Genomic DNA, 47834 nt, shown 5'->3' on the forward strand with positions numbered 1-47834 from the left:
GCCCGCCCGGCGGCTGGTAGACGAGGAAAACCCCCCCGGGGTCGACCGCTTTGCGCAGCTCGTTTTCCAATTGGACGCGTTCGAAAAGGGAGTCATTCATCGAGAAATCGTAGAAGTTGTACGTGTTTTTTCCGTTTTCCTTGGCCGAATACATCGCGGTGTCCGCGTTCTTCATTAGCGAGATTAATGAATCGCCGTCCTCGGGGAACAACGCGATGCCGATGCTGGCGGTGATATGTACGTCCTTGCCGCGCAGCGAGAACGGAATGTCCAGCTCCCGGTTGATGCGGGCCGCGATCGCCTGCGCCTCTTCTCGTGTGATGCCGCCCGTCAGCAGCACCGAGAATTCGTCTCCCCCCAGTCGGGCGACGATCCCCGCATGCTTGACCGCCTCGCGCAGCCGATCGGCGACGGAGCGAAGCAGAAGATCGCCGACATCGTGTCCCTGCGAATCGTTGACGAGCTTGAAGCGGTCGATGTCGAGAAACAGAACGGCAGCGGATTGCCCGTCCTGCTGCTGATCCGAGATCGCTTTAACGAGCTGCTGCTCGAACAGGCGTCTATTCGGCAGCCCCGTCAGCTCGTCGTGATGCGCCATATGGTTCATTTGCCATTCGGCCTGCTTGCGCTCCGTGATGTCGCGGACGATCGTATACACGCCGACGACCTGGCCTTCGACGAGGACGGGTACGTTCGTGTTGTTGACCTCCAATCGCCTGCCGCCGCGGTGGATAAGCGCGCAGTCGAAGTTGCGGGACTGCCCCTCTATCGTGTGCCGGAAGTTGACGGAGACCGTGTGCTGGTACTCGGGGGAGATCATATCGTTTAATTTAAGTCCGGAGAGCTCCGACCAGTCGTAGCCGGTCAGGCGGAAGGCGGCCAGATTGGCGTCCAGCAGCTTGCCATCGAGACTGTAGGAGAAGACGGCGTCCTGGCTGTGCCTGAACAGCGATTCGATCCGCATGTCGCGTTCGAGCTGGCGGCGCATTTGCGCCTTCCAGAATCGCTCCATGATAATGGCGGCGAACGCGATGCCGATCACGAACAGCGTAGCGAATCCCAGGAAAAAGGAGATCGTGGCGGAGGAGCTGCTCTGGATGACAACGGGAACGTCTTCGGGCGACTTCCAGGACGTGAGCGTCAAGCCGATATGAATCGACGCGGTGTAGGCCGTGCCGAGCAGCAGGCCCGCGATCGCCTTTCGTCGCGGACCGCGCGACGTCTGGAGCTTGTAGGCGATCCAGAGGATCACGATAAACATCAAAGCGACGCCGAGCGCGAACGAGACAAATGTCGGGGGATCGAACCGCGGGAGCGGGCTGTATCGCATCGTCCTTGGGCCGGCAAAGGGCAGCGCGGCGGCGCAAATACCCGCCAGGCCGCCGCGTACGAGCAGCGCCCGCTTGCGGAGTGTAGAACCGCTGAAAGCCCGAAGGATGAGCGCGGCGGACGCCGCGGCGATCGCCAGCGTCAATATGACCGTAGCGTATTCGTAATCGATGCCGGTCGCCCATTTGTAAGCATTGATCTCGTAGAAACAGACGGCCCAAACGCCCGCTCCCATAACCGCGGTGCCGCAAGCCAGCCAAGCGAGACGTGCGCGACCGGTGGAAGCTGCGGCATATTGAAGCGCCATGCTGAGCCCCGTATAGCACGCGATGGACGCCATCAAACAGGATAAAACGACCATGGTCGCATTGTATGAGCTTTGAAGTTCCATCAACGTGACCATCCTAACTTTGGCAATGATTGACATGAATCGACATAACCTGATTTTACCGGGTTAACCGCGTATTGAATAGGCCTATTTATTCATTAAGGTTTGAAAGTAAGTAATGTTCGGCCGAAATGAAGGCGGTGGAGCGGCGATAAGGCGTAGAGTGCGTGGGAAAGGGGGGAGTTGCGCGAGGGAGGTGGGCGCACCGGGCGTTAGGTGTGCTTGGAATCACCGAGATGTTCCTGGCGAGGACTTCTTTCGCTTAGAAGCCTGCGTGCAAGCGTGGTTTGTTCTCCATTGGGACTTGTTGGGCTTGAGGAGCTGTGACGGGGGGCGATTTGTTCCTGGCGAGGACTTCTTTCGCTTAGAAGCCTGCGTGCAAGCGTGGTTTGTTCTCCATTGGGACTTCTTTGGCATGAGGAGCTGCGACGGGGCATGATTTGTTCCTGGCGAAGACTTCTTTCGCATAGAAGTCTGCGTGCCAGCGTGGTTTGTTCTCCATTGGGACTTTTTCGGCATGAGGAGCGGCGAAGGGGCATGATTTGTTCCTGGCGAAGACTTCTGGCGCCTAGAAGTCTGCACGCCAGCGTGGTTTGTTCCCCGTTGGGACTTGTTCGGCATGAGGGGCGGCGACGGGGGGGCGATTTGTTCCTGGCGAGGACTTCTTTCGCTTAGAAGTCTGCGTGCAGGTGTGGTTTGTTCTCTGTTGAGACTTCTTCGGCGTGAGGGGCGGCGACGGGGTGCGATTTGTTCCTGGCGAGGACTTCTTTCGCTTAGAAGCCTGCGTGCAGGTGTGGTTTGTTCTCTGTTGAGACTTGTTCGGCGTGAGGGGCGGCGACGGGGTGCGATTTGTTCCTGGCGAGGACTTCTTTCGCTTAGAAGCCTGCGTGCAGGTGTGGTTTGTTCTCTGTTGAGACTTGTTCGGCGTGAGGGGCGGCGACGGGGTGCGATTTGTTCCTGGCGAGGACTTCTTTCGCTTAGAAGCCTGCGTGCAAGCGTGGTTTGTTCCCCGTTGGGACTTGTTCGGCATGAGGGGCGGCGACGGGGGGCGATTTGTTCCTGGCGAGGACTTCTTTCGCTTAGAAGTCTGCGTGCAAGCGTGGTTTGTTCCCCGATGGGACTTGTTGGGCATGAGGAGCTGCGACGAGTCACCGCTTGTTTCTGGTGAAGACTTCTTTCGATGGCTATCCCCTCCTACAACCATCCACTAAAACGCAAACAGGACGAAGCAGAAATTGGCACTGCCTCGTCCTGTTTGACTATTCTTTAAGCGCGTTAACGAAAGCCTTCGGAATATCCGTCTCGAAGCGTAAGTGCTCGCCGGTCGAGGGGTGGATGAAGGCGAGCACTCTCGCGTGCAGCCCGAGGCGGCCGAGGATCTTGGAGCGCGCACCGTATTTTTTGTCGCCGACGACCGGATGGCCGATGTCCTGCATGTGGACGCGAATTTGGTTTTTGCGGCCGGTCTCGAGCCTGACTTCGAGCAGCGAGAGCTGCGGCTTGGCCTCGAGTGTCCGGTAATGCGTCACCGCATGCTGGCCGTCGTTCGGGTACGGACTGGAATACATTTTAAGCGTTTTGCTCTCCTTGAGCCAGGAAGAGATCGTACCCTCGGCGCGCGCGACGCGGCCTTCGACCAACGCGACGTAGATCCGTTCGGTGACGGCTTCCTGCCAGTTGTTCTGCAGCGCCTGCTGGATCGCTTCGCGCTTCGCGAACATCATGACGCCCGAAGTGTCCCGATCGAGCCGATGCACGACGAAGATGCGGCTGCGGGGATCCGTCCGCCGCACATGCTCGGTGAGCTGCCGATAGGCGGTAAGCTCGGTCTCCTGCGGCGAGGCGATCGAGAGCAAGCCGGCATCCTTGGCGACGACGATCAGGTCTTCGTCCTCGAACAGGATGGACAAGCCGATCAGCGGCGGCACTTCCTCGATCCGTTCCCTGCTGACGGAGACGGTGGCGCCCGGCGCAAGCGGATGGTTGTAGGCGGTGACGGTCGCGCCGTCGACGGACACCTGGCCGCGGGCGAGAATCGCCTTGACGGCGTTGCGTCCCTGACCGCTCAGCTTGGCGAGCAAGAAGGGCAGCAGTTGGCCCTGCTCCTCGACCGCGAAGCTGCGCGAACCACCGCCTGCTTGGCCTTTCGGACTCCCGGTCCGCCCGGCCGGCGCCCCTGATTTACCGCCGAAGCGTCGTCCGTGCGGCGGCGTCTGCGCCGCTTCGGTGCCGCGTCTGCCGCGGGCTTGCCCGCCACGGAAGGCCGCGGCAGACGCGTCCGCCCGCCCGCGCTGCGGCCGATCGCCGCTTCGCCCGCGGCCCGCCATCCCGCCGTCGCGGCTCTCCCGCGGCTCGCCCATCCGCGGCCCGCCATCTCGCCGGCTTCGGCTTGCCGAGCCGCTCGCCGAGCCGCCGCCAGCCACTGCGTCTCCAGCCGGCCCGCTTTCCCGCCGCTTGCCGTGTCCGCGGCTCGCACCGCCTGCCGCTTGCGGCCCGCCGGCCTGTCCGCGTCCGCCTCGTTCTTTTTTCCCGTTCATGTCTCGATTCCCTCCGGTCGTCGCGCCAGTGCGCATCTGCTTCGCGCCGGGCGTGGTGTCTTTATTCTAATAGATTCGGCCGGCCGCAACAAATCCGCGAGCCCGTCTTCCATTACGAATTCCAAATTCAGGATTGACATCGCTCTAAAGCAGTGATTATACTGTGTATAAGGATATACACACAGAATGGGTGACGGAGGCGAGCAGATGTCTGGGTGGCGCGCGACGAAGGCGCTGGCGGCATTCGAGTTTAAGCGCGATTGGCTGGGGCTTGTATTCACAGCCGTGTTCGCCCTGTACGTCGGCACGATGATCAGCGCGCTTGTTGACGACGGCATCGGCGAAGGCGGCGTGTCCCGCTATTTGAGCGGCATGGCGGATTGGCTGTACCTGTTTACGATACCGGTGTTCGGCTGCGCGATGAATCGTACGATGTTCGCTTATTGGCGAGGGGATGTCTTCACCAAGCGCCTGTCGCACTGGCGGACGATGCCGATTCCCTTGGAGCGGATGGCGAGTGCGCGCATGCTGCTGGCGGCGGCCGCGATGGCTCCGATCGGCACAGTTTTTTTCGTCAGCCAGTACTTGCTGGCGCCTGCGCTTCGCGACCGGGTCACCCCTGGAGAGTGGGCGGGGGCAGCGTTGCTCTGGCTCTGCTACGGATTGATCGTGAATTCGCTCATTCTCTACGTGGAGATGGGGTTCAGCGGGAAAACCTACGTCAAGACATACATGTCGATCTGTCTGATGCTCGGCTTGATCGCGCTCGTCGCGGCCTGGCGGCGGATCAGCCTGGTCGGCGAGGTGACGGCGTCGATCCAGGCAACGTCGGCGCTGCTGCCGATCGGGGCGGCCGTCCTGGCGGCTGCCGTACTTTACGGGATGCGGCGGGCGATCGTGAAGCGGTTGGCGCGTAGAAGCTATACCTTTTAATCAGGCAGCGGGAGGAAATGGGGCGAGGCGGTTTGTGGATACCCGTTCATATCGATGAGAATCGGCCCGAGCCGCTCTACCACCAGGTGGAGGTCCAGCTTCGCGGACTCATCCTCAGCGGGCAGCTGGCGGAGGGCACGCTGCTCCCGTCCATCCGCGAGTTTGCGGCGGATCTCAGGTGCAGCGCCATCACGGTGCGAAGAGTGTATCAGGATTTGGAAAACGAAGGGCTGCTGCGCACGCGGCAGGGGACGGGGACGTTCGTGGCGGGCATCGACCAATCGGCGCGGGACGAGTTCAGGCTCGGGCGCGTCGTCGAGGCGTTCGAGCGAGCGGTGGAGACCGGGCTGCAGCTGCAGTGCAGCCGCGAGGAGATGGAGCGAATCTGGCGAGAAGCCTATGCGCGAAAAAAGGCAGAAGCCGACGGGGATAAGGGGGAGCAGCGATGAATCGCGGAACGCAAGGCTTGACGCATGCCGAAACGGACAGCGCAGTCACGCTAAAGGGCGCGGCCGTCCGGCAGGACGGGTTCGCGCTCGGACCGCTCGATCTGTCCGTGCCGGCGGGCATGGTGACCGCCATCGTCGGGCCTTACGGCTCCGGCAAGAGCACGCTGATGCGCTTGCTGCTCCGACTGGCTCCCTGCGAGGGAGAGGCGACGGTGCTCGGCCAGCGCCTGGCGCCCGATAGCGACGTTCGGCTGCGGGAGCGGATCGGTTTCGTATCCGAGCTGCCCCACGCCTATGAGAACCATCTCACCGCCGACGAGAAGGCGCGCTTCGCTTCTCTCTGGTACCCCGGCTGGAGCTGGGACAGGTACGAGCGCCTGATGCGCGCCTTCGACGCCGACCGGACCAAGAAGCTCGGCAAGCTGTCGAAGGGGATGCGGCGCAAGGCGGAGCTTGCGGTCGCGATGGCGCACGATCCGGAGCTGCTGCTCCTCGACGAACCGTCGTCGGGCCTCGATCCTTCGGCGTGGAAGATTTTGCTGGACGAACTCACGCGTTACATGGACCAGGGCGATCGTACGCTGATCTTCGCGACACACATCACGGAAGAGGTGCGCCGGCTCGCGGACTATGTGCTGTTCATGCACCGCGGCCGCTGCCTCGGACTGTACGAGAAGGACCGGCTGTTCGAGGCGTGGCGGGTGCTGGCGGTGCAGCGTGTGGAGGGAACGGCGGGCAGGGAAGACGCGGCCCGTCTGCTGAAGCAGGCGCCGGGCGTCCAGGGGGCGCAGGAGGCTGGGCCCGGCATCTGCCGGATCGAGACGGATGCGCTTGAAGAGACGGAGGCGTATCTCCTCTCGGCCGGCTACCGGATCCTGTCTTCGCAGCGCATGGAATTGGAAGAGATCATGGCTTGTCTAGTACGAAAGGGGGAGGCGGGAAGATGAATCCGCTCGTAATCGAAAAGGTGTTCAAGCAATACGGGGACAAAACCGCGGTCAACGGACTCAGCTTCGAGGTGGCGCAAGGGGAAATTTACGGTCTGCTCGGCGCGAACGGCGCCGGCAAGACGACGACGATGCGCATGGTGCTCGGCCTCATTCTTCCGGATGGAGGCAGCATTCGCTACCGCGGGAAGCCTTACAGCACCGAACAGCTCTCGATGCTGGGCTATCTGCCGGAGGAGCGGGGGATGTATCCGAAGATCAAGGTCAGCGAACAGATCCTGTATCTGGCCCAGCTGCGCGGCATGTCGCGGCGGGACGCCGACGCGAATCTGAAGCGGTGGCTCGAACGGTTTCAGGTGCCGGAGTATTACAACAAGAAGGTCGAGGAGCTCTCCAAAGGCAACCAGCAGAAAATCCAATTTATCGCCGCGGTCATTCACAAGCCGAGCATCCTCATCATGGACGAGGCGTTCAGCGGGCTCGACCCGGTCAACGTGGAGCTGCTGAAGTCGACGGTCAAGGAGCTGCGAGACGACGGCGCGAGCATCGTTTTCTCGACGCACCGAATGGAGCATGTCGAGGAGCTGTGCCGCAACATCACGATCATGCACAAGTCGAATCCCGTGCTGCAGGGACCGATTCGGGACATCAAGAGCCGTTTTCCCAAAGAAAAGGTGGTCGTCGGCGCGGAGAGGGACATCCCCGGGCTGGATCGCATTCCGGGCGTCGTCTCCGCGATTCGCACCGAGCGGGGCTACGATCTTCGCATCTCCCGCAAGGAAGTAGCGCAGGACATCCTGAAGCACGCGATGGCGCAAGGCCCGGTCGAACGCTTTGAGCTGCTGGAGCCGACATTAAACGAAATCTTCTATAAAACGGTAGGTGAGAGCCATGAATAGCATGCGTACGGTCATTGCCTTCACGATGCGGAACAAGCTCCGCAGCAAATCCTTCATTATAACGACGATTATCCTCGGCATCTTGCTCGTCGTCGGCGCCAACGTACCTTATTTCATCGACAAGCTGACGGGGCCGGGCTCGGCCGCGAAGGTGGGCTATATCGCAAGCGAACAAGGCGAGATCATCAAGGGGCTGGAGCAGCAGTTCGGACAGGCGGAAAAGCAGAAGGTGGAGCTCGTGCCGGTCGAGGCGTCCGGCTCCGATGCCGACAAGACGGCCGCGCTCGGGCAGGCTATCGAGGACGGCAAGATCAAAGGCTATCTTACCTTTACCGAAAATAAAGAAGTCGGCTTCCCCGACGTCGTCTACCACTCCAAAAAAATGCTCGACACCGATACGGCCGGCGCGCTGCAGACCGGGCTGCAATTCGTAAAGACCCAGCAGGCGGTGCGCGACGCCAACCTGACCAACGAACAATATTTCAAGCTGCAGGCGCCTGTCAAGCTCGACACCGTTCAGATCTCGGACGGCGCCGCGGGCGGCAAGACCGAAGCGGAGCAGGGGACGGCCATCGGCCTGACCTATGCCATCCTGATTCTGCTGTTCATGTCCGTCATGATCACGGGCCAGCTGATCGCCACCGAGATCACGGCGGAGAAAAGCTCGCGCGTCATGGAGATCATCGTCACGAGCGTGGCGCCGCTGAAGCAAATGTTCGGCAAGGTCATCGGCACCTTCCTCGTCGGCCTGCTCCAACTCGTCGTACTCGTCGGCGCGGCGCTTATCAACCTCACGCTGCCGCACAACAAGGGCGCGCTCGAGAAGTTCGGCATCGACCTCTCCAGCGTCGAGCCGAAGATGATCATCTTCGCGATCATCATGTACCTGCTCGGCTACTTCCTGTACGCCATGCTGTTCGCCGCCATCGGCTCGCTCGTGAGCCGCACGGAGGACCTCAGCCAGACGTCCATGCCGGTCACGATGCTGTCGCTCGCGGGCTTCTACATCGCCATCTACGGTTTGACGAACCCCGAGAGCACGTTTATCACCGTATGCTCGTTTATCCCGTTCTTCTCGCCGTTCATCCTGTTCTTGCGCATCGGTCTCGCAGACCCGGCCTGGTGGGAGATCGTCCTGTCGGTCGGCATCCTGATCGCTTCCGTCCTTGCCATCGGCTGGCTCGCCGCCAAGATCTACCGCGTCGGCGTGCTTATGTACGGCAAGAAGCCGTCGTTCAAGGAAGTGTTCAAGGCGCTGAAGGCGTACAAGGTGTGATCATTAAGAACCAGTAAGCTCAGAACGTTGAGCTTACTGGTTTTTTATATAATAGGACGTAGGAGACACACCGGCATATTTCTTGAAAACCTTGCTGAAATGATAGACGTCTGCAAACCCGACATGCCGGGCAATCTCGCCGACGCTCAGATTGGTGGTCGCTAACAGCTCGCGGGAACGATCGATCCGGACTTTGTTGACGTAATAGGCGATCGAATAGCCCGCGAGCTTGTTAAATGTCCGGTTCAGGTAGTCGAAATTGCATTTGAAGTCCCGCTCGATCGTTTCGCTCGTAATTTTACTCGGATAGCGCTGATGGATATAATCCAGCAGCTCGTACGCCATGACGATCGATTTGGTCTGTCTCTGGCGGGTTTTCTGTAAGACGGCCAGCATGTTCTCGCGCGACAGACGGATGAACAGCTCGGAGAGCTTCAGCGCGATCAGGCCTTGATTGTAATTTTTGCGCCGATAAAGCTGCAGCATCTCGTTTAATACGCCTAGTATTTGGGATAGGGAGGCTTTGTTCTGCAGGCTGAAATATTTCGAAATGCAGCAGCTGTTATTTTTGTCGTGCTCCTGGTCCTCCCGGAAGAAGGCGTGGGCGAAGGACTCCGGATCGTCTACGATAACCGATGAAATGTCCGGATGCTTGAAATGGATGAAATAATAATCGCAAACGTTCATTTCCAAGCCTTCGTGCTCCATTCCGGGTTCGAGTAGAAGCACATCGCCCGCCTGCAATTTGAACGCGCGTCCCTCTTCTCTGATATGCAGCTCTCCACAGACGATGACGTATAGAATGTGCTCGTCCGACGTTCTTTTGAAATGAATCCAAGGGTTGTTGTAGGATACGAAACCGAGCAGCATTATGCGCGGGTTCCAATCCAGATTGACGGCCAGCACATCGGAGCCCTCCCTTCCCGTTTTTACTCAAAAGTCGCTAATATATAAAATGTGTCGCGAACGGACATTTCCATTTATCATACCATTGTCTATGCTGATTGTAGTATTAACTAACCTTTTCGGTGAGGATGATGGTTGGCATGCGGAAGCTAAAAGTCGGAATAATCGGACTGGGCGGAATAGCGAACTTCCATCGCGAAGGCATCCTGGCAAGTCCCGATGCGGAATTATGGTCGATCAGCGACTGCAACCCGGAGCTGCTGGAACGAAGAAGGAAGGAGTGGGATATCCCTTCTTCGCGCGCGTATCTGCAATACGAGGCCATGCTGCAGGACCCGGAGCTGGATGCGGTCACGATCGGTACCCCAAACTTCAATCACTACGAGATTGCCAAGCTGGCTATCGAGTATGGCAAACCATTTGCGCTCGAGAAGCCGGTCGCGCTGAATGCCGAGGAAGCGGTCCGCCTGAAGGAGCTGCTGGATCGCAGCCCGCTGTCCCATATGGTTTGTTTTTCTTATCGCTACAAGAGTGCGGTGCGTTATGCCAAGCAATTAATTGAAGAAGGCCGGCTCGGTACGATCCGACACGTGTACAGCCAATATTTGCAGGGCTGGGCCATCGACGAGGAGATTCCGCTTGCCTGGCGGTTCCGCAAGTCGCTGAGCGGCTCTGGCGCGCTTGGAGATCTGGGCAGCCATATTCTCGATTTGACCCGTTTCCTGGTCGGCGATACCCGGCGCGTCCTCGCCGATGCCGACACGATCGTCTCCGAGCGGAAGCTTCCGGACGGCGAGGGCAAGGGCGAGGTTGACGTAGACGATTACTGTCATGTTCTCTCCCGGATCGAGAGCGGCATTTCTTCGGTGATGACCATCTCCAGATTTGCATACGGGCGCGGCAACGATCAGCGAATCGAGGTTTACGGCTCAAAAGGCGCGCTGGTGTACAGCCTGGAGGAGCGGGATACGCTCCAGGTCAAGTTCGCGGAGGAGAAGGACACGCACTTCCGCGAAGTCGCCATCCCGGACGAATGCAGGCGGGGACAAATGCAGGCGTTCTTCGATCTCCTCAACGGGCGTGGAGACGGGAAGGACGCGACGATGGAGGACGGTTACAGGAACCAGCTGGCGGTCGACGCGATTATCCGGTCCTTTACCGAGCAAAAATGGATGGACGTCGAGTAGCGATCGGCAGGCGCGGCAGGTATTTGCCATGGACCCGTCCACGCATTTTACAATCGAAGGAGCGAGTCCTATGCACGACAATTGGTGGAAAACGACGGTCGTCTATCAGGTATACCCCCGCAGCTTCCAGGATACCGACGGGGACGGCATCGGCGATCTGCAAGGCATCATCAAGCGTCTGGACTACTTGCAGGAGCTGGGGATCGGCGCGATCTGGCTGAGCCCGGTCTACAAGTCGCCCAACGACGACAACGGCTATGACATCAGCAACTATCGCGACATTATGGACGAGTTCGGTACGATGGCCGACATGGACGAGCTGATTCGCGAGGCGGATGCGCGCGGCATCAAGATCGTGATGGGTCTGGTCGTCAATCATACGTCCGACGAGCACCCGTGGTTCATCGAATCCCGCAAGAGCCGGGACAACGAATACCGCGACTACTATATCTGGCGGGACCCCGCACCGGGCGGCGGCGAGCCGAACGGCCTGCGGTCGACGTTCAGCGGCTCGGCCTGGCAGTACGACGAGCAGACCGGGCAGTACTTCCTGCACCTGTTCAGCAAGCGGCAGCCCGATCTGAACTGGGAAAATCCGAAGGTGCGGCTGGAAGTATGGGACCTGATGAACTTCTGGCTGGAAAAGGGCGTCGGCGGCTTCCGGATGGACGTCATCGACCTCGTGGGCAAAATTCCGGACCAAGAGATTACCGGCAACGGTCCGAAGCTGCACGAATACTTGCAGGATATGCACCGCGAGACGTTCGGCCGGTACGACGTCATGACGGTCGGGGAGACCTGGGGCGCGACGCCCGAGATCGCGAAGCTGTATTCGGATCCGGCGCGCAAGGAGCTGTCGATGGTGTTCCAGTTCGAGCATATCCAGCTCGATCAGCAGGAAGGCAGGGACAAGTGGGATCTGAAGCCGCTGCCGGTCGGCGAGCTCAAGCGCATCTTGAGCAAGTGGCAGACCGAGCTCGGCGATCAGGGCTGGAACAGCCTGTTCTGGAACAATCACGATCTGCCGCGCATCGTGTCCCGCTGGGGCGACGACGGCGCGCTGCGCGTTCCGAGCGCCAAGATGTTCGCGATTGTGCTGCACCTGATGAAGGGAACACCGTACATCTATCAGGGCGAGGAGCTCGGCATGACCAACTGCCCGATCGCGGACATCGCCGAGGCGAACGACATCGAGACGATCAACATGTATCATGAGCGGCTCGGCTGGGGCTATGCCCGCGAGGACATCATCGCTTCCATCAACGCCAAGGGGCGGGACAACGCGCGCACGCCGATGCAGTGGGACGATTCGCCGAACGGCGGCTTCACGACGGGGACGCCGTGGCTGCGGGTGAATCCGAACTACGCCTCGATCAACGCCGCTTCTGCGCTGGCCGATCCGGATTCGATTTTCCACACGTATAAAAAGCTGATCGCGATCCGCAAAGCCAACCCGATCGTCGTCTGGGGCGACTACGAGCTGATCGAAGAGGTGCCGGAGCAGTTCTTCTTGTACCTGCGCCGGTACGAAGGCCGCACATGGGCCGTCGCAGCCAACTTCGGCGGTACGACGGTCTCGGCCAGCGTGCCGCATCTGGGACGCAGCCAGGCGGTCATCATCGGGAACTACGAACGCGAAGAGGCCGACTTCGCGCAGCTCGAGTTAAGGCCGTATGAGGCATTCGCGGTTGAACTGATCTAGGCAGCTTGCTGTAGCGCGCTTGCGATCCGAAAGGCAGGGAACGAAGATGAAGCTGCATTACGAACGTTTTATTCCGACGGTCGTTAGCGCGTACAAGCCATTGTTCGCGCCGCAAAAATACGGGAATTACGTCAACGACCACAGCGTGATCCGGGCGGCGGACGGATCCTGGCATCTGTTCGGCATCACCGGATTCGCCAGCGATCCGAATCAGGAGCGGTACTTCGTCCATGCGCGCGCCGAGCGGCTGTGGCAGGAGGAGGGGATGGACGAGCTCGGCAAAGTCATCGACAACGGCGGCAAGGCATGGGCCCCGTGCGTCGTCGAACAGCAGAACAATTATTATATGCTGTACGGCCCGTCCCCTACGAAGCTGGCCGTATCCGTCGATCTGGCCGAATGGATGGTGTATCCGCCCAAGATGCGCGGAGAACCGCCGCTCGGCGCGCATCGGGATCATATGGCGATCAAGATCAATGCGGATACCTGGGTGATGTATCTGAGCGGCATTCGGGACGGATACAGCTGCATCTCCTGCTTCGTCTCGAACGATCTCATCGAGTGGAGATTCGTGCAGTACGCGCTCACCTCCTCGGGCAACGCATCGCTCAATCCGGCATGGGGCGCTTTCGAGTCGCCCTACGTCGTGAGGTACGGCGATTTGTATTACTTGTTCACGACCTACACGGACTGCGACAATGCGAACTATCACGACACGCTCGTTTTCGCTTCGCCGAGTCCCTACGATTTCGGCGACTATACGGGAGACAATCGCGCGGAGACGGTCGTGGCGAAGCTGCATGCGCATGCCGGGGAAGTGCTGTACGATCCGGATACGGATGGCTGGTATATCACTACGGCCGGCTGGCGGGACAAAAATGTCCCGATCGAGGGTGCGGTCGCGATCGCCCGGCTGGAATGGCGGCCCGACCGCTAAGTCCCTGCAGCCGACACGGCCACTTGATGCGAACACGATTGGCGACAATCGTGTTTTATTCGCTCTGCGAACGTCCAAGCTCCCGTCGGTTGTTGACCGGCGGGAGCTTGGATTTGCGAATATCGTTACCGGAGGAGACTCAGTCTTTTTCCATCAACGTGCATGCCCGAAGCACGCTCCCGGCAGCGTCCGTCCTGAACGTCTTGATCTCGAACCCGTCGAGATCGACCCGCTGCGAGATGCCGAGCGAAGGGATGCGAAGGAGGACCGAGCCAGGCTCGGCGGTCGGTTCGTACAGCCGGACGATGTAGCCATCCCCGTCCTCCGCTTGCTTGAAGGCGGTCAGCACTGCGCGATCGCCTTCAAGCGCGATGCCGGGAGACGGCAGCTCTCCTAAGCCGCCGGGGAAAAACGACAGCGCATACGGCCGTTCGTGCAGGGCGAGCGCTTCGCGTTCGATCGCCGCGAGGCGTTCCTCGCGCTTGCCGGCGTTGAGCCAGAACGTATACGTGCGTTCGCCCTGGTCGATCCGGGGCAGGAACCGGTCCTGCGGCAGAATCGGACGCTCGCCGATCGGATGCGCGCAGTAGGCCGCGCCGCGTACGAGCGTCGGCCGCAGCGTGCCGTCGGCGCCGTCCGAGCCGTAGACGCCGTCGTTGATCAGCGTCACGGCCCGACCGTCGGCTGCAGGCTCCGCGATCGCCGTCCACTTTTGCGCGACCGCTTCGTCGCCGTTCACCGGCAGCCGTTGGACGCCGTACGCCGTTTGCCCCAGGTATTCATAATCGTCCCCGAATACGGTCGGGATCGACAGCTTAAGCAGCTTGTCCTTCTCCTGCCAGTACAAGCGAACCTGAACTTCGATCTCGGTGCCCTGCCTGGGCAGCAGGTAGGTGAGCACGACAGCGGAGTCGCCATAGGCCAGCAACGCTTCGACGACGGTACGCACTTCGCCGTCCTCGATCACCCGCACGGCCGGCAGCGCCTCGTCCTTGACGCCGGAGAAGGCCGTGCCGCGGGCGGGACTCATCAGTTCAAACCGGCCGACGACCGGCTCGAACCGGTCCGTATCCATGCGCCACGGATCCTCGTTGTCGGCGACCGCGACCGGCAGGAAGGCGCCCGGGCGCAGATAGGATACGCCTTCCGCGACATACTGGTCGATCAGCCCGGTCCGCGTGTTGATCTCGATCTGCAGAGACGGCGATTCGAACCGGATCGCGCCGTCGCGCTCGGCCAGATAGGCTTTGGGCTTCTGCGGCAGCTTGACGATCCGGCAGTCGAACCTGTTCATCGACGAAGGCGCGAGCTCGGCTTCGAATACGACGCGTTTGCGCCAGTCCAGGTTCAGGGCGCTTTGCTCTTTTTCCGGCTGGCTCGGCACGCGCTCGCCGTCGCGGTACACCAGCGGCATGGAGAATTCCTCGGTCCAGTTCTGGTCCTCCAGCATGAACTCGCAGGCGAAGATGCCGCGCACGGGATACGGATGCGGATTGTAGACGAGTATCGGATACTCGCCCGCCGCCGCTTGGGGCTGGCCGGCGGACAGCGCGAAAAACGCGCGGGCGCGCAGACGCGAAGCGATCTCCAGGCCGTGGTCCATAAGCCGGAGAGACGCCTCTTCCGCCGGCTGGATCGAGCTGCCCGGCAGAATGTCGTGAAATTCGGCGACCATCAGGTCGTGGAACGCTTCGCCGAGCTCGCGCGCCGGGTAGGCCAGCAGCCCCTGCATCGCCGCGGTCGCCAGCATTTTTTCGGTCATGAAGAGCTGGCTCTCCAACTGTCTGTGCTTCTGCTTGATGCGGATCATCGACGTATAGCAGCCGACGAAGCGCGGGTTAAGATCGTCCGCGTGACGGGGAAGATCGGCGGCTTCGCGCAGCTCGGCGAAGTAGGCCTCCGGTGTGGAATGCACGATCTCCGTCCCGGCGGACCGCATCATCTCGGCGATGCGGTCGAGGTCGAGACGGGAGGGACCGCCGCCGTGATTGCCGACACCCCACAGCAGCAGGCGCGGGCGATCCTCGCCGTCGTCGGCGTACTTCTCCAGCCACTTCGCGATCTTCTTATGCGCCTGACCGAGCAGCGTATTGTATCCGTCCGAGATCTGGTGCGCGAGCACCTCGGAGCCGTCGAAGCCGACCCAGACGAAGTCGTCCGCCGGTCCGGCCAGCTTCAGCTCGGGACGCATGAACAAATAAGCGTCGAAGCCCGACTTGCGCATGATCTGCACCAATCCCCTCGAATGGCCGAAGGAGTCGAAGTTGATCGCGGTCGTCGGTGCCTGTCCGAACTTTTCCATGAAATACTGCTTGCCGAGCAGAATCTGCCTGACGAGCGATTCGCCCGACGGCATGTTGCAATCCGGCTGCAGGTACCAGCCGCCCATGATGTGCCATTTGCCGAGCTGTACGAGGCGCTGGATCTCTGCGAACAGGCTTGGCTCGTACTCCTCGATCCACTTGTACAGCAGCGCCTCATTGTGATTGAAGACATAACCGTCGTATTCCCTGCAAAACGACGCGGCCGCCCTGAACGTGGACACCGCTGCCGCCGCGCCTTCTTCCCATTCCCACTGCCAGACGGGGTCGAGATGCGCGTTGCTGATCAGATGCAATTTTTTCAATGGCATTCATCCTTCCTCGGATCGTGTCCATGCTCTCCGTTTCATTTTCATCCGGGAAAGGGCAGGTGTAAATTCATTGGAATATCGCGTTTTTACACTAAAATGACCGGTTGGCCTGTGCTACTATGTAAATAAAGAAAGAGCTGCCGGGAGGGAAGACCTGTGGAGCGCGCCGCGCTGCCGGAACGGCTGTACGGGCATATTCAAGTGGACGACGCCGTCGTCGAGATCATCGAGGTACTCGAGGAACAGCCTTGGGGCGCCAGCTTCTGCCCGCCTCACACGCATGTATGGTTCGAATTCAACTACATTTACGAAGGCTGCATGCGGACGGGTTTCGGCGGGCCGCTGCTGGACGTGGGGGCAGGTCAGTTTTTTGTGGTGCCGCCGGGTCTCGAGCATTGCCACGAGTACGAGCCGCAGTCGCCGCATCGGGGGGTCTGCCTGCGTTGGACGTTCGCGAGCGCCGAGCTGTCCGAAGACGGCGAGCCGGGGGGCGTCCGAGCGATGCTGGAGAGTCTGCGGCATTGGCGGCCGGGCTGCTACGAGGACCGCTACGGACTCGGCGAGCGGATCGCGCGGCTGTTCGGCGAAGCGAGGGCTTCCGTCCCGCCCGCGTCGGTCCGGCTCACGTTCGTGCAGATCCTGCTCGCGCTGGCCGCCATTCGCGACCCTGCAGGCACGGTTGCTCCGCCGGCGGTCGATCTGTCCGACGCCGCGTTTCTCCGCAAGATCGAGATCTACCTAAACGACGATCGCGCGGAGCGGGTCGATGTCCGGCGGCTGGCCGCCTCTATGCACGTAAGCTACAACCATCTGGCGCGCAAGTACAAACGGTTGACCGGGAAAACGATCGTCGGCCGTCACACCGAGGTCCGGCTCGCGCGCGCCTTGAAGCTGCTGGAGGAGACGGGCGCCTCGATGGCCAATATCGCGGACATTGCGGGCTTCGGCGCCGCCCATTACTTCAGCCGGGTGTTCAAGGAAGCTTACGGCGTCAGTCCGAAGGCGTACCGCAGCGCGCACGCTTACGCGGAAGCGGACGAATCGGCAGGGGCCGGACTGGTCCGCGAATCGGACGCCTGATCGACCGCCGGCTTCCGTACGAACCCAACGCGACAAAAAAGCGAGAAGGCCGACAGGGCCGTTCTCGCTTTTAAGTTTGTCCGACGCGCTTAAATGACCTGGATCTCGATGCCCAGCATGGCCGCGGTCCGCTTGATCTCCCGCGCCTTGTGGCCGACGCCGAGCGCGAAGTGGTGGGTCGGACCGGCGCTGCACCATTGCTCGACGAATTCGGCGACCGGCCTGCCGAAGCTGCAGCGGGTGTTGGTGTTGCCGGTCTGCGGGATCGGCCCCTTGATCGATTCGCCCTCGGCGACGATCATCTTGTAGCGGCCCTGCGCCGTCTGCCCGATGCTGAGCAGGGTGACAGGGCCGGCCTTGATGCTGAACTCGACGCCGATGCCGGAGCCGCGCTTGCCGTGGAACAGCTCCAAGCCGCGAATGACGGGGCGATCGTCCGCGATCTTGATGTTGTGCGGGCCGTCGTGGCCGACGAGCACGATGTTGTCCTTGAAGTCGCAAGGATGCAGCTCGGCGAACGAGCCGCCCGCCTCCAGCCGGTCCATGATGAGCATCGCCGCGCACGTCTTGAGGTCGGCCTCGCCCGCGAGCGGAATGCCCTTGCCGGTCAGGAGGGAGTTGCCGAGCACCATGTTCGAGCCGATGCGCTCGTATTCGTTGTCGTCCAGCCCCTTGTAGTAGTACGCGAGGCCGGTCAGGCCGAATTCGTCCACGAGCTTGTCGAGACCGACCGCGACCTTCGCCGACCAGGCGAGGTCCTCGGGCTTGATCGGACGCGTGACCGGATCGATGAACGGGTCCGACACGGTGAACGTCGCGTGAATCTCCTCGAGCTTGGCGTCGATCTCGCGCTGCGTGGCCGATGAGACAGCCTTGGACAGATCGCACATCTCGAGCATCTGGACATGCGCGCCGAACGCAAACGTGAACGCCGAAGGATCGGAGTTCATGTCGTACATGCCCTCGTACGTATGTCCGAGATAGCCGATCCGGGCATACTTGAACGCGCGCCGCGCATTCGCGGCGAGGCACCAGGCGCGAACCTCGTCCATCGCCGCGTCATCGTCGTACAGCGTGCCGACGACCATGCCGGCAGCAGGCTTGCCGGCGCGGACGAGCACGCCCGCGATCTCAGGCAGCGAGCAGATGTTGTCGTTGGCCAGCTGCATGTAGGTGGTCGTGTTGGAGTAGTCAAGGCGCTGCCTCGGCTGCAAGGCGACGAGCACGGTCGGCACGTTAAGGCCGAGGATCGGCGTCGCCGCCGTCGAGGAAGTGACGTAGGTGCTGAGGAAGCTGAACAAAAAGTCGATATCCTGCTTTTTCAAATGCTCGGTCGCCGCAAACGCCTTGTCCACCGTATCGACGAAGCCTGCGCTGACGACCTCCACATCCATCTCGCGCAGCCGGTTTTCGAATTCCCGGCCGTATCCCGCCAGCTCCTCCCGAAGTCCGGGGAATTGCTCCCAATAGGGCTCGTGGCCGACCGTCATGACGCCGACCCGCGCGCGTGCGCGTTTCAATTCCATACTCATCTCGTACTCCTCCTCCAGGCGATTAACCGCTATAATTAGCGTATGGGAACGCGCCTAGCGGAACAATGAGGGCTGCAACGTTTTTTAGAACAATTCTACGATTCCTGTTATAATCGCTGCATGGGGAGGGATAGGGATGATCGAGCCCGCGGCGATCTACTGCGAGCATTGCGAGCCGGGTTGGCTGGTGCCGCGATCGCGCACGAACAACCATATTGCGGTGCTGGTGACGGAGGGACAAGCGACCTTCGACACCGAGGAAGGCTCCTTCAAGCTGAGCCGGGGGGATATGCTGTTCATGCCGCGAGGCATCGAGCGCAGCGCATGCAATTCGGCCACGGACGCGCACGAGATGTATGTCGCGCATTTCCAGTACGCGGGAGAGGGCGATGGCGTGAAGCTGCTGGCGGAGCCGCGGGCAAGCGCCGTACGGCTGCACAACTACGACTATGCGCGCAACCGCTTCGCCGCGCTCGTCCAATACTGGCTTCGGCAATCGGCCTGCCGGCCGGCGCTGTGCCATGCGACGCTGCTCGAGCTGCTGGCGCTGTTCAGCGAAGCGACCGAATCTGCGGCCTTGCAGGGCGCGGCCTCCGGCATCGTCTATCGGCTGGAAGCATACATCCTGCTTCATCATCGCAGGACGATTACGATCGGCGAGCTGGCCGAGCACGTCGGCAAGACGCCGAACTACATCAGCGCGCTGTACCGGCGATCGACGGGGCGCACGCTGACCGACTACATTCAGCAGATTCGCATCGCAGCCGCCTGCGACCTGCTGACGACCTCGCAGATGAACATCGGGGAGATCTCGGATTACCTCGGCTTTTGCGAGCAGTCCTATTTCAACAAAGTGTTCAAAAAGATTACCGGCACATTGCCGTCCGCGTATGTGCGGTTTCAGGTGAATCGAACGAAGCAGAGCAGTGAAGCGTGACTTCCGAATGAACTCCTGAACTTTCCCCTATGATGTTCTGCAGCTTCCCCGGGTTTCCGCGGGAGGCTTTTTCTTTATATTAGGATTGAACTTGATGAAAGGCAGGACTGGAGGAATCTCTGGATGGGACAAGGCATCATTCGGGATCGGGGCTTCGAGGATCTGAGCCAAGGCACGTTTGGCAATGCGGGTCATAACCTCTACGTATCCCGGCACGCCGCGCGTCAGCGAAGTTCGGCTGACCTACAAATGATCGAGCCGCCTTTTCTCTCCGGAGGAAAGGCGGCGCTTTTAAAGATGTGAGCTTGCGTAACATCCCCTGCAATTTCCCCGGCATTCCTCTTTAACTTCCCGGATAGGCTCGATTGCCTTCGGTTTCTATACTTAAATAAACATGAAAAAAGGGGGGAGAGATTATCGACATGCAAGCGCATACGGTCAAGCGGCAAACGACTCCCCGCGCCTACAAAAGCAGAGGGCGCCTTCGCAAGCTGGCCTCGCAATATCAATTGATATTGATGTCTGTGCCGTTCATCGGCGTATTGTTCGTTTTCCATTACCTGCCGCTATGGGGTTGGCTGATGGCCTTCCAGAAATATTCCATCCCGAAGGGCATTATGGGAAGTCCGTTCGTCGGGTTCGACCAATTCGCCGAGCTGCTCGCCGACAGCCGATTCTACCAGGCGCTCCGCAACACATTCGCCATGAGCGGGATGAGCCTGGCCGCCGGCTTCGTCTGCGCGATCGGTCTGGCCCTGCTGCTCAATGAAGCTCGCTCCATGTTTTTCAAGCGAACGATTCAGACGATCGTCTACATTCCTCATTTCGTCTCCTGGGTCGTCATCTCCAACATCGTCATTTATCTGCTGTCTCCCGATCACGGGCCTCTGAACGAGCTGCTGGCCGGTCTCGGAGCCGTCGGCGAACCGATCTACTTCATGTCCAAGGAGAAGTGGTTCTGGGTCATTCATACGCTGGCCGGTTTGTGGAAGGAGCTTGGCTGGAGCACGATCATCTACCTGGCGGTGCTGGCCGGCGTCAACCCGGAGATGTACGAGGCGGCCGAAGTCGATGGCGCGGGCCGCTTTGCCAAGATGAGGCACATCTCGCTTCCAAGTCTCCTGCCTACCGCGACGCTGCTGCTCATCCTGGCGGTGGGGCAGATGCTCTCCACGGGTTACGAATCCCAGATGCTGCTCGGCAACAGCTTCGTCATGGATTATTCGCAGGTGCTTGACCTGTATGCGCTGGACTACTCGCTATCGATCGGGGATTACTCGTACGGTGTAGCGATCAGCATGTTCAAATCGGTCGTCAGCATCGTCCTCGTGCTCGGCGTCAATACGATCGCGAAGCGGGTCGGGCAGTCTCACGTTCTATAAGAATCATTCGAGGTGATCATACATGAGAGTTCAATGGACATGGGGCGGCGTCTCCTTCCAGGTCGCGAACTACGCGCTGTTGGCATTGCTTGGAGCGGCGACCCTCTACCCCTTCCTGAATCTGCTGGCGATCTCGCTCAACGATTCGATGGACACGGTGCGAGGCGGCATCTATCTGCTTCCCCGGGCGTTTACGCTCGATAACTACAAGCTTATATTCCAGAACCAACGGCTATTTTCCGCCACCGGCCTGTCCGTCGCCAGGACGCTGCTCGGAACGACGGCAGCCTTGATCGCGACGACGATGGTCGCGTACGCGCTAAGCAGACGAGAGTTCGTACTGCGCAAGCCGCTCAACGCGGTGCTGGTCATCAGCATGTACGTGAACGGCGGACTGATTCCTTACTACATCTTGATCAAGCAGCTCGGACTCACGAACACGTTCCTCGTCTATTTGCTTCCGGGGCTGCTCGGCGCGTTCAACGTTCTGATTATGAGAAGCTTCTTCGACGAGCTTCCGCCGGGACTGATCGAATCAGCGCACCTTGACGGAGCGAATGAATTCACGACCTTGTTCCGGATTGTATTGCCCGTCAGCCTGCCCGTCCTTGCCACGATCACGCTGTTCCTGTCGGTCGGTCACTGGAATGCCTGGCTTGACAATTATTTGTTCAACACCGACGAATCTCTGACTCTGCTGCAGTACGAGCTGATGAAGATCCTGATGCAATCGACCGACCAGATCGGCGCAGGCGCAGGCAACAATGTCGATGCCGAATTGATGCGCATGACGACGCCTCAATCGATTCGCGCCACGATGACCATCATCGTCACGGTTCCGATCCTGCTCGTCTACCCGTTCATGCAAAAGTACTTCATCAAGGGTATGACGCTCGGCGCTGTGAAGGGATAACGGATATCTACCGGGTTAACCCGGATGATATAATCATAGAAGGGGAAGGGTGGATTCATTGAAAAGAAAAGGAATCGCACTAACGGTCCTGGCTTTGACGCTCGGATTGCTGGCCGGCTGCGGAGGAAACGACGCAGAGAACAACGCGCAGTCGTCAGCTTCGGGCACTGGCGCAGCTTCATCGGGTTCGGCATCGCCTGCGGCCATGAAGGAACCGACGAAGATCCAGATCGGCAACTTATTCCCGAACCTGGACGCGAACAACCCGGTCATGCAGGAGCTGTCCAAGCGCACGAACACGACCTTCGACCTGATCACCGTCACAGGGGACCGCAATCAGAAGTTCGACCTGTGGCTGGCGTCGGGAGACTACCCCGAGGATACGCTCGTGCTCAAGCCCGATTATGTCGAGAAGTACCGGACGGCCGGCGCCCTCATGCCGCTCGACGACCTGATCGAGCAGTACGGTCCTAACATTAAGGAGAAGTACGGCAAGTACTTCGACCTGCTTCGCAGCTCGGACGGCCACATTTACTCGCTGTACGTACCGAAGCTCTCGACCGAGCCGTCTCCGCTGCTCCAAGCCAACTTCGCCGTCCGTTACGATGTGCTCGAAGATGCAGGCTATCCGGAGATCAAGACGTTCGATCAGCTCTATGATCTGCTTAAGGCATTCTACGAGAAAAATCCGACCATCGACGGCAAGGAAACGATTCCTTTCGCCGGATTCGATTATTACGGCAACGGTGCGGACAATCTGTCGAGCCCGACCTTCGACGCTTCGGGCCTGATCAACCAGGGCAACTTCACGATCGACGACCAGAACGATGCCCAGCTTCTGTACTCGACGGAAGAGATGAAGCGCTATTATCAATTCCTCAGCAAGCTCTACAACACGAACATGCTGGACAAGGAATTCTTCACGCTCAAATCCGAGGCGCTGGTTAAAAAGATCACCGAAGGCCGGGTCCTGGCCGGCTACTTCCCGTCCTGGTGGGTTCAGCCGGAGGTAGAGAAAGTCCTGCGAGCCGCCGGCGATTACGACCATCTGTACGCGTACTTCCCGATTACGTTCGACAGCTCTGCCGAGAACAAGTCGTTCACTTCCCTGATGACACGTTCGAACTGGAACTGGGTCATCTCCAGCAAGACCAAGCATCCGGAAGAAGTCATGAAGCTGCTCGACTACATCTTCTCCGACGAAGGTCAGATCCTGATCAACTGGGGCATCGAAGGACGCCACTTCGAGGTGAAGGACGGCAAACGCGCCGTACTTGCGGACTTTAACGAGAAGAAAGCCGTCAATCCGGATCTTCAGTGGACGGAGACCGCTTCCCCGTTCATGGGAACGTCGATCTATCTCGACCACGGGACGAAGCTGGCGGACGGCGACTACGCCACGCCGACGACCAAGGAATCCGTCATGAGCGGTTACGACGAACGTACGAAGGAAGTGTTAGGCAAGTATGGCAAAGAAGTGTGGTCCGACTTCCTGCCGGAAATTCAGTTAATGCCCGCGCTGCTCTATCAGCTCGGGGATCTCGAGGACGTCCGCGCGGACATGAAGCGTCTTCAGCAGGTGTGGCTGAAGGAATCGCCGAAGATTATCTTCGCGAAGAACGGGCAGGATTTCGACGCCAAGTGGACTTCCATGCAAAAGTCGCTTGAGAAGGAAGGCGCAGCCAAAGCAACGGACGCTTACGAACAATTGTGGAAGACCTCCATCGAGAGGTACAAAACGATTTTAAAATGAGTTGATGGATTCGAATACGGCAACTAAAAACAGAAAGGATGGGATGCGGGATGAATATACGCACCAAGCTATTCTGGACCAACGGCGCGGTCGTCGTCATTCTGACCGCGTCCTTGACGTATTTTCTGGAAAATTACGCAAGAAGCTCCATGCTGGACATCCTGCAGGAGAGCGCGGGACATTCCCTCTCCCAGCTCGCCGAGAATGTCGACAGTACGCTTCGGTCGTATGAGCAGGTCGCCGATTATCTCTACATGGACGATCTGCTGCAGGAACGCTTGCTCAAAACTTTCGATGCGTATCCAGAAGCGCACGAGGAATACTTCGAATTCGTCAAGCCGCAGTTGTATTCGATCAGCTCCTCGACTGAGATCCTGGATATCGCCATCTACACGGACAACGCTTCCTTTCACGTCGGCAGCATCCGGCCGCTTGAAGAGTTGGCCCCCCAGCTTCAAGCCCATCCCTGTATTCGCGGAGGCGCAGTCGGTACCGAATCGCTCCGGACGTGGAGCGCCTCCGGCGATCGCCCGGGCCGGCTGATCCTTACCCAGCGGATGAATCATTTGAACCCCCGGTCATGCTTGTTCTTTCAGATCGAGAACGACGCGAACAAAGTCGCCGACTTGATCAAGATGGAAGGAGAACGTAGCCGGTTCCTCGTTCTGCTGCCGGACGGATCGAGCGTCATGGACAGCGTGGACAGCTCGGCCGAGAGCAAGGAAGAACTGCTCGATTCGATCCGATCCGCTGAAGGAGGGCGAGTCGTCGACCTGGAAGGAGAAGCGTATCTCCTCAACTCGCAGCGCCTCTCTTCCCGGAACAGCGTGGAAGGACTTCAGGTCGCATCCCTCCTTCCGCTCGAGGAGCTTGAAGCCAAGACGGGCGTTATCCGACAGATGGCGCTGTTGTTTTTCCTGTTTACGCTTGCCGCATTTGTCGTCGTCAACTATATTGTGTCCAACCGTATCACGAGGCGTCTCCGTCAGCTGTCGTCGAAGATGCGAAGGACCGATATGGATTCCCTGCAGCCGATCGGGCACGTGCGTGGCAACGACGAGGTCAGCCATCTCGGCCACATGTTCAACGACATGGTGCTCCGCATGCAGCGGCTGCTCGGCGAGGTGTACGAATCGGAGCTGAGGGAGAAGGAACTGCAGCTTCGGACGAAGGAGGCGGAGCTGTACGCGTTGCAGACGCAGATCAATCCGCATTATCTGTACAACACGCTAAATTCGATTCGCGGCAATCTGCTGGAAAATGGGGATCGGCCGAACGCGGAGATCGTAGGTCTGCTCGCGAAGTCGTTCCGCCAGATGCTCGGCAAGAGCGGCGGGATGATCCCGCTGGAGGAAGAGCTCGGCATCGTCGAGACGTATCTTCGGATCCAGGCTTTCAGGTACCCCGACAGGCTCAAGTATCGAATCGAAGTCGAAGAGAACCTGCTGCGGCTACGGGTTCCGAAGCTGTCCTTGCAAATTTTGGTGGAGAATTCGATCGTTCACGGGCTGGAGCCCAAGGAGTCGCCGACAACGATCGTCGTCTCGGCCGAGAAGGAAGAAGAGGCGATTCTGCTGCGTGTCGAGGATGACGGCATCGGCTTGGAGCCCGCACGTGCGGCGCAGATACTGGCCAGGCTGTCGGGGTCTGCGGTCGACGGGGATCACATCGGGCTGCTCAACGTGCATCAACGGCTCCAGAGTCTGGGCTCCGAATTCGGCATTCGCTTGACAGGCAAGCCGGGGGAGGGAACGACGACCACGATGCGCATTCCCTGCACGACCTGACAACAAGGAGGGCATCATCATGAAGCTGCCGAACGAGCTTTACGCCGTTTTGCTCGTGGACGACGAGCCCGGGGCGATCAAGTCGCTCAAGTATTTGCTGGATTGGGAGCAGGCCGGATTCCGGATCGCCGGAGAAGCCGCCAATGGCCGTCAGGCGCTGGAAAGGCTGGCGGAGCACGACTACGCGCTCATTATAACGGATATCCGGATGCCGGAGATGGAGGGCATCGACCTGATCGCCGCCATCCGGGAGAGAAGCGACGTTCCCGTTGCGATCATGAGCGGATATGAGGATTTCTCCTATGCGAGAGCGGCGCTTCGGTTCGGCGTCATGGACTATTTGTTGAAGCCGGCCGAAGAGGACGACCTGGCGAAACTGCTGGTCAGGGTGAGAGAGGATTTGGACAAGCGAAGCGAACACGCCGCACCCTCCGGCCAGGACCGTGTCACGCTTCCGGACGATCCGGGGAACGAACGAGGCGTGGTCCGGTTCGTGAAGCAGTGGGTGAAGGACCATTACGCAAGCCCGCTTACGCTGAAGGGCATCGCCTCGCAGCTTTTCATGAACTCCGCCTATTTGGGAAGCCTCTTCAAGACGCAGACCGGCATCGGCTTTGGCGAATACGTGCTGCAGGTCCGCATGGAGAAGGCGAAGGAGATTCTTGCAGGCACGGATTTGAAAGTATACGAGGTCGCTTCCGCGGTCGGCTATAACGACATGGACTGGTTTTACGAGAAGTTCAAGCGCTATACAGGGGTAAATCCGGGGGACTACCGGAGCAATAAAGACTCGGCGGGTTAAGTCTGGGCAAAGAGGCAGAACGACAGGGAAGGAAAAGCTTGAACCTGGCATTGAGGTCATACCATACTATGAGGTCTTCTGACCCTTGAGGGAGGACTACAAATGGCATCGTTGGCGGCAAAAGGTAAGCTTCTGATCTGCTCTGCTCTCATTACGGCATCTCTGCATTTTGGCGTAGGCTCCGCCGCGCCCTCCGCTGCAACGGAAGCTCGGGCGGCATCCGGCATTAGGACTGCTTCCGTGTCGTTAAGCCCAGGCTACCAATCAAGCGCGGACAGGCTGACGGCTTCGATCGGATGGGCGCCGGCAGAACGCAATCCTTACGCGGGCTCGCTCTCTTCGTTCGGCTCTACCGGTTCCTTCTCCCTGGATAGCGGGCTGAACAGCATCGGCGCCGATCTGGGAGCTGCGCACCCCTTCAACCTGATCGAATTGGCGGCGGACGGCAGCGGCACCCATCGTGTCGAGAAGGCGGATTTGTCGCTGTATGTCAGTGAAGACAACGTCACCTACGAGAAGGTATCCAATTGGGATTTTCTAAAGCTGGACCGTTCGCTGCTGATCTACAATTTCTCCGAGACAGCCCGATATGTCAAGGTTCATAGCCACTATGACGATACGGCTGCCGAATACACCGGCGCGAACCTGCAGGCGATGATGGCGATTTACGAGCTTCCGGCAGGGACGTGGACCGCGAGCGGCGGCGGGCAATGGAGCTATCGCAAAGCCGTGACGGTGTCCAATCCGAATAACGAGACGGTCTACGACCGCGCGGTATACTTGCCGGACAGCTCGCTCGGCACGTCCGCTCTCATCGCGGCCGGGCGCCTGCAGGCGGATTATCGCGATGCGCGCTTCGCCGATGCGACCGGGCGGGAACTGAGCTTTTATAAGGACGACGACGGATTCTACGTCCGGCTGCCCGACATGGCGACGCTCGCGAGTTCGACCGTGTACTTCTATTACGGAAATCCGGCGGCCGCTTTTGTCGGGGGAGGACAAGAGGCGCTGCAAGTCGAATACGGCAACAAAACCTTGACGCCGCAGGGGGACGACGCCCTGGAGTTCGGCGGCAATATCAAGCCCGTACGGCTGCCGGACGGCACGTTGATGCTCATGGCGCAGACCGACATCGACAACGGGATTTACGCCCGGTATTCGTTCGACGACGGGATGACATGGTCGGCGCCGGAGCCTTTGATCGCTCCGGGAAGCCGTTCCGGCGTATCTCTGGACAGCCCCGGCGGGGCTTATGTGGACGAAGCGACCGGAGATCTATTTGTCGTTTTCTACTCCTATCATTACTTCGGCGTGTGGGACGGCGTCCATAGCTGTCTGGACGATACCGTCTGCCGCTCGGATTTGTACGTCGTCAAGTCGACCGGTTACACAGGCGGCAAGCCGAGCTTCGGCACGCCCGTCGCGGTGACAGGGATGATGTCGTCGTTGGGCCACCCGGTCAACTATGCCGTCACCTATGCCAATCCGATCCGGACGAGCACCGGGCGCCTGATCGTGACGTTCGGCTTTGTGATCGGAGACGACGGCACGTTCGCCGGCGGCGTCGTTTATTCGGACGACAACGGCCTGACCTGGACGAAGAGCGCATCCGACCTGACGATTCCGTCCATCGGCGGGGAAGGGGGCGTATCGGAGACGGCGATCATCGAGCGGGCCGACGGCTCCCTGATTATTTACGCCAGACAGCAGCGGGGAGACAAGACGACGCTGGCCCAATCGGTCTCCTTAGACAACGGGACGACCTGGTCCGCGGCACAGGACAGCGACATCTTGAGCAGCAATACCTTTCCCGCACTCAGCCGCGACGATGACGGTTCGATCCTGCTGAATTGGTCGGGCCACAATGCGATGGGCGGGACCAGCTACCAGCGCAATGACCTGACGGTCGCTTACAGCAGGGACGAGACCTTGACCTGGAACGGCTACCGGAACGTGCTCGACAGGACGAGCCTTTCGACGCCGGGCTGGTACTCGGAGGGCGAGCGCAGGCAGGCCGTCGAGTCCGACAAGGTGCCCGCAGGAGAAAATGCCTATCTGTTCTCGTGGTCGGGGGGAACGAGGACGGGCTCCTTGCTCGTGGAGGATTTCGATCGTTACCTGTACCGGAGTCACGGCGCGCTCGACGACTTCGAATACGAGCGGGCCCCGGGCGCGACGGACAACGGCACCCGGCTTGCAGGGGACTATTGGTGGAAGACGACGAGCTTCGGTTCCGTAACGACGAGCAGCGCCCAGGCCAGGCACGGGGAAAGGTCGCTGAGAATCTACGATCATGCAAGCAATATCACGCCTACCGGCGCCTCCCGGCTGTTTCCGGCCGTCCGCAAGGGAACGGCGGAATTGTCCTTGTACGGAGCGAGCTTTGCCAACGGCATAAATATCTCGCTTCAGGAAGGCTATTCGCAGCATCCGAACGCGGTCGGGACCGCCTTCCGGCTCCACGTGGCGCCTGACGGAGCGCTGCTGTACGCCGATACGCAAGAGGCTTATAACCGCAGGGCAGGCTTCGTGCCGGACGATGTCAATCCGGCAGCCGGCAATCTTGAAAATGTCGGCAATACCGCCGCGCTTGCGCTCGATTACAAAAACCGCAGCGTCGGGATGGACCTGGGGCGCGTCGAGACGATCACTCAGATCAAGCTGATCGACAACGATGCCTCGAATAGGCTCTCTTCCGGCAATCTTGCCGTCTACATCAGCAATATCAACGACGGAGACTGGCAGCTTGTCACCGGCTGGACGTACAGCAAGGCGGGAGGAACGATTACGCTCGGCGGCTTGAACGCGCAAGCCAGGTATGTGAAGGTGCACCAGAATTATGCCGACACCGCGTACACCTTCGTGAACGGTCTGCAGGAGATCATACAGGTTGTATCCGAGCCCGCGTCCCGCCGCATCGGGTACCTGACCGGCGATACGAACCCGGCAACGGGCAATCTGGGCTCCTGGGGCACGAGCGGCTCCTTCGGCTTCGACTACCAGAGCCGCAGCATGGGTATGGATCTTGGCGCGCCGGAGACGATTAACGAGATCAAGCTATGGGACAATGACGGCTCCAACCGCCTTACGGCAAGCGATTTGTCCGTTTACGTCAGCGAGACGAACGCCGGAGACTGGCAGGCGGTTACCGGCTGGTCCTTCGCGAAGTCGAACGGCAACATCAAGCTTGGCGGCATGTCGGTTACCGCGAGGTTCGTGAAGGTGCATCAGGCGTACTCGGATTCTTCGTTCACCTTCGTCGGCGACATTCGCAGCCTGATGACGGTTCAGACGGCGGAGCGTGCCCATACGACCGGGTACCTGACGGGCGACGCGAATCCGTTGACCGGCAACCTTTCCTCCTTTGGTTACACGGGGACGTTTGCGCTGGATTACCAGAATAGAAGCATCGGCGTCGATCTCGGTCAGGTCGAGAGCGTCCGGGAGATTACGCTGAGAGATAGCGATTCCTCGAATCGAATTGCTGCGGGCGATCTCGAAGTTTACGTCAGCCGGACGAACAACGGGGATTGGGTTCAAGCGACCGGCTGGACGTTCCAGAAGTCCAATCGCGAGATCAAACTGGGCGGCTTGTCGGCAACAGCCCGATACGTCAAGGTGCACCAAGCGTATTCGGACGCAAGCTTCACCTTTGCCAACGAGTTAAGCAATATGATGTCGGTGAAGACTGCGCCTGTCGCGAGCGTTCTTCATGCGCTGCCCGTCCCGACGAGTTTGGCGGCAAACGTGTGGAACGATATCAGACTGTCGTTCGATCTGGCGGGCGGAACTGCCGAAGTGTTCGTGAACGGAGCCTCCAAGGGAATCATCTCGGCGGCCCATCCCGGTCCTGTCATCGCGCATCTTCTGATCGCGACCGAGCCGGGCTCGGGAACGGACGTCTACGTCGACCGGTTCCTGCTGATCGACGAATCTGTCGCGCTTCCGGCAGCGGGAAGCGTCGGGGCGGAAGAGACACTTTGATCCGGAGGCCGGCGTTACGCCAAAGTTCATTACTGCAGCTATCGCAAGATCGAAATTCTGCGACGCATACGAGGAGGAACATCATTGTTACTTACGCTTAAGGAATACCGCGAGAAGGTTATGGGGTGCTGGATCGGCAAAAACATCGGAGGCACGCTTGGCGCACCGTTCGAGTGTCAGCGCGGCGTGTTCGATTATGACTTTTATACGCAAGAACTCCATGGAGAGCCGCTGCCGAACGACGATCTGGATCTGCAGCTCGTCTGGCTCAACGCAGTGGAAAAGCACGGGCGAGGCGTCAATGCCCGCATCCTCGGCGAATACTGGCTATCCTACATCGTGCCGAACTGGGGCGAATACGGAGCGGGCAAAAACAATATGAGGCAAGGACTTGTGCCCCCGCTGTCGGGCTATGCAAACAATGTGTATCGGGACAGCAACGGCGCTTTTATCCGATCCGAAGTCTGGGCCTGTCTGACGCCGGGGCATCCGGAGCTGGCGGTCAAATATGCATACGAGGATGCCATCGTCGACCACAGCCATGAGGGCGTCTACGCCGAGGTGTTTTTCGCCGCCGTCGAGAGTGCGGCATTCGTGGAGAGCGACCGCGATACGCTGATCGATATCGGACTGTCGTACATCCCTGCGGATTGCGGCATTGCCAAAGGCGTACGCTCGGTGCGGACAGCCTATGCGGAAGGCGCGAGCTGGCAAGAGGCGCGAATCCGGCTCTTGAATGAGGTGCCGGGCAGCTTCGGCATCTTGGGGATGCGGAAGGAGGATCTGCCCGACGATGTGCCGATCGGTCCGATCGGATACGATGCGCCAAGCAACGTCGGCATTACCGTACTCGGTTGGGTATACGGCGAAGGCGACTTCGGTAAAAGCATCTGCATCGCGAACAACTGCGGAGAGGACACCGACTGCACCGCCGCGACCCTGGGCTCGATACTCGGTATCATCGGCGGCGCGTCCAGCATTCCGGCCAAGTGGAAGGAGCCGATCGGCGATTCAATCAAGACGCTGTGCATCAATCTGGGCGATCAGGGGCTGCGAATCCCGAAGACGGTGACCGAGTTAACCGAGCGCATCATTCGTCTGGCGCCGCTGTTTCTCGGCAGCGAGCTATGCGACACGGTGAACGCCGAACGCGGCTACACGATCGAAATGGCCGATGGAGCGGCCCTGTACAGCCACCCGCAGCGGCTTAGCATATGGGCGGACCGCAGCTTTGCCGATCTGCTGGCGCAAAGTCCGCATACGGTAAGCTACGACTTCAATATCTTCGCGGTTCAGGTGGGCTACGGCGAAGCGCCGTACATCCAGGAAGGCGAAGCCAAGACGTTCAAGCTGCGAATCGACAATCAACTGTTCATGCCCCAATGGCTGGAGGTCAAATGGCATCTGCCCGAAGGCTGGACCGTCTCGCCTGGCCCGACCTACGGCGCCTATCTGGAGCAGTACCACTGCAATATCGGCATGACCGAGCTTGCGTTCACGGTGACGCCATGGGGGCTGGCCAAGTCGCGTTACGATCTGATTTTGGAGATCACGTCGCAGGGGCGCCCTACGAAAGGCCTCATCCCGATCGTGCTCATCCATGGAAATTCAGGAAAGTAAGAACCTGCATTCGACAAAGTCCGCGAAAGCGGACTTTGTTCTGTCTGGGCGTACTCAATCGAATCTTGACGATTTTCCTATCGATACGGCATACTTATTTGTGGCAATTAATAGCAGATTAAATTATATACCTTCCGGAATATATATAAATGATAGCGGGCAGGAGGAGAGACCGGTTTGCAAAAAAACAAGTTTCAGTTAAAAAGAGAAGCGACGTACCGGATGCTGGTCGAAGCCGGCTGGCATTGCTTTGCGGAGAAGGGATATGCGTCTACGACGTTATCGGACATCGTAGCGCGCACCGGACATACGAAAGGAGCATTCTACGGCCATTTTCAGAGCAAGGAACAGCTGTTTATGCACGTACTGGACTTCCAGATCGAAAGAACGGACGGCTGGTGGGATATTCCGAGAGATTACAGCCCTTCGGACTTTACGCTCGAAGAAGTGATCGGGTTCACCCTCGTGCGTCTGGGCGAGCTGATGATGGGGATCGACAACTGGATCGTGACGCTCGTCGATTTTTACCAGCAGACCAAACGGGACGAAGCGATGCAGCAGCAGCTTAAAGAAAAATATCGCCGATGGATCGCGGGGATCGAGCGCTTGATCGTCACGCTGCAGGACAAGGGTTGGATCGAGAAGGAGAAGGATCCTCGGCCGATTGCGATGCAGGTGATCGCTTTTAACGAAGGCTATACGATTTTTTCGGCTTTGTTCGGCGGTACGGATCCGCAGGTGCTTATTCAAGGGCTGGTGAAGCTGATGCGGTAGCCGAATCGCCCGATAGCCCGATAGCGAATGAGTCGTTATTCAGAAAAATAAAGGGGTTAACAGAATGAAGCGTAAAGCGATCGCAATCATGCTTGTCTTTTTGATGGCTACGACTATCCTCTCCAATGCGGCGGGAACGCTTCGGCATTCATTCGCCGCCGACGTCGTCTGGACGCCGATCGGCAGCGCGGCGGAGCTCGCCCAGATTCGCTTCGGACTGGCGGGCCATTACAGGTTGACGCAGGATATCGATCTGGCGGGGTACAACGCCGGAGACGGACGCGGTTGGGTGCCGATCGGCGGCAACGGAAGCTTATTTACGGGCAGCTTCGACGGCAACGGGTTTGTCATTCGCAATATGACGATCAATCGGCCGAACGACAATAACGTAGGTTTTTTCGGGGAGACGGGCAATGCGACGATAACCAATGTGCATTTGACGAACGTAAATGTAAAAGGGCATACATACGTGGGCGGACTGGCGGGCGCACCGGTTACTTCCACAATTAGCCGCGTTTCCGTCCAAGGCACCGTGTCCGGCGAGGGCGGCGTGGGCGGTTTGGTCGGCTACAACAGTCTGACGAACGTCTCCGACAGTTATGCCGCAGGACATATCGTCGCCGGCTCCGGAGACAGCTTCGGCGGATTGATCGGCTATGGTACCGGCAACGGTGCCCGAGGCTCGATCGCCCGTTCGTATTCGACTGCTGCCGTCGATTCGGGTACGAATGCCGGAGGCCTGGTCGGACGGGTGGATGGCTTCGTGCCGGCGACATCCGCCTATTGGGACACGGAGACAAGCGGGCAGCCTGCGTCAGCAGCGGGCACGGGCAAGCCGACCGCGCAGATGCTGCAAAAGTCGACGTACTCGGGCTGGGACTTCGCCGGCAACGGGACGGACGACCCGATCTGGGGCATGGTGGAAGGCGCTACCTATCCGCTTCATTACGGCGATTATAAAAAGGTAGCGCTTGCTTCTTTGATCGTAACGGATGCGGATGGTGCTGCGAAGGCACTGGACCGGGATTTTTCCGGCGGCTACGGGTCTTATAGCGTACGGGTGGGAAGCGAGACGGATCAGGTGAAGGTGTCGGGAACGCCGCTTGCATCGGGTTCGATCGTCTCGGTGGAAGGCGGAGCGAGCACGGAGGCACTTGCGCTGATTCCGGGCGAAAATACGTTTAAGGTAAAGGTCAGCGACGCCGGCGATCCGGCTGCGCTGAATGCCGTTTACAAGTTGACCGTCTACCGGGAAGACGGGAGCGTGCAGTACCCGCATCGGATCACGACCGCGGAGCAGTTGTCCAGCATCGGCGATTCGTCCGTCGGATACGAGCTGGACGACCGGTATGAGCTCGAAGCGGATCTGGATCTGACGGCCTATTCCGCCGCTGCGGGATGGGAGCCGATCGGCAGCGGAACGACGCCGTTTGCAGGCGTCTTCGAAGGGAACGGCCACACGATCGCGAACGTAAGCGTCAATCGTCCGACCTCCGACGATCAGGGCTTGTTCGGCGTCACGTCCGGGGCCGCAATCTCCAATGTCTCGATCGTGAATGCTGAAGTTGCAGGGGCCGATAGGGTCGGCGGGTTGATCGGCCGCGCCGAGAATACGATTGTAGCCGGCGTATCCGTCCAGGGTTCGGTCTCCGGCTCCGGCGATGTCGGCGGCCTGATCGGCGCTGCGGATGCCCTGACTTCCGTGCGCGAATCGTACGCGGCGGCCGAAGTGCAAGCGGGCAATGACGGCGGCGGCCTGATCGGCTCGGGCGCTGCGGCAGGATCGGTTACGCATGCCTTCTGGGACAACGAGCGAAGCGGGCAAGTTTCCTCGTCGGGCGGAGGGACGCCGCATAGCACGTCGGAAATGATGAAGAAAGCTACCTATACCGATTATCCCGGTTCGGTGTGGGCGTTCGGCAGCGGAAAACGGTGGGGCATCGTCGAAGGCACGACTTATCCGATGCCGTATGCGAGCCTTCAGGGCGTGAGCCCGACCGCGATCGCGGTCGCCGCGCCCGGCACGACCGTGACGATGACGCCTTCCGTCTTTAATGCATCGACAGGCATTTACGCGATTGCGCTCGCAGCGCCGGTTGCGCATGCGGAATTCACGGTGACGCCGGCAGCGGGACAGACCGTATCCATCGACGGCGTTAACGGCAATTCGCGGGCGGTCGATCTGACGCTGGGCGACAATCCGGTCGAGATCGTCGTGACGGGCGGCAACGGGCAGGTCGGCGTTTATCGGTTCGTGCTTGCCGTACCGTCGCCCTCGGCTGAAGTCGCCTCCGTTCCGCCGGGCGGCATTTACGGGATTGGCGACGAGTTGAATTTTACGGTCGCCTACGGTGATGCCGTTGACGTCGACTCCGGCTCGCCGCCGGCGCTGCCGATCGTGCTGGATGGCGGGGTGAGCAAGTCTGCTTCTTATTCGGGCATGTCGGGCGGAGATCCGCGCACGCTGCAGTTCCGTTATACCGTTCAGGAAGGCGATGAGGCTGCAGCCGGCATTCAGCTCGGGTCTGCGCTTGTCGCGGCTTCTCCTTCCTCCGTGACGGCCCTGGGCAGTTCCGTGTCTCTGGAGCTGGCGACGCCGCTGCCGGATACGAGCGGTATCGTCATCGATGGGGAGCTTCCCGAGATCGATCTCACGCCTTCGACGACAGCGCCGTCGGGCGGTGCCGTCACGATCGCCGTCGATACGGACGGTACAGGTACGGGCATCGCCGGAGTCAAATGGGCGGCGGGCAACCGAAGCATAGCCTATTTCGGCGGAGCGGGCACCGTCTTGTCGGGGGGATCGTTCGAGGCTGCGGATAATGGCACGTACACGGTTTATGCGATTGACGAAGCCGGCAACGAACAGATCAAGACGATCGATGTGACGAATATCGTTACGGCGAAGCCGACCGTACTGCTGGACTACAACCCCAAGACGGCGGTTCGCGCAAGCGTGGAAGTGTCGGTAACGACATCGGCAAACAACGCGGGAGCCGGCAACAAAATAGAGGCGTTGAAGTGGGCGGCGGGTTCGCTGGAGGCCGCGGACTTCGATGACCCGGCCGTGGGAACCGACGTGCCGTCCTCCGGAAAGTTCCATGTGACCGCGAACGGTACGTATACGGTCTACGCGGTTGATACGGCCGGCAACGAGCGGGTCGAGGAGATTGCGATCGCGAACATCGTGAGCGGGGCGCCTAGCATTACGCTGGACTATACGCCGAAGACCGCCGTGGCGGACGGCGTGGACATCGCGGTAACGGCGACTGTAGCCGATAACGCTGCGGGCAACAAAATAGAGGCGCTGAAATGGGCGGCGGGTTCGCTGGATTCGGCGGACTTCGGCGATCCGGCCGTCGGAGCCGACGTGCCGTCCTCCGGAACGTTCCATGTGACCGCGAACGGCACCTATACCGTGTACGCCGTTGATACGGCCGGTAACGAGCGGGTCGAGGAGATTGCGATCGCGAATATCGTGAGCGGGGCGCCTGTTCTTACGCTGGACTACACGCCGAAGACCGCCGTGACGGACGGCGTGGACATCGCGGTAACAGCGACTGTAGCGGATGATGCGGCGGGCAACAAAATCGAGGCGCTGAAGTGGGCGGCGGGTTCGCTGGATGCGGCGGACTTTGACGATCCGGCTGTCGGAGCCGACGTCCCGTCCTCCGGAAAGTTCCATGTGACCGCGAACGGCATCTATACCGTCTACGCGGTCGATACGGCCGGCAACGAGCGGGTCGAGAAGATTGCGATCGCGAATATCGTGAGCGGGGCGCCTGTTCTTACGCTGGACTACACGCCGAAGACCGCCGCGGCGGACGGCGTGGACATCGCGGTAACGGCGACTGTCGCCGTTGATGCTGCGGGCAACAAAATAGAGGCGCTGAAATGGGCGGCGGGCGCGCTGGAAGCAGCGGACTTCGATGACCCGGCCGTGGGAACCGACGTCCTGTCCTCCGGGACGTTCCATGTGACCGAGAATGGTACCTATACGGTCTATGCGGTCGATACGGCTGGCAACGAGCGGGTCGAGGAGATTGCGATCGCGAATATCGTGAGTGGGGTACCTGTCCTTACGCTGGACTATACGCCGAAAACTGCCGTGGCGGACGGCGTGGACATCGCGGTAACAGCGACTGTAGCGGATGATGCGGCGGGCAACAAAATAGAGGCGCTGAAATGGGCGGCGGGCGCGCTGGATGCGGCGGACTTTGACGATCCGGCTGTCGGAGCCGACGTCCCGTCCGCCGGAAAGTTCCATGTGACCGCGAACGGCATCTATACCGTGTACGCCGTCGATACGGCCGGCAACGAGCGGGTCGAGGAAATCGCGATCGCGAATATCGTGAGCGGGGCGCCTGTCCTTACGCTGGACTATACGCCGAAGACCGCCGCGGCGGACGGCGTGGACATCGCGGTAACGGCGACTGTAGCGGATGATGCGGCGGGCAACAAAATAGAGGCGCTGAGATGGGCGGCGGGCGCGCTGGAAGCAGCGGACTTTGGCGATCCGAGCGTCGGAACCGACGTGCCGTCCTCCGGAAAGTTCCATGTGACCGCGAACGGCACTTATACGGTCTATGCGGTGGATTCGGCGGGGAACCGGAAGGTTCGATCGATCGGCATCGATAACATTGTCGACCCTCCGGTGCCGCCCGCAATTTCAACGAATCCAGTATTAAATCAGGCATCCTTTTACATCGTTCCGGGACGCGAATATACGCTAACGATAGACGGGCTGGAGCTGTTCGTACCAGGAGATGCGATTAAGCAAGCAACGACCATCACACTTAAAAAGGTGACAGATGAGACCAAAAGCTTGCTTCAGCCCGGTCAATTGATCCTGTCTGACGTCTATGAATTGCTGAAGGACACGCCAGGCAAGTTCGACGCGCCTGTCCGCCTGCGACTCAATTTAAAGAACCATTCCTGGGCCGACGATCAAAATCCGGCATTAGTTTACTACGATGAGACGAGTGCGAAATGGGCGACCATCGGAGGGAAGCTTTCCGGTAACACGCTGGCAGGAGAGACGGATCACTTCACCATGTTTGCCGTAATGCCGGTGACCGACGAGCCGACTTCCGAGCAGCCGATTCCGGTGCCGTCCGACATTTCCGGGCATTGGGCCGAGAAAGAGATTGCTGACGCGGTCGCCAAAGGAATTGTCTCCGGATATCCCGACGGGACGTTACGTCCTAACCTTCCGGTCACGCGCGCCGAATTCGCATTGCTGCTGTATCGCGTATTGGCGTTGCCGGCAAGCAGACTTACGAACTTTGCGGACAAGAACGATATTCCGGCATGGGCCAGCGATGCAGTGGCTGCTGTCGCAGCAGCCGGCATTGTCAGCGGTTATCCGGACAATAGCTTCCGTCCGGGCGCTCGCCTGAGCCGAATCGAGACGGCCGCGCTGATCGCAAGAGCCGCACGATTGCCTGCAACGAATACGCAGCGGACTTCATTCGCCGACGATGCCGCGATCGCCGAGTGGGCGCTGCCGTATATCAATGCTACATACGAAGCGGGGCTTGTGCAAGGGCAGAGTCTTAACAGGTATAATCCGCTGACTCCGATCACGCGCGCCGAAGCGGTCGTGCTGCTGGCGCGGCTGGTATCGTTGAAGTAGTTCAAGCCTATGGACAAAGCGCGTAAATAAAAATGCAAGAGGACTGTCCCGTCATTTGAGACGACAAGGGGGGCAGTCCTCTGTTTTTACGGGGCAAAGGCCCGCGCGATCGCATCACGAACGCCCAGGCTCGGGTTTCTTGCTGCGCAGCAGCAACTACATCAAAAAACAGGTAGTTCGGGACCGATTTTATTTGCGGCAGCAGGCGGTAAATTTGATATGCTGGAAGAGGAAGGAGGATGGCTCCTTGGAAGAAAAAATTCGAATTTTTATATGCGAGGACGACCCGGTGTTCCTGCTGCTGTTGACCAAGCGGCTCGCGAGGGAGCCGGGACTTGCCGTGGTCGGTTCGGCGGACGGGAAGGAAGCGCTGCTGGCCGCGCTGGACTCGGTGCCGTTCGACGTCCTGCTGCTGGATTTGAATTTGGCCGACAAAAACATGGAGGGGCTCGAGATCGCACTCGAGCTGCGCAACGGCCGCATCGAAGCGGGAGGTGTCCCTCCCCGGATTATCGTGCTGACCTCGATGGACGAGGACGAGATCGTCGCCCATACGCTCGGCTTCGGTCATGTGGCAAATTACATCACGAAGGAATTTGCCGACGACATTCCAGCCGCCGTTCGCGACGCTTACTACGGTCGATCCGGTATTCATCACTCGGCTGCGCGCAAGGTGCTTAAGACTCTTGGGGAGCAGCAGGAGCGTGAGCTGCGGAAGAAAATCACCCCTAAGCAGGTGGCGATCCTGAGACTGCAGTACGCCGGATACAGCCGCAAGCAAATAAGCGATATGCTGTTTTACAGCGAATATACGATCAACAACGAACTATGCAAGATCTCATCCGTATTGAAGGGCAAATTCCCGTATCTCGAATGGCTTCGGCTCAAGAAACACAACTCCAGGGAAATATTGCAGCTCGCCAAGCTCCTTCATATCATTTGATTTGTACGGAAGGGCGATGTCATGCTGTTTTTGTTTCTCACTTTGATGCTGGTATCCGCGCTGCTGCTTCGATTTAATCCGCGGCGTCCCGACGTGCGCTGGCTCGTTTTTTTTCTGCTGGCCTGGGCCTTGGGCGCATTCGGCTATTTTATCGAAGAATACGTGACGCCCACCGCGAGGACGCCGGCTTTTTGGAACAGCTTGCGAAGCTGGCTGAAGCTGCTCGGCGACTCTGCCGCCCCCTATGCGTTTTTGATGTTCGCCATCGTGTATTCCGCTGCCGCGAGAGGGCGCCGCAGGGCGTTATGGTCCGCACTTTTGGCGCTGCCTCCTCTTTACGTATATTACCTGATGCCCCACCCTTCGCAGGGCGGAAGCTATACGATCCTTTCCGTCTACTTCGTCCCCTACTACGTCGCGGGCGCCGCAATCTTGATCGTCTCATGGCTCCGAGAGCGCAATCTGTCGGTCAGACCGGAGAAGCTGGCGACTGCCGCTCTGATCGTGCCGCCGGTATTGGCCTATACATGGTTCGATAATCACATCAAGGCCGTCTGGTCCTTCCGCTACTATCGCTACGTTCCGCTGCTGATTTGCGCTACGGCGTTCCTGATCGTTTTTGCGTTGCTGGCTTCAAAGCAAGGCGTGCTTGGCGTACGGCTGCTGCTGCGAAGACAGATGATCGACGAGACGCGCAGAGGGATCGCTTCCGGCGCTTCGATGATCAATCATGCGCTCAAAAATCGTCTGATCAATATCGAGCTCCTGGCCCGGGAAACGCAGGAGCAATCCAAAGACGCCGGGCAGGCGGAAAATATGGCGCTTATTCTTGCCGAAGCCCGGCACATGAGGACGCTCGTCGGACAAATCCAGAAGCAAGTGGAGGACATCAGGCTGACCGTCACGGATTGCGATGTCGGCGATTTGCTGCGCGAGGCGGCGGCCGCGCATCAGGTCGCGATGACCGGACAAGGAATCGAGCTTATACTAGATATTCCAAAGGGGGCGGGAGCGGGCGCACGGGCGGATGCCGTCCATCTCCGGGAAGTGTTCGGGAACTTGATCCGCAACGCGGTCGAGGCGATCCATCGGACGGAGGGCGGCTTCATCGCCATACGGCTGATCGAGCGGCCGGGCGCAATCGAGATCCGGATCGCGGATAACGGTACCGGGCTTGCGGAAGCGGAGCCCGATAAAATATTTCAGCCGTTTTATTCGACCAAGTCGAATGCCGATAATTTCGGTCTTGGCTTGTCTTACTGCTACTCCGTCGTTCAGAAGCACGGAGGCGCCATTGAGGCGCATAGCCGGCCGGGGGACGGCGCGACATTTATTCTTCGGCTGCCTGCCGGGAGAAGTCAGTCAACGCCGTCGTATTTCGGGTAGCGCGAGTCAAGGCTTTTAGCTCTGATCGGAACATTAGCGATTTTCCAGTAGTTTCATCCCGAAGGGTCTCTGCTATCATCGGTTTGGATTCGGAAGCGACCGAGGAGGAGTAGGGATGAAAAGGAACAAGAAGGCGCGGATGAAGCGCGCCGCTTGGTATGCGGCGCTGCTCTCGGCCTGGATGGCCGTGGCGCCGCTAGGCGCAAGCGCGGTACCGCTGTATCAAGGAATGAGCTTGCTGCCGGCTGGGTCCCAGCCGCGCAGCGCGGCCGCGGCCGACTTCAATGGCGACGGCAATCCGGATATTGCCGTCGCCGATGCGAGCGACAATAAGATCACGCTGTATCTGGGCCGAGGGGACGGCACCTTCGGCACGGGAACCGACTACGCGGTGGGCTTGACCCCGTTTGCCATCGCAGTCGGACAGCTCGACGGCGATGCTCTCCCGGATCTTGCCGTCGCCAATCAGGGCGGAGAGAGCGTGTCGATCCTGACAGGCAACGCCGACGGAACCTTCGACGCCGCTGTCGAATACTCCGCGGGCGCGGGCGCCGTGCCGCTTGCCGTCGCGGTCGGCTTTTTTAACGGAGACGCCTATGCGGACCTGGCCGTTGCGAGCAACGGCGACTCGGTTCATATTTTGCTCGGCGACGGGCAGGGCGCGTTCAGCTTCGCAGGCAGCTTTGCAACGGGCGTGTCACCTACGGCAGTGGCCGTCGAAGATTTCAACTCGGACCATATCGCGGATCTTGTGACGGCGAATTACAATTCGCAGAATCTGTCCGTCCTGCTTGGAGCGGGCGACGGCTCGTTCGGAGCCGCATCTACGCTGCCGCTGACCGATGCGGCAGCATCCGTAGTCGCGGGGGATTACAACGGAGACGGCTATGCCGATATCGCGGCAAGCGGGCCGTCAGCGGTGACGATTCGTCTCGGCGACGGACAGGGACAGTTCGGGACGGAGGTGGTCCGGAGTACCGCAGCGGATGCTTTTTCTCTCGTCGCGGCAGACTTCGACAAGGATGGCAGGACGGACTTCGCGGCAGCCGATTATAACGGGCATCGGGCGGTGCTCTGGAAAGGCAACGGAGACGGCACGCTGCAGCCTGACGCCTATTATGCATCGAACGCGAGGACGATCGCCTTGGCAGCCGCCGACTTCGATAGCGATGGCAGCGTCGATCTGGTCGCCGTCAACGAGAACGCGCGGGATATCACCCTGCTGCCGGGCAGTGGCGACGGCACGTTCCAATCTCCCACAGCTTACCGGCTTAGCGGGAACCCCGCGGCAGCCGTCTCAGCCGATTTCAACGAAGACGGCATCCCGGATATTGCGACCGCGAACGAATCGGCCCCTTTCGTCGACATCAGCCTGGGCCATAGCGACGGAACCTTCACGCCTGCCGGCACCGTGCAGATCGGTGTCGGCGCCAGCGCAATCGGCATCGGATTATTCAATGCCGACTCGCATCTCGATCTGGCCGTGGTCAATGCCGGCGCCGACAGCGTCTCGATTTTATTGGGGCACGGCGACGGCACGTTCGCATCAAAGGCCGATTACCTGCTCTCGCTGGCGGGCTCGAACCCTTCGGGCATCGCAGTCGACGACTTCAACGGAGACGGCTATGACGATTTTGCTGTCGCGAACGAAGTCTATCATGACCTTGACATTTATATTGCCAGTGCCGGCGGAACGGGCAGTTTTGCCTACTCAGGCAGCTATATGGTCGGTACGAATCCCTCGGCTGTCGTCGCGGGAGACTTTAATGGCGACACGTTTGTCGATTTGGCCGTGGCGGGTAAAGGGTCGAACGACATTACCGTTCTGATGGGTGCGGGCGACGGTACGTTCGGAACGTCCGTTTTCTTCGCTACGGGAGATAGCCCTACCGCCTTGGCAGTCGGACAGTACGACGGCGACGGCTATCTTGATCTGGCGGTGGCGAACGGAGGGCCAGGTACGGTATCCTTGTTCCGCGGCGCCGGCGACGGCACGTTCGGGGTGGCGTTCGACACGCCCGTCGGTTCAAATCCGGTGTCCCTGGCGGCGGGAGACTTGGACGGCGACGGCGACCTCGATCTGGCCGTTGCGAACAAAGGCAACAATCTGATCTCCCTTCTGCTGGGCAATGACGACGGCACCTTGTCCGCCGCGGAACCGATCTATGTCGGTAAATACGCCTATCCGTCGGCGGTAGCGATCGTTCCTTTCGACGGCCAAGACCTGGTCGGCCTTGTCGTCGCGGAGTCCAATTGGAAGCGGCTGTCCGTCTATAAGCCGTTTCCGTTCAAAGGCATGATCTCGCTGCAAGCGGCCTCCTCCCCTATTTCCGAGAAAGACGGCAACGCTGCGATCACGGTCGTCCGCACGGGCGGCAGCGGTACGGCCAGCGTCGATTACTCGACCTCCGACGGCACTGCCACGGCCGGAGCGGATTATATCGGCGCGTCCGGCAAGATTGTTTTTCGAAACGGAGAAACGAGCAAGACGATCTCAATTCCGATCGTAAACGATACGGAGGTCGAAGGCGAAGAGACGTTCAACATTCAACTGAGCAATCCGCTTGCCGGAGCGGACCTGGGAGCCGTTGCCACAGCCGTGCTGACGATCGCCGACGACGACGCGGATTCGTCCGATCCGGATCCGTCGACGCCGACGCCGACAACGCCTGCACCGGAAACGCCTGCCCCAACGACGACGGCCTCGCCTACACTCGCACCCGCTTCGCCCGATCCGTCGACATCTCCGCCGCCGTCGCTCGAATCTCCCAATAAGCTCGCGTTCACCGATATTGCGGGACATTGGGCGGAGCCTGTCATTCTAACGTCGGCCCGGGAGGGCTGGGCGCAGGGTTACCCGGACGGCACCTTCAGGCCGAATCGAACGATTACGCGGGCGGAGTTCGCGACGCTGCTGTCCCAGGCTTGGTCGAAGGAATCGCCGACAGCCGAATTACGTTTTTTTGATGCCGGGCGGATTGGCGATTGGGCACGGATGGCCGTTGGGCAGGCCGTTCAGTTTGGGCTAATACAAGGTTACCCGGACGGCACGTTCCGGCCGGACCGGCCGATTACGAGGGCCGAGGCGGCGGCAATGATTCAGGGGCTGTTTACTGCAACGCTGCCCGAACCGGGCGAGACGGGGTTCAGCGACGATGGCGACATTCCGGACTGGGCGAGGCTCGCGGTGCAAGTTGCCCGCGACAAGGGTCTGCTCGAGGGAAGGGGAGCCAACCGCTTTGTGCCCGGCGGCTATACGACGAGAGCGGAGGCGGTCGCGCTTGTATCCCGTCTCCTGTCGCTGCGCGAGGAGCGCTTATGAGCCGGCTGCAAGCGGGCTGTTCCTGCTGCTGAGGATCGCCCTAACTTGAGGCCCAGAAGATTCCTCGCGTTTGACTTACGGCGGCACTGAAGCTGTTCGCCATCGTTTTATGGCTGACGGCCTTTTTGCCCTCCAGGAGGAGGTGAAGGGGCTTTCGCCTACAGCGACGGGTCCTGCCACGCTTTGAATAACCGAGTCTTCCCTTTATTTTGTTCATCCATTATGCCATCCAATAGGGCATTCGGAGCGCGTTATACGCAAGGCAGGCCTGCCCCTTGATTGCGCGTCTAAAACGGGGGGGGGGGGGATATGCTTAGAATAACAAAAGAAGCCGGTGGGCCAACACCGACTTCCTGCACAACTGCTTCGGCGGGGGCGCCTCCAACTGAATCAGCTGGACGAAATGACCCTTTTCCCGTGGCGCGAACCTAGGGCGGATCATTTCCGTTTATTCAAGTAAGTGAGCAACGCCAGGATAAACATGCCGGGCATCATCCTTCTTGAAATGAAAATGTCATAGCCTCACCTCCAAGGAGGAGGACTATACCGACTAGGCGAGTCGTACAAACTATATAATGTCATCTTATGCCACCTTCGGGGTGGCTTTCTTTATGTCAAAACGAAGGGTTACTATGGCTTAGATGACTGCATCCAAACTACCTGCGGATCAGCAAATTCATCCTGGATCGGGGCTTTTTCTACCTGGAACGCCGATACGCCTTCGGCGACATGCCGAGGTAGACAGCTGGCACGACCGCGTCGGCTTGGTGGCGCGATACCAGAATGCGGACAATTATTACTATATGAGCTATTTGGGCTACTAGCATACGGTATCGCTGGTGAAATATCAGAACGGGTCCGACACGACGCTGGCTTCGGCGCCCCTCAGCGCAGATCCGGCGTTTACTCCCATATGCAAAAGGCGCACTTCGATGACTTTAACGTACAGAAGCTTTAAGGTCGTTAAAGAGGCGCTAGAGCGGAGGGAGCCCGAGGGCAGTGGAGCTCCCACCAGGCGCGATGCAAGCGAGAACCGCACAGTTTTTGTGCGGTTCTTTGCCGCGGACGCGGCTTGGGAGCCGGGCGCTAGTCTTTGGCCGAAGCCGCCATTGCACCGGCCGTCTATACGGAATCTAGTCGTCAAAACCAAACTAATGGTCAGCGGATTGAAAGCGGTGACAGTCGGTTCGTCGGTACAATGGTTCCATGGGTACGCAAAAGAACGATGGAGGCGACACGCATGGATTCCTTGCACATATACGGCTTGACGGCGGAATATCGGACTCGGCTGCTGGGGACGGATGTCCGGCATCCGCGGATCAGCTGGAAGCTGCGATCCGAGCGCAAAAGTACGGTTCAGGAAGCGTATCGGATTCAGGTGGCCCAGGGACAAGCCGACTTTGAATCGCCCCTGTGGGACACCGGGCGCATCCAATCGGACGAATCGGTGCTTATTCCCTATGAGGGATCGGAGGCGCAATCCCGCACGAGATATTATTACCGCGTCAAGGCGTGGGACGGGTTCGGCCGGGAATCCGAGTGGAGCGAGACGGAGTGGTGGGAGACCGCGCTGCTGTCCGCGGATGAATGGCAAGCGCAATGGATCACCCCCGATCCGCGCGCGATCGATCCCGCGGCGGAGCCGGCGTTCCTGCTGCGCAAGCCGTTCGACCTGAACGAAGGGGATATCGTATCCGCGCGCATCTACGCGACGGCCGCCGGTGTCTACGAGCTGTACCTGAACGGCAGCAAGGTCGGCGACGAAGAGCTCGCGCCCGGCTGGACGAGCTACAACAACCGGCTGCAATACCAGACCTACGACGTGACGGCGCTGCTTCGCAAAGGCGGCAACGCATTGGGGGCGACGGTGGCGAACGGCTGGTACAAAGGGCGTCTGGGCTGGGAAAACAAGTCCAACCATTACGGCGACAGAAGAGCAGTCCTCGTTCAATTGCATATCCGGTATCGGGACGGCGCGGAGGTCGTGATCACGAGCGACGAGAGCTGGAAGGCGGCGACGGGTCCCGTGCTCCTGTCCGAGCTCTACGACGGAGAAACCTATGATGCCCGCCTCGAATGGAAGGGCTGGAGCGAGACGGGCTTCGACGACGCCGACTGGCACGCGACAGAACGGCTAGAACTCGGTTACTCGCGCCTGGTCGCGCAGGAGAACGTGCCGACGCACGTCACTGAGACGCTCGCACCGATCGCAGCGATCCGCACGCCAGCGGGAGACACGGTCCTAGACATGGGGCAGAACATGGTCGGACGGATTCGGCTGACGGTGGCCGCTCCGAGAGGCACGGCGATCAAGCTGACGCACGCCGAGGTGCTGGACAAGCAAGGCAACTTTTACATGGGCAACATCCGTACCGCCAAGCAGACCGTCACCTACATTGCGCGAGGCGAAGGGACGGAAACATACGCGCCGCACTTTACGTTCCAAGGCTTCCGTTACGTCAAGGTAGAAGGGTTCCCCGATCAGGAAAACGGATTGCCGCTCGATGCCTTCGCGGGCGAAGTGATGCATTCCGACATGCAGCGGACCGGCGCGTTCGAATGTTCCGACGAGATGGTGAATCGGCTGCAGCGCAACATCGTATGGGGTCAGCGCGGCAACTTCCTCGACGTGCCGACAGATTGTCCGCAGCGCGACGAGCGTCTCGGCTGGACCGGAGACGCCCAGGTATTCGCGCCGACCGCCTTGTTCAACTACAACGGCGCGCCTTTTTTTGCCAAGTGGCTGCGCGACCTCAAAGCCGACCAACTGCCGGACGGCAGCGTGCCGTTCGTCGTGCCGAACATCCTGCAGGGCTACAATGCGGCGGCGTGGAGCGATGCGGCCACCGTCGTTCCTTGGGCGCTGTATGTCAGCTACGGCGACAAACGGATCTTGGCCGAACAGTATGGCAGCATGAAGGCATGGGTCGACTATATTCGCGGCCAAGGGGAGCAGGAGCATATCTGGAATACGGGCTTCCACTTCGGCGACTGGCTGGCGCTGGACGCCAAGGAAGGCAGCTATATGGGCGCCACGCCGAACCATATGGTGACCGCGGCCTACTTCGCCCTTTCCGCGCGCATCCTCGGGGAGGCGGCGAGCCTGCTCGGATTGGCGGAGGATGCGGCTTATTACGGCGCGCTGGCGAAGCGAGTCGCGGCGGCCTACCGCGACGAGTTCATCACGCCGAACGGTCGGGTCGCCGCCCAGACGCAGACCGCCCATATCATCGCGCTCGTCTTCGACCTCGTCGAATCGAAGGACCGACTCCGGATCGCCAGCGATTTGAACGAGATGATCGTGGACAACGATTATCATCTGACGACCGGCTTCGTCGGCACGCCGTTCCTTTGCTTCGCGCTGTCGGACAACGGCTATCATGAGACGGCGGTCAAGCTGCTGCTCCAAGACACGTATCCGTCCTGGCTGTATTCAGTGGCCAAGGGCGCGACGACGATCTGGGAGCACTGGGACGGCATCAAGCCGGACGGATCGTTCTGGAGCGACGATATGAACTCCTTCAACCATTACGCCTACGGCGCGGTGGGCGATTGGATGTACCGCAAGATCGAGCCCGACTATACGGGCGGCAGGCTCGGCCACGCGTGTGCATCCTACGAGTCGATGTACGGCAAGATCGAGTCGGACTGGGCGTTTGTAGGGAGCGGGAACGGGAATGAGGACGAGATCGAGCTGCGCGCGACGATTCCGGCCAACGCCAGCGCATCCATTCTGCTGCGCGGCGCGGACGCGGACCAAGTCAGCTGCAACGGAGCCGGCCTGGCGGACGCCGAAGGGATCGTCTTTTTCTGCCAAGAGGCGGACGGCGTCCGCGTCGAGGCGGGCTCGGGCGAATACGCC

28 protein-coding genes and 1 pseudogene are annotated in these 47834 nt (G+C 59.9%); 24 read left to right on the forward strand and 5 right to left on the reverse strand.

Translation table 11 applies throughout. The annotated features are described in order from the left end of the window. Both KVT38_RS26520 and KVT38_RS26525 read right to left on the reverse strand, forming a co-directional pair. A partial coding sequence (locus KVT38_RS26520) for a diguanylate cyclase domain-containing protein (RefSeq protein ID WP_217596766.1) occupies positions 1-1720 on the reverse strand: 1720 nt, incomplete at its 3' end. A gap of 1256 nt (positions 1721-2976) precedes the next feature. Beyond that, positions 2977-3945, reverse strand: a pseudogene (locus tag KVT38_RS26525) (RluA family pseudouridine synthase); the annotation flags it as partial. Positions 3946-4461: 516 nt separating this feature from the next. Between KVT38_RS26525 and KVT38_RS26530 the strand changes: the two are divergent. Genes KVT38_RS26530 through KVT38_RS26550 form a run of 5 tightly spaced genes read left to right on the forward strand, consistent with a single transcriptional unit; the run spans position 4462 to position 8758 of the window. Beyond that, positions 4462-5187, forward strand: a complete 726-nt coding sequence (locus KVT38_RS26530) for a hypothetical protein (protein WP_217596767.1) — start codon at positions 4462-4464, stop codon at positions 5185-5187. A 32-nt stretch (positions 5188-5219) separates the two neighbouring features. Further along, the gene (locus KVT38_RS26535) at positions 5220-5636 is read left to right on the forward strand and encodes a GntR family transcriptional regulator (RefSeq protein ID WP_217596768.1); all 417 of its coding nucleotides are present in this window, start codon (positions 5220-5222) and stop codon (positions 5634-5636) included. Further along, positions 5633-6583, forward strand: coding sequence for an ABC transporter ATP-binding protein (locus KVT38_RS26540; RefSeq protein WP_217596769.1), 951 nt, complete (start codon positions 5633-5635; stop codon positions 6581-6583). The genes KVT38_RS26535 and KVT38_RS26540 overlap by 4 nt, the downstream gene beginning before the upstream one ends. Further along, positions 6580-7482: an ABC transporter ATP-binding protein gene (locus tag KVT38_RS26545; protein ID WP_217596770.1), complete on the forward strand. Its 903-nt coding sequence runs from the start codon at positions 6580-6582 to the stop codon at positions 7480-7482. Before KVT38_RS26540 ends, KVT38_RS26545 begins: the two co-directional genes overlap by 4 nt. Then, positions 7475-8758 carry an ABC transporter permease gene (locus tag KVT38_RS26550; RefSeq protein WP_217596771.1) on the forward strand — a complete coding sequence of 428 codons (1284 nt, stop codon included), beginning with the start codon at positions 7475-7477 and terminating at the stop codon, positions 8756-8758. Before KVT38_RS26545 ends, KVT38_RS26550 begins: the two co-directional genes overlap by 8 nt. Positions 8759-8791: 33 nt before the next feature. On the opposite strand, the gene KVT38_RS26555 is transcribed toward KVT38_RS26550, so the two are convergent. After that, entirely contained in the window at positions 8792-9664 is an 873-nt protein-coding gene (locus KVT38_RS26555; protein WP_217596772.1) for an AraC family transcriptional regulator, read from the reverse strand. Positions 9665-9804: 140 nt separating this feature from the next. Between KVT38_RS26555 and KVT38_RS26560 the strand changes: the two genes are divergently transcribed. From KVT38_RS26560 to KVT38_RS26570, 3 genes are all read left to right on the forward strand, one after another. Then, the gene (locus KVT38_RS26560; protein WP_217596773.1) at positions 9805-10851 is read left to right on the forward strand and encodes a Gfo/Idh/MocA family protein; all 1047 of its coding nucleotides are present in this window, start codon (positions 9805-9807) and stop codon (positions 10849-10851) included. Between the two features lie 70 nt (positions 10852-10921). Further along, positions 10922-12553, forward strand: a complete 1632-nt coding sequence (locus tag KVT38_RS26565) for a glycoside hydrolase family 13 protein (protein ID WP_217596774.1) — start codon at positions 10922-10924, stop codon at positions 12551-12553. 46 nt (positions 12554-12599) lie between these two features. Continuing rightward, positions 12600-13490, forward strand: a complete 891-nt coding sequence (locus KVT38_RS26570) for a glycoside hydrolase family protein (protein WP_217596775.1) — start codon at positions 12600-12602, stop codon at positions 13488-13490. Between the two features lie 139 nt (positions 13491-13629). On the opposite strand, the gene KVT38_RS26575 is transcribed toward KVT38_RS26570, so the two are convergent. Further along, positions 13630-16116 carry a glycoside hydrolase family 38 N-terminal domain-containing protein gene (locus tag KVT38_RS26575; protein ID WP_217596776.1) on the reverse strand — a complete coding sequence of 829 codons (2487 nt, stop codon included), beginning with the start codon at positions 16114-16116 and terminating at the stop codon, positions 13630-13632. Positions 16117-16278: 162 nt separating this feature from the next. On the opposite strand from KVT38_RS26575, the gene KVT38_RS26580 reads away from it, so the two are divergent. Then, entirely contained in the window at positions 16279-17202 is a 924-nt protein-coding gene (locus KVT38_RS26580; protein ID WP_217596777.1) for an AraC family transcriptional regulator, read from the forward strand. 89 nt (positions 17203-17291) lie between these two features. Here KVT38_RS26580 and KVT38_RS26585 read toward each other — a convergent pair whose 3' ends face one another. After that, positions 17292-18734 (reverse strand): L-fucose/L-arabinose isomerase family protein, encoded by a 1443-nt coding sequence (locus tag KVT38_RS26585; RefSeq protein WP_217596778.1) that lies wholly within the window; start codon positions 18732-18734, stop codon positions 17292-17294. 136 nt (positions 18735-18870) lie between these two features. Here KVT38_RS26585 and KVT38_RS26590 point away from each other — a divergent pair, with 136 nt between their 5' ends. From KVT38_RS26590 to KVT38_RS26660, 15 genes are all read left to right on the forward strand, one after another. Then, positions 18871-19671: a helix-turn-helix domain-containing protein gene (locus tag KVT38_RS26590; protein WP_217596779.1), complete on the forward strand. Its 801-nt coding sequence runs from the start codon at positions 18871-18873 to the stop codon at positions 19669-19671. 123 nt (positions 19672-19794) lie between these two features. Next, positions 19795-19974 (forward strand): hypothetical protein, encoded by a 180-nt coding sequence (locus KVT38_RS26595; RefSeq protein ID WP_217596780.1) that lies wholly within the window; start codon positions 19795-19797, stop codon positions 19972-19974. 119 nt (positions 19975-20093) lie between these two features. After that, entirely contained in the window at positions 20094-21053 is a 960-nt protein-coding gene (locus tag KVT38_RS26600; protein ID WP_217596781.1) for an ABC transporter permease, read from the forward strand. Between the two features lie 22 nt (positions 21054-21075). Then, a complete protein-coding gene (locus tag KVT38_RS26605) occupies positions 21076-21966 on the forward strand; it encodes a carbohydrate ABC transporter permease (RefSeq protein WP_217596782.1) in 891 nt (296 codons plus the stop codon). 58 nt (positions 21967-22024) lie between these two features. Next, positions 22025-23719 carry an extracellular solute-binding protein gene (locus KVT38_RS26610; protein WP_217596783.1) on the forward strand — a complete coding sequence of 565 codons (1695 nt, stop codon included), beginning with the start codon at positions 22025-22027 and terminating at the stop codon, positions 23717-23719. 50 nt (positions 23720-23769) lie between these two features. Then, positions 23770-25506 (forward strand): sensor histidine kinase, encoded by a 1737-nt coding sequence (locus KVT38_RS26615; RefSeq protein WP_217596784.1) that lies wholly within the window; start codon positions 23770-23772, stop codon positions 25504-25506. 19 nt (positions 25507-25525) lie between these two features. Further along, the gene (locus KVT38_RS26620) at positions 25526-26308 is read left to right on the forward strand and encodes a response regulator transcription factor (protein WP_217596785.1); all 783 of its coding nucleotides are present in this window, start codon (positions 25526-25528) and stop codon (positions 26306-26308) included. Positions 26309-26410: 102 nt separating this feature from the next. After that, on the forward strand, positions 26411-30292 hold the full coding sequence (locus tag KVT38_RS26625) for a sialidase family protein (RefSeq protein WP_217596786.1): 3882 nt from the start codon (positions 26411-26413) through the stop codon (positions 30290-30292). Between the two features lie 84 nt (positions 30293-30376). Continuing rightward, positions 30377-31912 (forward strand): ADP-ribosylglycohydrolase family protein, encoded by a 1536-nt coding sequence (locus KVT38_RS26630; protein ID WP_217596787.1) that lies wholly within the window; start codon positions 30377-30379, stop codon positions 31910-31912. Positions 31913-32089: 177 nt separating this feature from the next. After that, positions 32090-32686: a TetR/AcrR family transcriptional regulator gene (locus tag KVT38_RS26635; RefSeq protein WP_217596788.1), complete on the forward strand. Its 597-nt coding sequence runs from the start codon at positions 32090-32092 to the stop codon at positions 32684-32686. A gap of 64 nt (positions 32687-32750) precedes the next feature. Then, on the forward strand, positions 32751-38321 hold the full coding sequence (locus KVT38_RS26640; protein WP_217596789.1) for an S-layer homology domain-containing protein: 5571 nt from the start codon (positions 32751-32753) through the stop codon (positions 38319-38321). Between the two features lie 247 nt (positions 38322-38568). Beyond that, positions 38569-39264, forward strand: coding sequence for a response regulator transcription factor (locus KVT38_RS26645; protein WP_217596790.1), 696 nt, complete (start codon positions 38569-38571; stop codon positions 39262-39264). A gap of 21 nt (positions 39265-39285) precedes the next feature. After that, a complete protein-coding gene (locus KVT38_RS26650; RefSeq protein WP_217596791.1) occupies positions 39286-40650 on the forward strand; it encodes a sensor histidine kinase in 1365 nt (454 codons plus the stop codon). A 115-nt stretch (positions 40651-40765) separates the two neighbouring features. After that, positions 40766-43972 carry an FG-GAP-like repeat-containing protein gene (locus tag KVT38_RS26655; protein WP_217596792.1) on the forward strand — a complete coding sequence of 1069 codons (3207 nt, stop codon included), beginning with the start codon at positions 40766-40768 and terminating at the stop codon, positions 43970-43972. Positions 43973-45212: 1240 nt separating this feature from the next. Continuing rightward, positions 45213-47834 (forward strand): alpha-L-rhamnosidase (locus tag KVT38_RS26660; RefSeq protein WP_217596793.1); only part of this gene is annotated, 2622 nt, incomplete at its 3' end.

Origin of the sequence: Cohnella sp. GbtcB17 (genome assembly GCF_019091135.1) — a bacterium.
In the GTDB taxonomy this organism is placed as follows: Bacteria; Bacillota; Bacilli; order Paenibacillales; family Paenibacillaceae; genus Cohnella.

Bases quoted from the DNA above. Each gene is read 5' to 3' on its own strand.
- KVT38_RS26625 (WP_217596786.1), top strand. From the start codon at position 26,411: ATGGCATCGTTGGCGGCAAAAGGTAAGCTTCTGATCTGCTCTGCTCTC.
- KVT38_RS26545 (WP_217596770.1), top strand. From the start codon at position 6,580: ATGAATCCGCTCGTAATCGAAAAGGTGTTCAAGCAATACGGGGACAAA.
- KVT38_RS26570 (WP_217596775.1), top strand. From the start codon at position 12,600: ATGAAGCTGCATTACGAACGTTTTATTCCGACGGTCGTTAGCGCGTAC.
- KVT38_RS26590 (WP_217596779.1), top strand. From the start codon at position 18,871: ATGATCGAGCCCGCGGCGATCTACTGCGAGCATTGCGAGCCGGGTTGG.
- KVT38_RS26640 (WP_217596789.1), top strand. From the start codon at position 32,751: ATGAAGCGTAAAGCGATCGCAATCATGCTTGTCTTTTTGATGGCTACG.
- KVT38_RS26615 (WP_217596784.1), top strand. From the start codon at position 23,770: ATGAATATACGCACCAAGCTATTCTGGACCAACGGCGCGGTCGTCGTC.
- KVT38_RS26605 (WP_217596782.1), top strand. From the start codon at position 21,076: ATGAGAGTTCAATGGACATGGGGCGGCGTCTCCTTCCAGGTCGCGAAC.
- KVT38_RS26530 (WP_217596767.1), top strand. From the start codon at position 4,462: ATGTCTGGGTGGCGCGCGACGAAGGCGCTGGCGGCATTCGAGTTTAAG.
- KVT38_RS26600 (WP_217596781.1), top strand. From the start codon at position 20,094: ATGCAAGCGCATACGGTCAAGCGGCAAACGACTCCCCGCGCCTACAAA.
- KVT38_RS26655 (WP_217596792.1), top strand. From the start codon at position 40,766: ATGAAAAGGAACAAGAAGGCGCGGATGAAGCGCGCCGCTTGGTATGCG.
- KVT38_RS26550 (WP_217596771.1), top strand. From the start codon at position 7,475: ATGAATAGCATGCGTACGGTCATTGCCTTCACGATGCGGAACAAGCTC.
- KVT38_RS26595 (WP_217596780.1), top strand. From the start codon at position 19,795: ATGGGACAAGGCATCATTCGGGATCGGGGCTTCGAGGATCTGAGCCAA.
- KVT38_RS26565 (WP_217596774.1), top strand. From the start codon at position 10,922: ATGCACGACAATTGGTGGAAAACGACGGTCGTCTATCAGGTATACCCC.
- KVT38_RS26540 (WP_217596769.1), top strand. From the start codon at position 5,633: ATGAATCGCGGAACGCAAGGCTTGACGCATGCCGAAACGGACAGCGCA.
- KVT38_RS26585 (WP_217596778.1), bottom strand. From the start codon at position 18,734: ATGAGTATGGAATTGAAACGCGCACGCGCGCGGGTCGGCGTCATGACG.
- KVT38_RS26620 (WP_217596785.1), top strand. From the start codon at position 25,526: ATGAAGCTGCCGAACGAGCTTTACGCCGTTTTGCTCGTGGACGACGAG.
- KVT38_RS26560 (WP_217596773.1), top strand. From the start codon at position 9,805: ATGCGGAAGCTAAAAGTCGGAATAATCGGACTGGGCGGAATAGCGAAC.
- KVT38_RS26650 (WP_217596791.1), top strand. From the start codon at position 39,286: ATGCTGTTTTTGTTTCTCACTTTGATGCTGGTATCCGCGCTGCTGCTT.